We start from the raw sequence: 57,671 nt of genomic DNA, 5'->3' as shown, positions 1-57,671 counted from the left end.
AAATTTGGTGTCAGTAAAAATTCTGTTGCTGTTGTTTTCTGTGCATTTCCATTAATACTAAATAGATTATTAACTTCTGATGTTGTCGTTATACCAGATTCTTCGCAATCAGTTATCCCATCATTATCATCATCTAAATCTACTGAATCTCCTATACCATCTCCATCTGCATCATTAAAAATAGTATCACAACTGTTTGGTATACCATCTCCATCACTATCCGGTCCTCCTACTTGTTGGTAATCACTAACACTATTTGTATCTCCATCTGTAGGGTTAGCATAAGATGCTGCTACTACAGCTCCATTAGCATTTACTGTCCCTGCTCCCAGAGTCAATGGTTCTGTTGCTGTATTACTTGGGTTATATATACCTCCATCACCTCCATCTGCATTAGCATCTCCATATGCTTCATTAGCATCACTACAACCATCACTGTCACTATCTAAGGTTAAGTAATCTAAACTACCGTTACTCTCTGTATCGGTTGGTGTATTTCCTGCTCCACCATTTGCTAAAGAAGGAACTCCATTAGTAGCTACATTATTCGTATTATTATCATCGTCATTATGTCTCCCTTCTTGTCCTGTGGCACCACTTAATATTCCTCCTGATTCTACTACATCATAGATCCCATCATTGTCACTATCTAAATCTAACCTATCAGCAATAGTATCATTATCAGTATCTTTATCATAACATAGTATTAAAGAGTTTGCTTTTAAAATCAACCAAGAATCAAAAAGTCTATCTCCTTCATCTGCTACTCCTATTTTAATTGTATTATTTCCTGCTGTAAGTACTGCAGAAAAAGTTAGTGTTCTCGTAAATCCATCTGCTTCAATATTTACTGCTGTAGGATCAGTTTCATTATCGATATAAAATGAACTATCATTAGTATTATTTACAGTATCAATACTTAAGAGTGACCCTGAAGGGGTTACTGCCACATTAGTCCCATTAACAATTATTTTTGCAGCATCATTAACCCCTGCATTTACAAAGTCATTATATTCATCTGAAGCAAATACAAACTCTCCTGTAAGTGTTGTTGCTACAGGAACATTTATTACAAATTCTAAACTAGCAACATCTAATCCACCTACAAAATCTGTATCTGTACCATTACCAGCTGATCCTGTTCCATTAGTTCCATCTCCAAGAGCAGGTCCTGTTGTGCTAAATGGCGGTGTAGGTTCATTTTCAAAAAACTGATTTGATAAACTATCGTCTAATTCTAGTACGTTTCCTGAAGAAAAAATTATTCCTTTACTAAACCCTATAAAAGCTCCTAAATTACCTCCACTATCTGTAACTTGATCTCCATCATTAAAAGTTCCTACTTGAGTTACAGAACCATCTCCTACATTGATATTAGAAGATACAAGTGTTAAATCTGTATTAGAACCAAATAATAAGGACGTAAGTATATTTGGGTCATTTTCTGCTGTTATTTCAAATATTGTATTAGCATCTTCTACTAACTCTGTTCCAAATGTTCCTGAACTGATATTACATTCGTCAACATCTAAAATACCATCATTATCATCATCAAGGTCAATTCCATTAACCAAACTATCTCCATCAGAATCTACGCTTGGCATCGAAGGTCCTACAGGGTCTATAATAATTCTTGGAGTTGAACTTTCATCTCCTGGTTGTCCATCTGTTAATTTATAAGAAGTGGTTGGAACTGTTACTCCATTTATTGTCTTTGTACCTAGAGTAGCTGTAAAACTATTATATGTTGCATTATTAGCTCCTGGAGTACTTGATCCATATTTTCTAAAAACATTTATGGTATTGATATTATGCCAATAAATAATCACATCTGCTGATTGATTTGGCATTCCGCAGGTTAATGTAAAATCTAATAACCCTACTGGATAATCAAAATCAGCATCTAAAGAAGCTAGTTCATTTTCTAGTACTGTTTTCATTCCTGAAATCTGAGTACAATCTCCTGCATTTAAAACTTCTAAAGTTACATACCCCGTTCCTGTAGCATCTGGAATAGAAGCTACATTAGACTGTTGCGAGTCAGGAGTGCCATCACCATTCCCATCTCCTCCATTAGGAGCTCCATCTTCTACTGATGCATCAACTCCATCACCATCAGAGTTACCACAAGCCGTTAATACACTATTATCTGTTACTTCTGCTATAGGCGTATTACTGTAAGTTGCTGCAACTACCAGCCCATTACTATTTACCTCTCCATCTACAAGAGTTTGCGGATCATTATCACCGTATTGTCCTCCGTCATTACCTTCTGCTGTGCCTGTATTACTACCTTCATTGGCATCACTACAACTATCCCCATCACTATCGGTATTTAAATAATCTTCTGATGTGCTTCCTTCTGTATTTATTGGCATATTTCCTGCTCCACTATTTGCTAAAGAGGGAACTCCATTCGTAGCAGTATTATCTATATTATCATCATCGTCAGTATGGCGACCTTCCTGACCAGTTGTGGTACTTGCATTTCCTCCGGATTCTATTACATCATAGATTCCATCATTATCACTATCTAAGTCTAAGCTATTTATAATGCCATCATTATCTGTATCAGATATACATTTTTTTGAACTAAAAATAATGTCATCTAAGTGTATATCTCTTCCTGTTCCACCACAACCTCCTCCTTTGGCTATAGCAAACCCTAAGTAATAATTACCTGTTGGAACTGTAGCTGTAAAAGTTTCTATAATTTGAGTTGCTACAGATTCGAAATTATTTCCTGCACTAGTTACAGGGACTTGTGTTCCTATTGATCCCGAGCCACCTGTAGTTAGGTTAGGACCTACGACCTGAAACTGTGTACTATTACTAATATTATAAAGAATGAATTTATAGTTTAATGCACAAGGGTTACCACTACTATATGCTGTAAAAAAAGATAAATTATACTCTTGTCCATTTTCTATTGAGATTGTATTATCATTACGAACAACAACATTATTAGGAAAAGCTCCTGAAGGGTTATCATTATAATAATACAAATTTATATCTCCTCCATCATTTGGGAAAGAAACAGTAGAATCTATAGACCAATCTACTCCATTTAATTGAAAGTCTGAATTTGATAATGTATTAACTGTTTCAGTACATTCTTCTGTATCTAATATCCCATCATTATCATCGTCTAAATCAGTTACATCATAAACTCCATCAGCATCCGAATCTAGTTCACAAACAATAGTTGTACTCTTAATTACATTACCTAAACGGGTAGCATCAGTAGTATAGGTTAATCCTGTGATTGCTCCATTAGTCGTTACACCTGTATTATCTACGACTCCTCCATAAGTACCGTCATTATTAGAATCTGCTGAGTTAGCTTGGTAATCTGCATAATCTGTATTATACGCTTCATTAGCATCATTACAACTATCTCCATCACTATCGATATTTAAATAATCTGCTGGTGTGCTTCCTACTGTATTGGTTGGCGTATTTCCTGCTCCACTATTTGCTAAAGAGGGAACTCCATTCGTAGCAGTATTATCTATATTATCATCATCGTCAGTATGGCGACCTTCCTGACCAATTGTAGTACTTGCTGTTCCTCCTGATTCTACTACATCATAAATTCCGTCATTATCACTATCTATGTCTAAGCTATTTATAATACCATCATTATCGTTATCATTACATAATGAAAACTGAACATTTAGATCAGAAGCTGTATTCCCTATATTCATCAAAAACCTAATATCTGATACGTTAGCTACTTCAATTGACCAACCTGTAGGGTTCATAGAATTTGGGTTAAGTACTATTTGACCTATAGTATTTGAAATTATATTTAAACCATTGCTAGGATCATTTACTACAAATGTATTTCCTGAAGAAATAATAGTCCATTGATCACCGGTATCAAAATTTACACCTGCATTTGTTGCTGGTGAGATTATAACTTTTGGATTTCCAGAAATTGATATATCAACATATGAGTTATTAGTATTTAAGGCTATATTTCCATTATCATCTGTATATGTATCGAATTGACTTCCTGATAAGGTTTGAGTAATTTGATATGCTCCAATAGTATACGATTGCGATGTTGTAGAAAGATTTTCAAAAAGAGCCAAAGAATTTGTAGCTGAACACTCTACAGTGTCTAAAATACCATCATTATCATCATCTAAATCCACTGTATCACTTACACCGTCTCCATCAGAGTCTGGAAGAATAGTTACTGTTACTGTTGCTTGAGCGCACAAAGGTGTTGGCTGTGATGTATCGCATATTTGGTACGTAAATGTATCAACACCTGTTTCTGTTGGGTTTGGGGTGTAATCAATTGTTCCATTACTATTAACAACTACATTTCCCTTAGTAGTACTATTCCCTCCTATTATTGTAATAGAGGCTAGATCTAGGTTATTATTAGCATCTGTATCGTCATCTGCTAAATTTATATTTATTAAAGTTTCTTGATTGGTTGTTACACTATCATTATTAGCTACAGGCTCATCATTTGATTTTACTTTTGTAATTGCTGCTATTACATGTATTTGGTCTGCTCCTGTTTGCAGACCAACATCTAATGAGGTATCACCGACTGTTAAATATGATGAGATATTATATTCATCTACATCGATACCATAACGAAAAGGAGAACTTGCTACATTAGCATAGGTATTACTTTCATCATGCATAGCACCGAATGGAACACCATCTACATTTGTTGCTTGATTTGTATTTATAGTAACTCCTTCTCCTGTATGTGCAGGATTATTATCTCCTTCAAAACTGTACATCGTTAAATTCCCCTCTACAGGAGCATCTACTAATAACTGATTTAGTGTAAATGTAGTCGAGGCGTCTTTTCCGCTACCATTTAATAATAACTTCAGACCATCGTATATATTAATATTATAAATCTCTGAAATATTAATAGTATCCTCATATACAACAACTAACATCCAGGTGCCTCCTACTGTACTATACTGATACCAAGGAGTGCAAGCATTGCATGCTCCGGTACTGGGGTTTGTTGACCCTCCTCTTTCAATAGCTAAATCACTCATAGTATATGTACCAGAGCCACTATTAGAGATAATAGTAGTTACATCCTTAATATATGAGAAATATTTTTCGACTGCATCAAAATGATCAAAGAATGATTGGTCAGCAACAACTGTATGTGAGGTTCCTAATGGATCTTGGAATGTGACTGTATTATCTTGTACTGAATTACCATGTGTCCAGTATAAATATGCTTTTTCTACAGTTACTCCTGCTGGTATTGTTAAAACAGACGGAGCAGTTGTTGCTATAGAAGCATTAGTATCTCTAGAGTTAACTCCCCCTGAAATATCTGTTGGTTTATCTCTAAAAGAAGAACCTGCTATAGCATAATCTATTTTACCAGAAAAAACATCTCTATTAGTTATAGATTGTCCGTAAAAAAATAAAGGGACGATTAATAATGTAATAAATACTAAATTAATTTTATTTATCAAGATTACATTTACAGAAATCCAGTTTATAAAAATCTTTAAAAACTGATTTATCTCTAACACCGAATGAAGTGTATTTTTTTTCATAAGCAATTAGTATAATACATTTTATAACATGTGTCTTTTAAACACTTAATTAACCAATAATCCATAACCAAGTTTAGTTTCTTGATTAAAATAAACCTATAAACATCTGATGAAAGCTAGTAAGTACTATCAGAAATTTTAAGCTAAAACATTAATGAAATACTACAGTGATACTTACCTATCTTGTATTTTATAATACAAATAGAAATTCTAAAAAAGATTTGAAACAAAAGTCAAGCACATTTTCATTATATTAAGGATACATTCGTATTGTATCCAGCTATTAATTTATACTTGCAAATAGTATTGTATTGAAGAATAAAAACTATTTTTGTACGTTTCTAATAAAATTACAATGATTAAAAAGGATGTAAACAATCGATATGTATTGGATTGTTTATAAATTAATGTTGAGTAATTGAAGTTTTCAAGACGTAGTAATAAGAACATCTTTTCTATAAAAAAAGCTAGATCTTGAAAAAGTATTTTAGTGTTTTTAAGACAAAAAATAAAATAATAATTCATCATAATGACTGATTTTAAAAAATTAGTTATTCATCCCTGCTTTTGCCGACTCTCCAAAGTTTTACAATTGCAGGGTTTTTTTATTTATATTTCGACACTACTTTCTAATTAAAAGTAGCTTCTTTTCTGTATATCATTTTTTAGTATACTTATACTGTCATAATTAATATATTTCATCATTTGTATAATCTAAACTAATTACATCTTACAAAAAGTATTGATATAATCGAAAAAACAAAACATATGCGCGACGAAAAAAACAAAACATATCGACGAAATGCATATTCATATATACAACTCTAATTTTTAATTGTACACTAAAAAAAGAATACATAACAAAAATATATACATAAAAAAGTTAGTATTCTTCACAAACTCATTGAACTGTAATCTGATATTTTATTATCATACAATTCGGTATTGAAAAACAAGTCTATTATTATTCGAAGTATTATTTTTTACAGAAAAAGATATTGGTATATCTTTTGGGGTAAGACAATATAATTTCATAATAATTGATTTAAACATCGTTATTCAAAACCTATTCCGCTGGCTCGCCAAAAGTTTTACAGATCCTAGGTTTATTATTTTTTTTATAAAACTATTAATACTAAAAAATTATTTCTTTATCGTTTCTTTAAACTAGAATTCATCAAACAAAAACAATCTCATATTAACTATTTTTAACATTATAAATTTATACATAAAATTTTAATTTTCAATACATTAATGTATCAAAATAATTACGGCTACCCCGTAAAAAAAATATAAATAACTGATTATCAATAAAAAAAGTATAAAAGGTTATAAAATTCATTTTTGGGATATATTAATAAATTTTTAAGAAAAAAGGTATCCATATATCACTATGCTAAAGAAGGACTATTAGGTAATAGAATTTTCTATAGATCTATAATATTTATAATGAATTCTTTCTAAAAAAAAGAGGAAGAGGTTTCTAAAAATGAATATGCAATAAAAGAATATATTCCTAATAAAATAATCATTGCCTCTATCAAAATTAGAATTCTATAATTAGATAGTATATTTACTTCTTTTTTAATATAACTAATATCAATATTTCTATCAGTATCGTTCTTTTCTATATCTTTTATAAAAGGTACACTTGTCACACCTTTAGGTTTAAAATAAATCTTCATAATCGTTAAGTTAGTATTAAACTGGTCGTTGCTCATACTTCATACAACTACTACCTCAGCAAAGGTTTACAATTGTAGGAACTGTTCTCTTTATAATTTTTGTATTCACGACTATTCTTAATTATATAAATGAAAAGTCTAATTATATGTTTTAAGAATTTTATATTGCTAGATAGGATCTCTATTAAAATAAGATTTATATATATGGTATCGTGTGTAAAAAAATGTAATCGTAAAAATACTTTTCACATTCTTTATTAAGAAGATAAAAGTAATGATATTCATAAGCAAATATTATTATTGGTTAAGTTCATTACTATATTATTTATGGGCAATAAATAATATAGTTGATATCACAAAAACATCATGTTAATTTTATAGATATCATAAATTTAAACATAAAACTTTGATTATAAGCTTTTTAATACCTCATAATATTTACAGTTAAACCGTAATTTAATCATTAAAATTCAAAAACTGAAGTTAAAAAACAAGAATTGCATATATAGATTCATCAATTCAGTAGAGTATTGATTTTGAATAAAGACATAGTTAAAAATGATATCTCATTGATTAATTGTTACTTTTAAAATATATCTTTTTTCCTAAAATAATACTTTTCAAAAAACCTAGATTAAACTTGACTTACAAGCAACTAGGTTTTTCATAATCAAATTTTTGAGTAAACTCTTAAAAAAAATCAATACGTACTTATTATTTAGTTTTAAGACATTGCTTTTGTTGGCTCGCCAAAGTTTTACTATTGCAGTGCTTATTTTTATATTATTTTTAAGTTGAACTTCTAATTATTTAATCATAACAAGGATACAACTGTTTCTTTTAGAACAGCATAAATATACACATAAAACTTTGGCTAAAAGATAGTTACATCCTCAAAAAAAATACGCATAAACCATAATACAATAAATATATAATTCTATCTTTTAATATAAAATTGTAGGCATAACACTATTACTTTCTTAGATGTTCTGCTGAACTGTATGTAAGCTCTCTTTCTTGTCTAAATCAAAAACTTCTATTCATTTTTCAAGAATTCCAAAAGTAAATTTAATATGGTTAATTATAGAAATTACAGTTTTCTATATCCAATACTCATTTTTATTTAAAAAGTTTAGCTATCAAAATTTAGAATACTTGCATTAATTCCTATTTTTGCCTTTCGACATTTACAATAATGATTACACAAGATACTATAGTTGCATTAGCGACACCATCAGGAGCAGGAGCTATAGCGGTTATTCGCATTTCTGGTAAAGATTCAATCGCTATTTGTTCTTCATTATTTCGTTCTATTAGTGGTAAAAAATTAAGTTCTCAAAAAACACATACTATTCATTTAGGTCATATTATTGATAAGAATAGAATCCTTGATGAAGTATTAGTTTCTTTATTTAAGGGAACTAATTCGTATACTGGTGAGCCTACTGTAGAAATATCTTGTCATGGTTCTGTATATATTCAGCAAGAAATCATTCAATTATTACTTAGAAGTGGATGTCGAATAGCGAATGCAGGAGAATTTACATTACGTTCTTTTATTAATGGAAAACTAGATCTTTCTCAAGCCGAAGCAGTTGCTGATCTAATTGCTTCTGATTCTGAAGCTTCTCACCAAATTGCAATACAACAAATGCGTGGTGGATTTTCTAATGAGATTCAAAAACTAAGAGATGAGCTTCTTAATTTTGCTTCCTTGATAGAACTAGAGTTGGATTTTGCTGAAGAAGATGTAGAATTTGCAGATCGTACTCAATTTAAGGATCTAATCATTAGAATTATAAATGTATTAAAACGACTTATCGATTCTTTTGCTGTAGGTAATGTTATTAAAAATGGAATTCCGGTAGCAATTGTCGGAGAGCCAAATGTTGGAAAATCTACATTATTAAATTCCTTATTGAATGAAGACAGAGCCATCGTTTCTGAAATCGCAGGAACTACACGTGATACTATAGAAGATGAAATTATTATTGGTGGAATTGGCTTTAGATTTATTGATACTGCAGGTATTCGAGATACTAAGGATACTGTTGAAAATATCGGAATTAAAAAAACTTTTGAAAAAATAGAGCAGGCACAAGTAGTAATTTATCTTGTCGATAGTTCTAAATTAACCGTAGACAGCTTACAAGAATTAAAAATTGAAATAGGAAAAATAAAAAATCAATATCCGCAAAAACCATTACTAATTGTTGCCAATAAAGTAGATAAACTTGATAATGCACAAATTTCAATTCTAAAATCAAAAATCAAAAATATCCACTTGCTTTCTGCAAAACAAAATATTGGTGTTGATGAGTTGCAAAATAAACTTCTTGAGTATGTAAACACCGGCGCTTTACGTAGTAATGAGACTATTGTAACTAATTCTCGTCACTATGATGCTTTATTAAAAGCTTTAGAAGAAATACAGAAAGTACAATATGGTATCGATTCTGGGCTTTCTGGGGATTTAATGGCTATAGATATTCGCCAAGCCTTATATCACTTCGGAGAGATTACCGGAGAAATAACTAGTGATGATTTACTAGGCAACATCTTTGCCAATTTCTGTATCGGAAAGTAAATTTGTTTTCCTTTGACGTACTAGTTGTCTTTGTTTGACATTTTGCAAAAAAAGTGAGATTTACTTTTGCTTTTTATGAGTCTTTTCTTTCTTTTTATTGACCAAAAAAGTATTAATTACTTTTTTACTATACCAAAAACAAAAAGCTTTTGTTTATAATAAAAAAAGTTCTTCCTTGGTTAAAGTAGAACCTTCAATTGCATTAGAATGATGAACTATTGCATACTGATTAAATCGTTGATAATCGAAAGTATCCCCTTCAATCAATTTACTATATTCATCAAGTATATTTTTCAACTCATTTATATTACAAAATTAAAAACGATACATTTCTTCAAGATATTTTATTAGGAAAGTTTATTTACAAAATAAAGATATGGCTTATCCTTTTACAGTAAATTATTACACTACAAAAATAGTAAGTCAAACAAAACTCTACCAAAAGCAAACAAAAGCTCCCGCCATTAGTACACCTCCTACTCTCCTATCTTTTTATTTATAGGGGTTTTCATATATTGTATCGAAAATAAGAATATAAAATTATCAAAACTGATGTTACTAAAACATCAGTTTTGTAGACTAATACTATTTCCTTTTGTGAAGTTCATTGTATATATTTATTGGTAAAAAATTATATCGCTGTGCATTATCTTTACCATTAGACGCAGCATATAACTCTTGGAAATAACCTACTGCACCCACAGAGTAATTTATTTTCTCTATCCATTGATTAAAATAGTCTTCTTTTTTACTAGTGGTTGCATATTCAAATACTTTAGCTTTTAGTTTTTCTAAATTTGCATCAGTATAAACAGGGCGTGATGGAAGTTTTTTAAATTCGCCTTCTTTAATGTCTAAAACGGATTCAATCCATTCTAAGTCAGTTTGATATTGTTTAATCAGTTTATTCTCTAAGGAGTGATATATCTCATCTTCAAACACAATTCTAAGTGTGCTTCTTGTATCAATCATATCTTCTATCTTAAAAGTAAGACTACTGTTACTCCCTAAATGAAATTGTCCATCATTATTACTTTCTTCTAGAACTATTGTATAAGGAATCCCATTAAGACTCCTTACTTCAAATTCTTGATCGCTAATAGATTGAATAGAAATCTGTTCGTTTTGCGCCTTCACTTGTATAAAAAAACATGCGATTACTACTGTAAGTAATACCTTTTTTACGTTCCAAATATTTATCTCGTACATCATAACAATTTATTTTAGGTGCTCAAAGTTATAATTTCATAAGCTGTTTTCAAAACTCTGGCAGTACTGATTTGTTGTTATTTTTAAAATTAACTAAATAGAACCATCGTTTTTAAAGAGTACTTTTATTTTAAATTTAGGAATGATAAAAACATAAAACGTTACTTTAATTAATTGTTTTTAAGTTAAACATCAATTCATCAAAAGAAAAAAACTTATCATTAATTTCTCTATTATCTGATTATTGGACAGAGTTTATTGTATTATTCATAAAGAAATATAGTTTACGCATTTCTTTTTTACCTACATGTCTTCCTATACGTCCTACAAAATAAAGTATAAACCAAATCACAAATAAAAAAATCATTATAATTATGGATAATAAATAAGGTTTATCTAAACGCATATTTACATACATCCAAACTACAGCGCCTATAAACAATGTAACCACTATAAAATGTAGAAACATAAAAAGTGTCCAAACTGTAGGGCTAGGACCAAAAAGTCCTTTGAGTTTAGGTTGTCCCTCTCCAATATTATAAATTTCAAGATGGAGCTGCGGTGACCAAAAATGTTGTTCTTTTTTAGGAATACGTATAAAAACGTGATGGTCTACTCGACTTACTTTAAAATCCTGACAAGTCTTTCCTATATTTTCAAATGCTTCGAGTGCTTTTTCTGAAGGTATATTTAAATCTTGAAAAAATCTAGGTCTTAAAACAATATCTTTCGAGAGTTCCATAAATGTGTTTAAGCATCAATGTTACTTCATTTTTTAGTTTTTAAGAATGACTTTTATCAGTTTTAAGTATACTTGATCTAAACTTATGACAATTAGCACAATAGATTTCACTCTCTTTATATTAAGAAATCTGAGTGTATGATTGTGATAGATAATACCAGTACTTAAAGGTTTTTATGCAATCCCTTTCATAGTAAGTAATGTAGTTGCCCAAACAATAGCAGAGGAAAAAAATATACCTATAGTATTAGCGATAAAAGCTTTTCTTTTTTTTATTTTGAACAAATATGTAGCAATACTACCTGCATACACCCCTGTTCCTGGTATTGGAATCATTACAAAAAAGATAAGCCCCCAAAAACCATATTTTTTAATTTTATCTCCAGACCCTATTTTTGCCTTTCGCGCCACATATATTGCAGCTTTTTTATAGAAGTTCCATCTCAGTAAATAGCTATTAACTTTTTCTAAAAAAAACATCATTAAAGGAAAAACAAGTACATTAGATAAAAAACAAACAACAAAAACTAAATAAATATTCAATCCCTTAAGCATACCATAGGGTATACCTACTTTAGCTTCTCCAAAAGGAGAAATACTCCACAAAATAGTAATAATAATATCTCGAATCAAAACAGTTTTTTATTAAAGCATGCAAAGGTAGTGTTCTTAATTATTTAGACTATAATTTTAAGTCATAAAAAGTAATTAAATTTCATCTTTTATCGTTTAATATATAATCAATTTATGATACTCTTAATAGCTGTAAGATAATGTCACTCTAAAAATTATTATTATCTTTGAAAATAGGGATATACAACAAAGAAACGAGTATAAAAATGATAGATTTTATAATTCTGTTTATCATTTTATGACACTGAAATATCATTATTTTATGGATACACAAAAACATATCGAAGAATTATTAAAATCTCATAAACTTAAAAAAACTTCTGCACGAATAGAAATGCTTAAGATTTTTATGAATTATAACCATGCACTATCCGCTAGAGAAGTAATTTCTTATATGAAAATTGCTCATGATAGAGTAACAATTTATCGTACCCTAAGTTCTTTTGAAAAGCATGGTATATTACATAAGGCTTCTGAAGATAGTAATGGTATAAGATACGCATTATGTAGTCATGAATGCCCTGAAGAAGTGCATACAGATGAGCATGTACACCTGATATGTGAAAAATGTTCTCACACCTACTGCTTAGAAGATATTAAAATTCCCAAAATAGATGTTTTAGAAAAATTTATAGCACAAAAAATAAGCTATACAATTAATGGTATTTGTAATTCATGCCTAGCTAATTAAAATCATAATTGATGGAACATTCTTGGGATACTCATTATCAATATTTTGATCAAAAAAAATATCCCCCTTCTGCGACACTATTAAATGCTCTAAAACTTTTAAAAAATGAGCGAACTATTCAGCAGGATAAGAAATTTGCCATTGATTTAGGATGTGGCAATGGTATAGATACTTTTGCTTTATTACAGGATCAATGGAAAGTACTGGCTATTGATCAGCAAAATGAATCGTTACAGAGAATTAAAGAAAATACACCCGTTATCTATAAAGAACAGCTTCAACTTGATTTAAATTCTTTTGAAAATATTACAACACTCCCTAATAGTCAGTTGATAAATGCCTCCTTTAGTTTACCTTTTTGCCATCCCAATTATTTTGAAAAAATATGGCATATTATTACTTTATCAATAATCCAAAAAGGCTTTTTTAGTGGTCATTTTTTTGGAATTAATGACTCTTGGAGTTCTAAACCCGAAATGACTTTTCATACTCTTCAACAAGTAAAAGAATTGCTTTCAGATTTTAAAATAATACATCATAAAGAAATAGAAAAAAAAGGTAAAACAATTTCTGGAAAAGAAAAGTACTGGCATGTTTTTCACGTAGTAGCTCAAAAAAAATAAACTACTTTACTACTACTTCTGGTATGCTATCCCTTTAAAATCGAAAATTCTAAGTTTTTTAAGCTCATAAAAACATACTCCCCACAATACAATAGCATATATTACATTTTCTATAACCAAACTATAATAAATTCCATTTATTCCAAAAACCTCTGGTAACAATAGTATTAATGGTACAAACAATACAATCTGCCTACTTATGGGAAATATACTTGCTAGTTTTCCTTTACCAATAGCCTGAAACAAAATAATACTACTAGATCCAATTGGTAATAGTAGTAATACTGCCAAAATAGCTCTGAGATTCATTATTTCCTGAGTACTTAGTACTATATCAGGAAGTATTAGGTGAATACAATATTCTGGAAAAATAAACGCTGGTATCATTAAACAAAAGATAAATAGAATCCCACCAATTCTAAAAACTTTTATTGCCTCTACACACCTCTCTATATTCGATGCTCCATAATTAATCCCAATTATCGGTTGCATTGGTTGTAATAACCCTAAAACTGGTATTGCTAAAAACGAAAACATCCTAAATGCAGCACTAAAAAAGGCTATATCATGAGATGTTCCATATTTAGTTAATGTATTAAATAAAAAAAACTGTTTTATGACATTAGATAACTGCATAACAAAGGCAGAAGTTCCTACATTAATTACATCAGTTATAATCTCTTTTTGAATACCAACAGTAAATCTACCTGTATCAAAAGATGCTTTACCTCTAATAAAATAAAGAGAAGTTGCTACTGCATATACTAACATTGCTATAATACTACTCCATGCTGCTCCTTCTACTCCCATCGAGAAAGTATGAATAAATAAAGGAGTTATGGAAATATTAAGTATTACAGATAGTACTGTAAATGTCATCGCTTGTTTAATCTTACCTTCTGATCGAATCAAACCATTGGCAGAAAGTCCATATATACTAAAAAAAGCTCCTAATATATATACTCTAAAATAAGAAACACCATATGTTAACATTGTTTGTGTTCCTCCTACTAATAAAACCAATTCTTCTGCAAACATAACCCCTACAACTATAATTACACCCGAGCTTAATAGTGAAAGTGCAATCATATTAGGAATCACTTTTTGTTGCTTTTGTATATCATTTGCCCCAATTGCTCTACTCAATACAGAAGAAGATCCTGCTGCAATAAAAACCGTTACACTAGTAATCACTAAGGTAAGAGGAAATACTAATGAGATTCCAGAAAAAGCGTCCGCACTGATAAAATGGCTAACATATATCGCATCAATCAAAGAATTAATAGATATAACCATCATCCCTAATATCCCAGGCAATGAGAGTTTCCACATTAATTTCCAAAGGTTATCTTTTAATATATCGGGTCGCTTTGCCAAAATCAGAATTGTTTTAAAAAAGTAATTTTACTAATAAATTGTTGGTTTCTTTCTATAGGATCTAAAGACCTTTTCTGTGTATCATTAAATACCAGATAAATAAAAGACAGTGGCATATACTCCCAACTAAATCTGGTATTCCATCCGCCTTGTTTAGTAAATGAATTATATTGGTAAAAAGTTGACAATTGCATTCTAGGCGACAATGCAAGACGTATACTTGCAGAATATAAATTAGTCTCTAAGCTTTCTTTTTGTATTCCTACTTTTTTTAGATGATTATACTCATAATCCGCAGTTACAGCAATATGTGGTATAGGGGCATATCTCATACCTGTTATGATTGTATTTCTATGTCCATTATAAAAACCTCCCCATTCATACTTAAAAGAAGCCGATAACTTTCTTGATTTATCAGAGTTATATCTAATGAATTGACGTGTATAGAAATATCGCTTTTTTTCAATTTCTAAACCAAGAGGTTTAAAATCAAAATTTATATTCTGCCAAGTTGGAGTAACAGCATATTCTATAAAACTATTATCCTTAAAAAACACATAAACAGGAAAAAAGTATATACTAGCTTGTTGAAACTGTTCTGGATGTTGTAAATCATGATAATAGCTCGCAAAAAAACCTGGATCCCAACGACGAATCCAAGGAATATTTTTTGGTCTAACAATAAAGTACCCTCCTGGATTATGCTTAACAACATCATTTTGGAAAACAAAACCTGTACCAGGTTCATATGATTTACTTACAAAATCTGTAGACCAACCCCAATACATTCTATTACTTCTATATCCTGAAAAAGCACTCCCTGCCTGCCCCCATTTAGCCATTTTCTCATCATATGATGTTGAAAATAAATATGAAAATGTCCACTTATTTTTAAATCGAATCAACCCATCTATAGTAGCTGTAGTATTGTTTTGTTGTTCGACGCCTAATACACCATTTTTTTCATCTAAACGATGATTAATCATCACTCCAATATTATTTTCTTTTCCATAATTTTGAAGATACCTCATAACTCCAAAATTTGTTCCTGGTGTAGCATCTGTTTTTCTTTGATGAATATATAACCCTGCCAGTGTGCGTTTATCTGTTCGATCCGTAAAACGTGCTCCAACATCTATCGGAGCAGGGATTGCATTAAACTTACCTTGTAGTCCAATTTTACGACTAAAAAAAGGACGTATTAATCTACTGGATGCTCCTGCCCAAATTCCTGAATTCTCTAAAAAAAACTGTCGCCTCTCAGGAAAAAAAATAGTAAATCGATCTAGATTGTTTACTGCTTTATCAACATCTGCCTGAGCAAAATCTGTATTAACAGTCACATCAAGAACAGACCTAGGACTCATCGCCCATTTTATATCTCCTCCAAATTTTAGTTTACTATCTGAGTCATTTTTTCCTTTTACATCATTAGTAGTATATTGATATAACGAATATGGTTCTACTCGAAGATTTATCCCTGGATCTGGTAATTCTATTCCTGTTAATTGCGCTGCATATGTCATACGGTATGGAGAAAAAGATTGAGGAATTGCAGGAAAAACAGTTCGTTCATAGTCTCTTCTGGCTAATCTACTAAAAGTAATACCCCATGTCACATCCTTATCTCTATTATTGTCATCATATCTAATAGAAGTAAAAGGAATTGCAAATTCTGCATAATACCCTACATCCGTTCTATGAGTTCTCACTGTCCATAATACATTCCAATCCTCATCATTACTTTTATCATTAAAACTCTGTAAATCTCTTTGGTTACCATATGGTGTGGTTTGAAAAGAAACGCAATATTGTTTTAAATTCTGAGGATCTAACTGTATACTAAATATATCATTCTCTCCATCTTTAAAATCTCGTCTTAGATCTTGTACTCTAACTCCTTTTTTTCCTAACGAATCTTCGCAAAAAACACCAATATACAATTGCCTATCATCAAACAATACTCGTACTTCTGTTTTATATTTATATTCTCCTCCTTGCCTAGGTTCAGTACGAAAAAAATCCCTAGTTATTGGTGCTTTTAACCAATCTTGTTCTTCTAATTTACCATCAATTTTTATAGCACCTGTAGCGCGTTTTGCATAAACTTGGGGTGGATCATGAGGAGGGGGGAAATTTTGATTCTTATTTTGTGCAATACACTCTATATAATGTAATATAACCAGTATGTAAAAAAAATAAGTTCTCATCCCTTTCTTTTTTCAATAGTAATAAAGCCTAGGATAAAAAAAAGTAATGTAACAACACCAACCTTTGTCATACCACTTACTATCAGATTCTGCCATTGTACCTCATCTGTTTTCATTGTAAACGAAGGCAACTTAGAATAATCTTCCGGTTCTATAGATTGATCCCAAAATAGTTTCTGAAAATAAAAATCAGAAATAGTATGATGAAATGACTCTATAGCACTATGAAATTGATGATACGTATTAAGATCTGTTTTTGCTATCTGAATAAATATCTCTTGCATATTTACTGCAGGATTTATCCAATGTAAGCTTGCTGCTTTCTGGTTTCTTTGATGAACCTGATTCGTATACTGTAGTACATCCTTCTTATGATGTAAATCTTTTAGAGAAGTCAATGCAGCATATGCCTTTGCTAATGTATTATTTTTAATGAGACTATCTGATCCTCTAAGGTGTGGATTATGTTCTAAAAACTCTTGTATAACTACTTTTGCTTCATTCTCATCTTCTTCATTTTCTAAACTTGTTCTACGTGTAATTTCGGCAAGAGGTGTACTATCTATAGGATAACTAGCTGTTATCCAAACATTAAGTAGTGCTGGTATTATCGTCAGAAATAATAACCATATACCTGCTGCACATATTGCAGTAGATGATGAGTTCATTTTAAAACTTACAATACTAAACACTATTGCAAACCAAAATGCATTGTATAGAATAACCCCTAATATCCAAAAAAGAGCTGCCAGATAATTTTCTGAAGTCATAATACTACCAGAAGTAACAAGACCTATACTAGATATCAATACAGCAATACCTGTAATTAAACAAAAATAAAATGCTAATCGTACACCAATAATTTTTCGGAGACTTACTGTCTGAATGTGTAATAATGGTAATACTCCTTTTTCTTTTTCACCCGAATATAAACCGTAGGTAAATGCTATGATTAGTAATGGAAAAAGGTAAATCAACACAAATGACAGATCAAAATTACCTACATACAGCTTTACAGGATTTGCTATTTCGTTTTCAAAAAGTTGATAATGTAGACTCATTCCTGTAAGGCGATAGTAGTAGGGATGTAAATCGCACTGACCAATAGCCAAAGCGGCATAATCATGTGGATGTAAAATCGCATGATATCCATGTCTATGCCATGCATAAGAAGGATCAGATGCTATTTCTAACTTCCTTTTTTCTCCTACAGAAGCTAACTCTTCTTTAAAACTAGCTTGATATTGATGGAATTCTTCTTTTTCGATTTCCAAAACATCTTTGATGGTTTCTCGTTGTACTCTTATTTCTGACTGACCATAATAAATAGCATATATTCCTAATAAAAAAATACACCCTAACATTATGATTTGAAATCTATTGCGAATGAAAGATATCCATTCATAATGTATTAATGTCCTAGTTACACTACTCATAATACAGGCTTCATTTTACGTGATGAATAATTTAATAGAAAGAGCACCAATCCTGCCCAGAAGCATAATGATATTATTTCTATACTATACAAAGAGAGTATCTCAGACGCTGTCATCGTCTGGTATGTAAACTTTTCAACTGTCTCCCATAATTTTTTATTTGCTGTATATTCATAGAACTCTCCATATCTAGAATTATGAGCCATGTCCATATTCATTTTTCGGATTAACTCCCGTCGATACTTCTCCGTTTTTTTTTGAAAATGAATTGAAGTATAAAGATCTGTAGCTGCAAGTCCCATTGATAAATTGCGTACTGCTAGGTATGGAGTAATAAAGCTAGATAAACTACTTATATGATTCTGTTTATTAAACAGTTCTTTTAACCGTTTCCAATGCACATCGTATACCATATTACCGTAGTCCTCTCCTGCTTGCATACGTATTCCTTCAAAATTTAATGGGATCTTGTGAATAGAATCTACATCATATCGTTGTAGATACTCTTCTTTTAATTGTTTTCCCCTAAGTCGCATATGCGACTTACCATCTAAACCATCTGTAATATCTTTTTGGATAGCCTCCCTATAAATTTTCATAGAAGGTAGTGGATATAAACTTTCTCCTAGATTAGCGGTAGTTTTGGGTATAATAATCGTAAACAAAATCCAAGCGGTCAATAGCGTTAATAATGCATTTCTACTTGTAGAAGATTTCATAGATACCCATACTGATAAGGATACAAAAATGAATAAGTATAGTATATAAATAGCTAATAGGAGTAGTATTCTAAGTATGGTATCTGGTATCGTACTCGAATTTTCTAATACTGCATATCCTATAATGGTTATCATAAAAAATGGTGCAAGTATCACAAAAACCATACTTATATATGCTACTATTTTTCCCCAAATAATAGTTGTGTACGAAACTCCTTGACTAATCAATAACCTAAGAGTTCCATTTTCTTTTTCACTGGTAAATGCTGGAAATGCTAGAAATATAAGAAGTAAAGGAATCAAAATTTGTAATACTAATGCTGCGCTAAGCTCTCCAAATCGAATCATACTGCTATGATCCTGAGCTGGACGAAACATAGACTCATGCTGATAATGTGCCTCTAAGTATATCGAAGTACCGGTAAAAGTATCTAATCCAAAATCAAATAGACTAAGTATTGTTTTTGGTTTAAATACAAAAGTTCCATAATGAGCTGCTATATGAGGGTGTTTATCTCCTTGCCCTAACCATTCTTCTCGTTCTCGCTCTTCTGCATTATTAATACTATACTTTTGTTGATCATAAGCCACATACCCTGCGTATAACGCTACTCCAAGAAGAACCATAATTACAACTGCCAAAATACGTATCAAATTTTGCCGTAATGCAATTACTATTTCTTTTTTAGCGATTAAGAGAATTGAATTTATCATTCTAATTATGCATATGTTTTAAATACATTTTCTCTAGATCTTGAAAACTTACTTGCTGAGTTTCGAATTTTTCTAGCAATACCCCTTCTTTCATAATACCAATATGTGTTCCTGTATCTTTTGCTCTAAAAAGATCGTGGGTTGTCATCAATGTAGCTACTCCTTTTTCTTTCATGTCTAATAATAACTCAGAAAATTCATTACTTGCCTTAGGATCCAACCCTGAGGTAGGCTCATCTAGTAATAATACCTTTGCTCCTCTTGCTCTTGCTAGTGCAATACCTACCTTTTGGCGCATCCCTTTAGAATAACTACTTACTCTTTTTTGTATAAAATCTACTTGTAATCCCGATTCCTCTAATAAATTTTCTAATTCATCCTTATGCTGAGTTTTACCTCCTAATCCACAAAAAAAACTTAAATTCTCTAATCCACTTAGATTTTTATATAACATCAGATTTTCAGGAATATAAGACAATAACTCTTTGGTTTCTTTTGCATACTTTGCTACATCTAGGTTATTTATAGTAGCACTCCCTTTTGTAGCTTCTATAAAGTTTAAAAATAGATTGATTGTTGTAGATTTTCCTGCTCCGTTAGCGCCTAAGAGGCAAAAGATTTCTCCCTCTTTGATGGTAAGATTTAAAGATTTCAATGCAGTGAAGTCTCCATACTTTTTTGTTAAATCAATTGCCTCTAACATAGCTACTATTTTAATGTGATCAATCCTGTTATATATCCGCTAGTACTTGTCATTTTTTTAGACACTTTACCAGAACTTATAGTATAACTGTACAGAGCATCTTCTTTTGTGCCTGCAATAGAAAAGAGGATTTCTTCTTTAGAAACTTTTTTCATAAAAGATGAACGAGATGCTGCAAAAGTATTCGGTAATGATTGTTCTAAATCCCCTAAATCTTTAGTCGAAGAAAGCTCTATCTTGCGATATCTAAAAACAGGTTTTGCCCCATCTGTACCAAAAAAATTGTCATCATTTTCTGAAATAGTCGTGAATGCTGTGCCATTCTCAAAAGCATATAATCCAAAACATGTTTTACCAGTAGCTGCTCCTAAATCGAAGAAATAAGACGTATCAAATTCTGTTTCTCCTTTTTTAATTTTAAGAATACCACTAGGCTTATCATTAAACAATCCTGATGCCTGAACATAAATAGTACCTTGGGCATCCATTGTCATAATTTCTGAAGTTAATGTATTAAATAATGTAGCTGTACGCTCATCTGTGATTACTTTGTGAAGTGCATTTTTCTTTAAATCCACCACTGCGATCATAGCTTTTTTTGATTTCCCAAAATCATTAAGAGCTACGAATAAATAATCTTCTCTTATAATCATATCTGAATAAAACAATCCATCACCAGCTTTTTTTAGGTTAATTTCTCCTGTTATTCTCATTGTAGAAGGATCAAATCGAATAACTTTAGCTATTCCTCCACCTACTGTGGCATACCCTGTTGTCTCGTTAAGAATTTCTACTGTAGAGAATGAATTAGATCCTGGGATTATTATTTCTTGTTCAAAAACGGCTTTTCCTTTTTTATCAAATACAAATTTTTTCATGGTAGCAGGAGCGCCAAATCCTGCTGTAAACATCGCTTTACCATCAGAATATACAGACGTAAACTGACCTACCTCTGTACTATTCGAATTATCGACAGAAGATTTAGATAGGTCTTTAAGCCCTTGTAAAAATGTGGTTTTTACTTCCCCTGCACCAGAGACTATCGCCAATCCATGCTTCATTTTTACGGTAGCATCAGGAGGTGGTGTTGGTGTATTCGGTACTGAATTATCATCGTTTTTACACCCTAATAGTACAAGCGTTATAAAAGTTAATCCGATATAATATGACTGTGTTAATTTTCGTAAAGTGTTCATTTTTAATGTTTATTAATATTACTTTGTTTTCCTTAAGATTTAAATAATGATGTTTTTAACTTAATATGCCATGATCTCCCTGGTTTTTGAACTCCAAAATTATCATAGGCTTGTTTATTAAATACATTCTGAGTTTCTAGGGTTATTGTATATCTATTTTGTTTCTCCCTATATGCTATTCCTAAATTATGAACCCATTGAGAAGGGATCACTAGTTTATCTTCTTTTCGTCCGTCAATCTCCCAATAGCGAAAAAAGTCTTCTACATATCTTGTAGACCACCAGAATTGTATACGATCATTGTTTGCTAACAGATCATGTTTTGTAATCTGAACTTCACTGTTTCCAAATAAGTATGGTTTATTAGGAAGACGAGCTCCAAAATATCGATCATTGGACACTCCTGAGTTTTCTTTTTTAGATCTATTACGTAAATCCTGAAAAGTTCCGTTTAAAACAATCTGTAGCCATGAGAGGGGCTTCAATCTAATTTCACCTTCTACTCCCATAATCCTTGTTTTTAATAAATTCTGATAAGTACTTAATACTGGAGGAGGAACCGCTTGCAATATGATAATGTCATTTACTTCTCTAAAAAAACCATTAGTTTCTATACTCCATTGCTTCTTTTTTATACGAATCCCTAGATTTATATTATGGCTTCTCTCTGGCTTTAGATTTGGATTGGCTGCTACGGCTGCACTAAAATCCCCTAATGTTTCGATTCGATCAGGTAATCTGGTAGCATACTCATATGATAGTTTACCAAGTAAGCTCTTACTTATCTTATAAGAGAATGATTGGCTAGCACCGAATTCTGTTTTTTGTTGAGTTATCTTATTAGCTATATTTTCTTTAATTTCAAAACCTTTTGCTGCATAATCGTATAATTTCACAGCACTATGGCTCGTTATTTTTTTATTTAAAAACTCTTTCTCTACTCCTACCCCTAGTGTACTTTTATTGATATGTACTGGGTTTCTAAAATGGTCTTTCCCATAAAAATCTGCTGCTACAGGATCTTCACCTGATCGTTTAAAAAAAGAAGTAACTCCATTAAAAACCAACTTAGTTGATGGGGTTACGGCATAATTTAGGTAAATTCTTCCTGTAGTAGTATTTCCTGTAAGCTTCAGTTTGTTCTGTGAAGAAGTGATCTCCCCTCCTGATGTTCGTTGCCCAATAATCTGACCTCTCCAATCATAAATATTTAATGTAGTGTCATTAAAATTAGTAATTATTGTATTGTATCCTAGGTATATACTAGCATCTAGGTTATCTACTACATCTTTCTTTTCATAGTGTAATGCATTCGTATACGTCGCCACTTTATTAAGTGCTTCTCCATAAGGTTGTCTCATTTCAAAATTATGTTGAATCTCATCGTAAAGATTTGCATACGAAAAACTTGCCGTAATACGATCTGCCCATGATTGATTTATTAGCCCTACATCTCCCTGAATCATATAACTTCTAAAACCATCGTGGAATTTTTTTGTAGAAATAGCCTCTGGGTTTCCTAGATCGTTAATGATTTTAACATCATTTAGCCTATAATTATTATCAGAATATGTATAAAACCCCGTTACTCCAGCGGTTAATCCAGATGGCATTGTTTTTCTGGCACTTACGGTTGATTTTATGGTATTAAAAGAGCTATATCCTGCAGATATTTCTAAAAAATCATGCTTTTCTTTTCTGGTTACTATATTAATAGCTCCTCCTAATGCATCTACTCCCATACGCACAGGAACTGCGCCTTTATATACTTCCATTCGTTTAATCAGATTAACTGGTAACATTTCTAAAGAAGGTCCTATTCCTAATTCTTCTACAGGGAGTAAAAAATCCATCGGAACCCCATCTATAAAAAACTTTACTTGCCTACCTGTCAATCCTTGGATAGAAATCTCTGTACTATTCCCCACTCCTCCACTTTGTCTTACTTGTACCCCTGATACAGTACTTAACAAATCAGAAGTAGTAATGGATCGATTATAAAACATTTTAGCTTTTATAAGTGCTACTGGAGCAGTACTATTCTTTATTTTAGTAGCTTCTGACGTACTGGCTACGACTACCTCGCTAAGTTTATTAGACTGTTCTATTAACTTAAAATGTACTATAGTTTCTGATTGATTGGTATTTAAAACTACTTTTTTTTGTAACGTTGTATATCCTATATATGAAACCTCTATTTGATAAGATCCTGTTGCTACATTTTCTATTTTATAGATTCCACGATCATCGGTCACTGCACTTTTTCCTATTTCTAGAACATAGACATGTGCTTTTGATAACGGCTTTCCGGTAGTACCGGTTACATTTCCATAAATAACACCATGTTGACTATAGCAGACCATAGATAGTAGAAAAAAAGTAAGTGTAATAAATAAATTGTTTTTCATGTAAAGCAATGCCCTAATTTCTTAAATGATTTATCAGAATGTATTTGATTTTTCTGATATTTTCTAATCGTATTTTTTACCTACTATAATTGAATTTCCTGAATCAACCCCTCTACATTCATTTCTTCAAAAACAGCTTTTTCTTGTATTGACATTTTATTTTTTTGATACAACCCATCTGATTTCTCCCATAATTCTTTTGCTTCAGTTGTTAATTGATAGGACTCTTCTGTATCTTTTTTCAATACACTAGTAAATTGATTTTTTTTCTCTATTTCTAATATCTGCTGGTTACGTATTAGATATGATGATTGGGCTATTAGAGGAATTACTTCCCTTTCTTCATTATATAATAGAAAATCTTTACCTTCAGAAAGTTGTACCACTGTTTCTTGTAAAGGTTCTATTTCAAAAACTGAGACCTCTGTCTTTAATTCTCCCTGTACATTCTCATGACAATGAACTATTTTTACAGGTATTTTCTCTGGTGAATGATTCATCACTACAGCTTTTTTTTCTTCTTTTATCACCTTCTGTAGTGTCACTTTTTCTACTAAAAAGAAATCATCTTTTTCGGTTTTAGAATATTTTATGTTTCCAGAATTATGTACTTCTGATACAAGTGTATACTTCCCTAAAGGTGCATCATTGGGTATGGTATATGTAAAATAGTAATGCCTTCCGGATTGGATATTTTTAAGAATCTCTACGAGTACCTCTTTCTTATGAGGACCACTCAGATACTCTGCTAATACTAAAAGAGGAGTGTTTTTATTCAAATATTTTAGTTGTTGTTTTGTTGTCGCTATCGTATCTTCTTCTGGATCTGGTAATCCTAGTACATGATTTTCAAAAAGCATGGTTATCTTTCCATTAGGATCTTTTACCCCTATTCTAACCCATGGAAGTATATGAGTGTTCTTTAATGCTGCTATATTAAAATTCCAATGAATGGTAACTGTTGTACCTAGTATAGCTCTTTTAGGAAAAATACTCATGGTTATTTTCTTAATGCTTTTAATTGTTCTTTACTATATTGTTCTGGATATTTCCTAAACCATTTTTCTACCGTTTCTTCTCCCAAATAGTCATAGGTAACCGTTAGTAAAAACTTTAGTTTTTGTAAATACTCTTCTTTTGCTTTTTGAGGATCTACCCGCATTTTATTTTTACGATCTTCTTTCTCTTTTTTGGCAGCAGGTATATGATGAAAATAATCTGTATTAAAATATTGTTTACTAAACTCATGATACTGAGGAGTAAAAAGAATCATATTATGCCACATCTCGTCAATAATCAAAAGGTCATCAGGTATGAAAACCCCTGGGATCTGGCTGATGTATAAAAACTTAAGAGTTTCCTTAAAAATATCTTCTATTTCTGCCGCTTCAATCTTATATATATCGCTAAATCTCGACAAGACATCTTCACTTCTAAATTCTAAAATATCAACTAATTGTTTTTCTTCTAATACTTTCATTTTATCTATGGATTTAAAAAAACGGTAGCATGATACACATGCTACCGGCACAAACTCTACAATGTAGCTGTACAGTGTCCGCAGTTACTACAGTGCGTACCTCCAACTGGCATTGCAGATTTTTCTACTAAAATCTTAGAAATGAATGTTTCTTTGTTAGTTTTCATGATTACATAAATTAAGATGATGCTTACTCTATTATAAAGGTTTTCAGCTTACCCTTTGTTGCAACATTATTGCAAACATAATAGAAGAACGCATTAAATGCACTATGATTGCATTTAAAATAAAGTTAAAATGTATTAATACAACCTAAAAATAAAGTGTTTAAAAAAAATGTATTGCTATTAAAATCTATAACTTATGGATGGGATTAATTAGGAAGTTCTATTGTAATAAAAAAGCATAGATCTACAACCTCGGGGAAGTCCTACGAGGCAAAAAAAAAAGAGAAATCTTAATCATTTAGATGCAAGCATCAGGGAATTAAACCCACTGGTGGGATTAAAAATAAGAGATTTAAATATATCATACCAATAGTATCGTATTAATTCAGTTCATCATTTTATAATTGATCAAAATCCAGACATAATTACTAAATTATTAATAGCATCTGCTATAAGTTGACTTACAGAAAAAAATCGCACATATTCTATCGACACAAATGATAGTGCTAAAAGTTGCCAAAAACCTCCCAATAGTGTTAGTGTTGGTAATACTAAAACTTGTTTAGGATATTTACGAATAAGTGTATAGGTTTTTTTCTAGTAAAGTTGTACCTGTCATAATTTATTAGCTTGATATGTTTTTTTAGATGTGTTATAGAATTAACCAGTACCTCAAAAACGCAACTGCTCTGCGTAAGGCGTAGAAAATACATCGGTTCTTTATCATAGTGTTTAATCTTAGGAACAATAGAAGTTACGTAATTGCTATCCGAAGATTCTTGTGTCTGTACTTGTTGACAAGAAATAGTACACAAGAGTAGTATATAAAGTACCTGTCTCATTATTCTATCATTCTTAACGCATCCAACGACTCTTCTCCTTTAGGCAGGTATAAAAATATCCCAGGGAAACGCGCTCTGGTTGCGTCTTCGGTCTCATATAAAAACCATAGGGCAGACTCCCCTCGTAGGCGATAGTCTACAGGTTCTCTACTGGGATGTCGTAAGGCTACAATCCTACCATTACCATAAAAGGATAAGACATAATCTTCTAAGGGCTGAAATTCTTTATTATCCATAAGAACTATTTTTTTATATTCATCCCAAAGTTCTTGCACATCTTCTTTGGTTTGGTATTTTGCTTTACTATTTCTTAACTCCATATTATACTTATACTTAGCTATAGTATTAAGATCTTTATTTTCATAAAGACTTTTATATCGATTACAATAGGCAATCACTTTTTCTTCTAATTCTTTTTTATCAAACTTAGTAAGATCTTGCCCATCGCTCCATCCCTTATGGATATAGGGTACTTCTGCAGTAAAGGTAAAGGTATGCTCATAATAGGGCAATCCTGCACCTTCGAACTCATGACTCCCTTCTTTGGTAGGGCTATGGTGTAGGACTACCGTATGCTCATCATCAAACCCGCTATAGGTTTTAAAATCATCTACCCTAATCACCTCGATAGTCATACGGGTATTTTTTAATAGGGTCGTAATCGTCTCTCCCTTATCATAGGCTTCTACCATTAGATCTCCTAAGGGATACAGCCGATAGGTAACGGTCTGTGGACCACTCTGTAAAATAACATCATTAATTTTAATAGCATTTGCCATTTTACCCAATTCATAATTTTTTTCTACAGGAAAATCATTAACCAGTACCTCAAAAACACAACTGCTCTGCGTAAGGCGTAGAAAATACATCGGTTCTTTATCATAGTGTTTAATCTTAGGAACAATAGAAGTTACGTAATTGCTATCCGAAGATTCTTGTGTCTGTACTTGTTGACAAGAAATAGTACACAAGAGTAGTATATAAAGTACCTTTCTCATTATTCTATTATTCGTAGTCCATTCTCTAAGGACTCTCCTTTAGGTAGGTATAAATAGATTCCTGGGAAATGACCTATAGTTTCATCTTCAGTCTCATATAAAAACCATAAGGCAGATTTCCCTCGTAGACGATAGTCTACAGGTTCTCTACTGGGATGCCGTAAGGATACAATCCTACCATTACCATAAAAGGATAAGACATAATCTTCTAAGGGCTGAAACTCTTTATCACCGATAAGTATTGTTTCGTTATATTCGTCCCATATTTCTTTTATATATTGTTTATCATGATAGAGAGCTTTTGAATTACGAAGTTGATATTGATATTGATCTTTTATTAATACATTTATATTCTTTTCTTCATATTTTTGTTTTGTTTTGTTATAATAAGCAACTATTTTTTCTTCGAGTTCTTTTTTATCAAACTTAGTAAGATCTTGCCCATCGCTCCATCCCTTATGGATATAGGGTACTTCTGCGGTAAAGGTAAAGGTATGCTCATAATACGGTAATCCTGCACCTTCGAACTCATGACTCCCTTCTTTGGTAGGGCTATGGTGTAGGACTACCGTATGCTCATCATCAAATCCACTATAGGTTTTAAAATCATCTACCCTAATCACTTCGATAGTCATACGGGTATTTTTTAATAGGGTAGTAATGGTTGTTCCCTTATCATAGGCTTCTACCATTAGATCTCCTAAAGGATACAGCCGATAAGTAACGGTCTGTGGCCCGCTTTGTAAAATAGCATGATTGATTTTAATAGCATTCGCTATCTTACCTAGTTCATAATTTTTTTCTATAGGAAAGCCATTAACCAGTACCTCAAAAACGCAACTGCTCTGCGTAAGGCGTAGAAAATACATCGGTTCTTTATCGTAGTGTTGTATCTGTGCTGCTATCGTATCTACAATCGTAGCGGCAGTGATATTCTGATGTGGTATTGCATTTGTTTCTTTATGCTGTGCATAACAAGAAGAAAACAATACTATACAAACGATATACAGTACCTGTCTCATTATTCTATCATTCTTAACGCATCCAAGGACTCTTCTCCTTTAGGGAGATATAAATAGATCCCAGGAAAATGGGCATTAGTTGCATCTTCGGTTTCATATAAAAACCATAGGGCAGATTCTCCTCTAAGACGATAGTCTACGGGTTCTTTACTGGGATGTCGTAAGGATACAATCCTACCATTACCATAAAAGGATAAGACATAATCTTCTAAGGGTTGAAACTCTTTATCGCTCTGAAATACCATTTCTGTATATTCCTCCCAGCGCTTTTCTAAATCTTCTTTAGATTGATATTTTGCTTTACTATTTCTTAATTCAAATCCATATCTTTGCTTCGCTACACCATTAAGATCTTTGTTTTGATATAAAGACTTAAACATCTCATAATACGCCACTACTTTTTCTTCGAGTTCTTTTTTATCAAACTTAGTAAGATCTTGCCCATCGCTCCATCCCTTATGGATATAGGGTACTTCTGCGGTAAAGGTAAAGGTATGCTCATAATACGGTAATCCTGCACCTTCGAACTCATGACTCCCTTCTTTGGTAGGGCTATGGTGTAGGACTACCGTGTGCTCATCATCAAATCCACTATAGGTTTTAAAATCATCTACCCTAATCACTTCGATAGTCATACGGGTATTTTTTAATAGGGTAGTAATGGTTGTTCCCTTATCATAGGCTTCTACCATTAGATCTCCTAAGGGATACAGCCGATAAGTAACGGTCTGTGGTCCACTCTGTAAAATAACATGATTAATTTTAATAGCATTCGCTATCTTACCTAGTTCATAATTTTTTTCTACAGGAAAGTCATTAACCAGTACCTCAAAAACACAACTGCTCTGGGTAAGGCGTAGAAAATACATGGGTTCTTTGTCGTACTGTTTAATCTTAGGAACAATAGAAGTTACGTAATTGCTATCCGAAGATTCTTGTGTCTGTACTTGTTGACAAGAAATAGTACACAAGAGTAGTATATACAGTACCTGTCTCATTATTCTATCATTCTTAACGCATCCAAGGATTCTTCTCCTTTAGGGAGGTACAAATAGACCCCAGGAAAATCAGCTCTGGTTTCATCCTCTGTATCATATAAAAACCATAGAGCACACTCTCCCCGTAGGCGATAGTCTACAGGTTCTCTACTGGGATGTCGTAAGGATACAATCCTACCATTACCATAAAAGGATAAGACATAATCTTCTAAGGGCTGAAACTCTTTATCATTCTGAAGTACTATTTCTTGATATTCATCCCAAAGCTTTTTTATTTTTTCTTTACCCTGATATTCTGATAAACTATTTCTTAATTCATCTTTATAATTGATTTGTATTATTTTATCCAAATTTTTATTTTCATAGTAGCTTTTATATCGATTATAATACGAGACTACTTTTTCTTCTAATTCTTTTTTATCAAACTTAGTAAGGTCTTGCCCATCGCTCCATCCCTTATGGATATAGGGTACTTCTGCGGTAAAGGTAAAGGTATGTTCATAATAGGGCAATCCTGCACCTTCGAACTCATGACTCCCCTCTTTGGTAGGGCTATGGTGTAGGACTACCGTATGCTCATCATCAAACCCGCTATAGGTTTTAAAATCATCTACCCTAATCACTTCGATAGTCATACGGGTATTTTTTAATAGGGTCGTAATCGTCTCTCCCTTATCATAGGCTTCTACCATTAGATCTCCTAAGGGATACAGCCGATAGGTAACGGTCTGTGGTCCACTCTGTAAAATAGCATGATTGATTTTAATAGCATTTGCCATTTTACCCAATTCGTAATTTTTTTCTACTGGAATATCATTGACCAGTACCTCAAAAACGCAACTGCTCTGGGTAAGGCGTAGAAAATACATGGGTTCTTTATCGTAGTGTTGTATCTGTGCTGCTATCGTATCTACAATTGTAGCCGCAGTAATCTCTTGATGTGTCATAGATGATGGTGTGGGATTTACTGTTGTGGTTTTAGTGGTTTGTTTTTGTGCGCAAGACACTATGGATAACAGGCATATATATAGGATACTAATGTTTTTCATAATTGATGTGTGTTAGAGGTCTTGCAAAAATATAAAAATTCATAAGTTTAGCAATCAATTGGTTTTGGCACGGACTTGATCTACCATTGGTTTTTCAAAAATTGGCGTAGGAGCCCCTTTGATGGTAAAAGCAGGGACAATGGTATACACCACTTTTTCATTGACCTTCTTATCCTTACCCTTACCATCTTTAATCGTTTTTTTACGACCAATTTGTTTTTCAAATACTTTATTACCTCTTCTTCTTGTTTCAAGTTTGAGGTATACACTTCCTTTGATTCCTGTAAAAATAACGGTATCGGTATATTGGGGTTCATTAGTATTGGAGAAGGTAAAGAGGCGTTCAAAATTAATAGATCCTGCCAGTTCTCCCTCTAGTTCTACCTCGGTACAGGTATCTTGGAATTCTACCCCCAAAAACTCTGGGGTGTACTCATTTAGCTTACTCCACCTCATTTTGGTAATGGATTTGGCTTCTAGTTTTACGAATACATCTACCCCTCTGTTTTTACCAAATACCGCTTTTTGATCTCCAAAAAAAGTGATTTTTTTACCACTGTCTTCAAAAATATCTAGCGTGTAGGTTTTAGTAAGGATATTGGCACTTAGATCGTAATGCGCATCATAGAATCCGCTAAAGGTAAGGGTTAACTTAGCTTCTTGCCCATATTTTTTGGCAAAATCATCGATCTTTTTATGGATTAGTTTTTCGGTATAATTTAACCCTTCTTGTACGTCTTTTGGTCTGGCATAGGATATTGGATGGGTTTTGGTATCGTCTTTAGTTTTAAAAATACGGTCACTTTCTTCTTTATTCACTTTTTTATCTGCCCACTTAGCTGCCTTGGTCGTATTGTTTTTTACTTTTCTAATCTTACCAACCACACCGACTACTTGCTCTGCTTTATCAAATATTCCGGTAATCCCTGCTACTTTGGCTACAAAAGACCCAATAGTTTCCTCTAGCTTATATTGTAGTGCGAATAGTGGTGCTGCGACTACTTTTTCTTGTAGTACTACTGCGGTACGTCCATCTGGTTGTATTGTATAGCCGATACCTCTGGATGAGGAGATCTGTGGCCATATAAACTCTATATTATCTCTGTCTCCTCCTTCTATTTTTCCGGTAGCAAAATCGGATGCTTTTTTTACATTACGAGCTACTTTTAAGATCCCTGTTATATTCTTACCTCGGGTAAGATAAAGTAACAGTGCATCGATCACTACGGTAACTCCTAATAGGTATCCGATCACAATCTTAGCGATATAGGAATACTTAGCGGTATAGTTCATTACTGTAGGTAGGGTATCTTGGTAAGAGTGATATCCATGCATCCCAAAGGCAAAGCTCTTGGCTTGATTCTCTAGATAATCCATTACGATGGCTTGTATGGGTTGCTGTAAGAAATTGCCAGGGAGGTATTTTAGGAATTTGGCAGTTTTGCCCTGCATTTTTCGTACCCAGTCTAATTCATCTTTTAGGCCTCGTATGAGTTGTACTTCGGTATTTCTAAAATAGATTTTTTTATCAAATCTCTTTTTGGGATTACCAATAAAGAGATGGTAGGCAAAGGCTACATCGGGATGAATGGAGAGGTGTATTTTTTTCTTAAAAGCGCAGCTCTCTATAGGGATTACAAAATTAGCCGGTTCTGGGCTAAATACTGGGAAATAGGTGGTAAAAAAATCAAGGTATTCTTTGTCTCCTAAATGTTTATACGGGTACTTAGGGGTAAAGGAGAGTTCTGATGTTGTTCCGCTCTTAACCAATGTGGTATCTGGGAATGCTTTTTGTAATTTGGTGATGTCTAAGAATTTCTTATTATGATCATGTGGTTTGCCCAGAAAGGTGCAATCCTCTAGATCTAGGTTTTCGATTTTTAGGGTCATTTTTTTACAACTATCATCGTGTGCAATAACGCCTACATCGAGATCAGATGCATTAACGTTTACATCTTCTTCTTTAGAGAATAAGGTAACGGGGGGGATTCCTTCGAACTCTTTGGTGATTTTCTCATACCTACAGGGTTTAAAATGTGCTACATCTGTAGCGATATCTCCTATCACTACAAATTTATTACCCTGCTTAGATAATGGGGAGTGTACTTGCTCATTGGGTCTTTTTTTGCGTACCGATAGGTATGCTTTAAAAGCTTTGGTAGGCATTCCTTTTACATCGGTAGAGATAGTCGGTGCGATTTTTAGGAGGTCTCCTGCGGTGGCTTTCCATCGGTGTTCTATCTGCACATTGATCACCACTTTTTGTACAATCTTATTCGGATCGTCTATATGTGGATAGGAGCGTACTTGTCTGGTAAAATACTTTCCTTTGATATCTGAGGTATCGGTTCTGTCATCGAGGTCGAGATCATCGGTATGCATCCACGGTAGCATATCGTAATCTTTTAATTCTACCTTTAGCTTATGCCCATACATTCCCTTAGTATAGATATGTAATTGTACGGCTTCTCCAAAGCACTTATCTCCTTGTAGTAATGGGCCTGTTTTTTCTTTAGAGTATGCTCTCCATTCTACCTTTACAATCCTTTTTATAGGGGTATTATAGCGTACAAAATATCCGTAGGGAGTCGTATTTTTTGGCTGCTCGTTTTCAAAAACAGGTTCGATCCATCCATATCCTATCCCAGAGAAAACGGCTTGCGCTTTTACTTTTATAGCAGCTCCCTTGGCATTACTAAAATCTTTTCTGGTAAACTCTGGTGCGCCATGGATCATACGGGCAATCCAGCGTACCCCTGCTAGTTCTTCGGGGGTGTATTGCTCTTTATTAGCTATTTTGGCAATGATATATCCATCGGGATCGACAGCTATAGTAAAGTTGGCTTTATCTACAGTATCGGGGCTTATGATACTTATTTTTTCTTCGGTTTTCATACTACAGTTATGATAAAATGAGTGCTAGATTGGTTAATTGCTGTTTTTTTGTCTAGCCTCATAAGATAGCGGGTTTATGGTATCCTGAGAATATATCAATTGGGTACAAAAAAAATAGCTGTACATTGATACTATAAATATTCTGATTAGCTTGTTTCTCATTTGTTTTTTACTCATTAAGTGAGATTTTAATGCTCCTCGGGTTTTCCCTAAGGTAGAGTGTTACAGTGTTTTTTTTAGTATTCTTAATTAGTTATAGGGGCTCCTTTATTACTATAGATTTGATCGTCATTAATAACAGGGTTCATTTTTATTAAAAATACAATGAGGAAAACGTACATCTACAGAGTCTTGTAGTGTATAGCTTGTTTCTCTTGCGACAGTACCGTCTTTATTATAGTATTTCCATTTTCCTATTTTATAATTGTTTTTTATTTTCCCCTCCTCTTTTAGAATAAGATCCTTTTTAGTTTTTACCTTAGCGTAATCTGTCTGAAAAAAATCTTTCCAATATCCTGTTCCATTTTTATATTTCTTTATATAAAAATCAGCTACAATAAAGCCAGCCATTTTTAGGTTTCCATTATAAGAAAAGAATTGGTATTGCCATTGATTAAAACTTTCTTGACAATAACTTTCTTGTATTACGCCATCTTTAACTTTTATTAACCATCTTTTTCTTTGATTATATTGTAATAGGATATCTATATCTCCTAATTTATTTTTAACATCATAAATAACCCCATTTTTTATATGGAACTGTTTCTTTACTATCGCTATTGGGATATAATCAGAAAGTTTATATTGAAATAAACTTTTTTCATAAACCTGAGGTTCTAAATCATTAACTTTCCATTGATATACCGAATCAAGCTCTATCTTACATGTTCTAATCATGCCTTCTTTATAATTAGCTCTCTTGACTTTTGGAGGCTTTTTTTGAGACGAACAGCTTGTAAATAATAGAAGTAATACAATAGTAAAAAGTAGACGTAATTTATTTAATATGACTTTTTGATACATAATCTGTATTGTCTTTAGTTGTTGTGATAATATTTTTTTGCTTCTTCTTGCATTACTCGTATTTGCCAAGCAAAAAAGAATTTTCGATGTTTACTATAATCCATTATATTATCTGTTTTTCTCTTTGTATATGTATAAGGGTTTTTTTAGTATTCTTCATTAGTTACAGGGATTCCTTTATCATATAGAATAGATTTTATTCTTTTTTTATGTTGGCCATACATACACCATTCCCCTTGTTTTTTACCGTTTAGGTAGTCTCCTTCTTGTTTTAGTGCTCCTGTTTTGTAATCATAGTCTTTATATGTACCATTGCCTTGTGCTCCAAAATTGGTTTGGTATAGCGATGTACCTGTAGTATCATATACTCGATACTTGCCTAGGATTAATCCGTTGTTCCAGTTTTCTGTTTTAACTACTTTGTTCTTATAGGTGGTTTTCCAAAATCCTGTTTTGTAACCGTTGTTAAAGGCGCCTGTTTCACATAATCCTGAAAAATAATAACTATTTACAATATCAGTATCATCATTCAAATAAGTTTCACATACCTCATATAGACTATTAGGTAAGTGACTATCTGATTTTCTTTTATAGATATTAATTCCTTTGTTGTTCTTAATTAATAACCTATGAGATGATGTAGGGATAATTGGTTTTTTTACTTCTTTTATTTGCCCACTTATGTGATTACATAAAATTGCCCAATAGAATAATAGAAATAGTATGTTTTTTGATTTCATTTTCATTTTTTATAAAATTTTATAATATCATCTTGTAGCGCCTTCCATTGAAATTTCCAAAAAGTTTTTCTTATGTTATAATAATCCATAAAATTATCTGTTTTACCTTGTTTAAATTTATATAGATTTCTATAGTATATATTAAGTCTACTTCTTGCAAATTTATAATCACTCTTATACTCTTGCCATTCTTCCTTGATTTGTTCTTTAGATGCTTTTATTTTAAAAAGATAATTTATTCTTGCATCTACTTGAGTTATATATTCATTATAATTGATTACCTTTTTTTTCGTTAAATTGTCTTTTTCTTTAAAAGAATGATCTAACCCTGCTACATGTGCAATCTCATGTGTAAATGAGGTTTTATCATTTAGATTTGATTGAAAAACAACTAAACCTTTTGCTCCAAGCTCTTTTAAGTTTCCGTAACCTCCTGCTCCTTCTTCGCCACCGTACTTACTATGATTAAGAGGCGATATGTAGACTGTTATTCCTCTGTTTCTATAAACTTTAGGGTGCTGTTTTTCAAACTCTTTATTAAATTCATCTAATAAAACCCCTTTAAATAGACATCCCTCTTCAACAATTAATTGATGTTTTATCCACTCTTTTTCATCAATAATAATATCATAAACCTTGCCAATGGTACATTGTAGTAATGCTTGGTTTAGGGACTGGGTATTAAGGTAGTCTTGCAGATTTTGTAAATCTCCTGATAGATTCTTGTTTGGGTCTCCAAACCCTTGATCGATTCTATTTTCTATAGTTTTTTTATCCTCTTCTTTAGCAATACTTCTTAAGATTCGTACTGGAGTAATCTCAAAATGTAAGTCCTTATGATTAGAGTTTTTCAAAAAATTAATCTTACCGACTGTAATATTGTCTTTATCTTTTAACTCAATTGTAGTATCTTTAGTAAGGGGAGTATCGCAATAGATGGTTACTAGTATGTTATCCATATTAGCTTCTGATACCTTGATTTCATCAGGTTCAAAACGGATACCGTTTTGGACAGGTAATTTTATAATATCCTGATCCGTGATAGGGGTATGCTCTGTATAGGTACATACAGAAAGATTGAGTTGTACACCTTCTTGTTTAGGAAACATACTAATCCAAGGAACAAAATACTCTTCTCCTTCAATCTTAAAAGGCGTATATTCTTTTTTTAGTTTATCGTAATCATCACAGATATCTTTATCTCTATCACCTGTGGGGATATAATCATATCTCATCCAATCAAACCCAAATTCTCCCTTATAATCAGGTAATCTAGTGAAATAAGCTTTAAATCGTAGGTCTTGCTCTTGCTGCCCCTCGGTATAGTTCTGTACAGAAAATTCTTCTACTACTTCTTCTAGTGCTTTTATATTTACTAATGGATTAAGGTGTACTTGTTCTTGCTCGTTTGCCTGTGCTACATTGCTACTGTCTGGTGCTGCTGTCTGCCCGTGCCATGTAAATTCTACACAGGGTGCTCCTGCAATGGCGCAGGTAGCTTTGCTATTTTCTGTTAATACCTGTCCGCTATTGGATAGTTCTACCTTATCATACGCATCTTGCCATATGGTAATAGCAGGTACACAGGGCAGAAAACCACTAGAGGAGGGTTGTAACTTACATTGCCCAAAGGTTTTTGCCTGTAGTGGCATTCCTAGATCCATGGTGTTGGCAACTAGTTTTTTACTAGCGGCATCATCATTGATATACGCTTTTTGTTGGGATTGTACGACTAAGGTGTCTGGGGTGTTGCCAAATTTACATTTGCACATTGCTCCATCGACTACTATGTGACCTGTACTCATATGCTTGTTGATTACCTAAATTTAAATTCTTTACCGAATAGAAAATATCGTTTTTTCTTTTTCTCTGGTGTTGGTGCTTCTTTTTCTTCTTTGATGCGTTTTTCTTGTTTTTGTAACGCATTTATGGGGGTTTTGTTTTTTTGATGATAGATCTCTATTGCCATCTGTTCTTTTTTGCCTGATGGAAACTCGATACAGGCACTCCCTATAATGGTATTGGCAATGGGAGAGTCTGCATAGATCTGGTATGTAATCTCATAGGTGCCTTGTACACCCGGTGGTTCTTTGGCTATAGAAACCATATTACCTCGTAGGATGTCTTTTTCTGTTCTGGTATCAATACATTGCCCCTGCTGTGTGATTAGAATATCCTTTTTTTTATGTGGGTGTGGTTGGATCTGCAAGGTACTACTATAAGGTATTGTAGCTACATAAGGGAGCAGTGGTAGGTGTATTACAGGATTTTTAATATGGCTTTTTTTATATACTGGTGCAAAAAACAGGGAGATAAACCAATCTCTCTGTAGGATATATGCTGCCATTTTATCAGGATTGTTTAGTAGGGTATCCATCTTCTTAATCAATAGTTGTACCGTAGGGCTATCGTATGACTTTTTAATCTGTTGTCTCTCGATATGCCAGCGTTTTTGGATCGCTACGGGGTTGGTAATCCGTAATGCTGCTCCTGTATGGTGTACGGCAATTTGTAAGGGGTAAATCACATTACCACAGCGCTCCGCTAGTTCATCTAATGTACTGCTTGGTTTTTTTTGATTGATAAATACTTGATTTTTATAAAGCTCAAAACTATAGGTCTGCTCATCAGACTGCTCTAAGCAGATAACATCAATCTCATAATGGATCTGTGTTTTTTGCTGTTGCTCATTCTCGGATTGTAATACGACTCCATAGGTTCTGGCGACTCCTATAGGGTGATATATAAAGGTGCTCTGCCACTGTGTGGTTTCTTCTTCTCTAAGAATACTGGTTCCAAAATCTCGTTTGATCATACTATATTTTTACTCCCTGCCTAAGGTGTACCTCCTAAGAGAGGTTTTATTATCCCGAGGTAGTTTGTTTATCTCAGTAAAAGGATTAAAACAGTTTTACTTTATCACTTGCTTGTACATCTACTTGTTTAGAGCTTACGAGTTCCATATTCTCTTTAGAGCTTTCTAATCTCATCTTTTCTGCATTGCCGAGTACCTCTTTGGCAATAAGCATTTTATTTTCTTCTATGGTTTCTGTAGCATTTTTAGCACTTATAGAGAGATCGTCTGTTACTCGGGTAATCATATTGGTCCCTGCATTCACTTTTACTTCTTCTGAGGCATTGATCTCTATATTCTTAGCATTAAAAGTCATAGTTTCTAATGCGGTAACATTGATATTATTATCAGCAGTATCGATCATAAAGGTGTTTCCGTTCTTATCGCTAATGGTAATATGCTCTGCTCCTTTAGCGTCATTAAACTCTAGGGTATGCCCTGATCTTGTCTTTATAATTTTTACATCATTCTTATCGGTAGCAAATCCTGATGGGCTAGCAGTACCAGAATATAAGGCTCCTAGTATAAATGGGCTTTCGGCATTCCTATTCTCGAACGATACCATTACTTTTTCTGCTTTTTCTGGCAAGAAGTGGAAGCCTTTTTCTGAGCCCCCATGAGGAGTGATCATCCGCAGCCATGGGGTCATTTCTCCTATGGCTTTTTGCCATGGGAATTGTACTCGGATTCTTCCGAGATGCTGTGGATCGGCATTATCCATCACCGTAGCTACGGTAGTATCACTCTGCGGATATCGATTAAGATCCATATATGGATAGGTGTCTAAACTGGCTTCTACGGCGGTAAACTCATTGCCGTATACTCCATGCTCTGTATTGGTATGGGTAATGCTGATAATTCTATACCTACCATAGCCTTGTACTCTGATGATTGCTCCTAGTGCTACACTGGGGTTATCACTACTCCCTTTAGCAATTACCTGTTGCATCGCTCTAGCGATAGTATGCTGTTCTACCTGTGTATCTAGTCTAGATTTTTGATTGCCATCGGTGTATAGGCTATGTGATGCTTGTGTGGGTTTATGGTAGAGCTCTTTAGATTTATTATCCATAAATCCGTGATATCCCTCTGATGGGATATTGATCTCTTTACTACTTTTTTGATGTAACTCATCAGTAAGATAATCGGTACTACTATAGGTAGTCGTATTGGCTACTACATCTAATTCTATACTAAAATCCTGTAAGTCGACCCCATATCTAAGTTCTGTTTCTTCGGTGCTGGGGTTACCAAATACCAATTGCTTACCGTTATAATAGAACCACTCATTATGATAGGCGGCTAGTCTACTGGCGTAGCTAAAGGCACTCTGATTATGCTGTACGGAGTAGTGTATGGTTTCTGAGGATCGTGGTGCAAAATTGGTTTCTAGTTTTCCGATATCATATCCCTGAAAAGTACGTTCTAAGATTTCCGACAGGTTTACATCACTATACGAGGCATAGTGATTACCGTTATCTGCTAATATACTGGTGCTCTTAGCTTGCAACAGTATCAGATTTCCTTTTTCTTGATCGTATCCTTTTATGGCACGTACTTTAGTTACCACTCCTTTAAATTCTAATGCGCTATACCCTCCATAATTAGCGAGTGCTTGGATCTGTACTGTGATAATCCCACCTAGATACTCTTTACTTGCTCCTACGAGCTCATCACTTAGTTGCTCGATGACATCGGCACGGCATAGGAGTTCTAAATCGTGGTGGGCGTCTAACTGTTGTTCTATTTTTAGACTTAGATAAGAGTGTAGCGGTGTGGAGGATAAATGAATAGTGGTAGTAGTTTGGAGAGCCATAATATATGTGTTAAAAGGGGATTAGATTTTAAATGTTACTATTAGTCGTTGATTATTAAATAAATGATTTAAAAAATTAGTCCCCCAAAAGTAATCTTATACAAGGGGTAATACAAGGGATGTATAGGGGGAAAAAGCCCCTTTTTTGTTGCGATTATTCCTACAGTTAGCTTTTTAATCATTTAATTATATACTTTATTAGTTAATGTCTTATACTCTGAGATTGTTACTTTTTTTTAATTATCTGATATTTTATTTTCATGATACCTGGCATAGATCCATGTATATACACTGACACAATAGGGATCATGGTTTAATAAATTATTCATAAAATTGTTTGTGTCGATATTTAAAAACTTTAATATTCCGAATAATACTTCTTGTGGTACTTCGTCTATGTCGTCTACTAACATCTTATTAGGTTTTAATCCCTCATTGAAGGTTTAATTCTCCGAGGTTGTTGGTTTAAAAGGACACAAGAGTAATCATGCACATAGAGGACTACACAATGGAGGGGTTGCAAAAAATTACTCTCGCTATCCTAAATTAATTGGGGAGTTTATTTATAAAAATGCAGGAGCAATTAATTGGTATATAGTATATTGAAAATTTCCCCAAATCTTAACTATAGTATTGCTCCTGCGACCATATATTTATGTTTTAAAATCAATTTTTTTTATCTCTAGATAGATAATTACGCGTTTTACAAAGACATCAGGGTACTTTAGAATTACAAAATGAACTGTTGCGAACTAAAAACTCTGCCGTACCCGACATCTCTATACAAGGACGAACCTCGAACTAACTCAACTTAACTTACTCTGACTCTACTATTTTTAGGGATTACCTTTTTTAGAGATAATGGTTTATTTTGTTGTATATGATCTATGGCAAAAGGGGACTTACGGATTATAGTTGCGATCTCATAAGAATTTAGCCCCTGTTTATAAGATTCTTGTATCCATCTACGTAATAATAGAGCATAACCGTTATAACTCTCTACACAACAGTTAAACTGAGATTGTTTAATCTGTAACTGAGTAAATACACGTTCTTCAAAAAGACGTACTCTCCTTTCTTTTTCTTGTGTGGTACTTGGTTTCATATCTATTTATTTGGGAATAATCTAATTTTAATATTTTAGTTAAATCGTGGAATCATTTACTTATAGATTTAAGTTATATGCTTATTTTTTTTTAATTTTTCAAAATCAGATACAAACTTTTCTGTAAATCGATAAATCCTATTAATCCTTTTCCTACTTAATTGTCTATTATACTTATAAAATTTCTGCATTGTACCTTCGGGAAAATTCAAACACCTATCTAGACCATTAGCATTAAAAGCATCTTCATATTTAATAAACAAAGATTCAATAATTAATTTTCTATCTTCTTTCATAGTTTACCAATTTTATTTCTTTATTATCCAAATCTCTTATATCTAAAAAGATTATCAACTCATTAATTTCTTACCTATACTAGTTTCGCTCCCTGCGTTTTTCCTTATATATATACATACTTCACTTGTTTTTTTATAAATTTACGTTTTAACCTCAGTCAAATATACATATTTTATATGAAAAAAACATATATAATATGTTAAATACACAAAATTAATGAATTATATATCAGAAAATTTAAGCTTTTTACTACATAAGACAGGTCTAGGAAAGGATGCTTTTGGAGAAACAATTGGGTTAAAAAGAGGAAATATAGGATCATATATAGATAAGAAAGCTTTTCCAAAGATTGAGACACTACAAAAAATATCTGAAACTTATCAAATAACAATTGACGATCTTATTAATATAGATCTATCCAATAACACTTTAAAGCCTAAAAATTTAAATACTCAAAGAAGAAAACTTGATAATTATTCTGTTGCAGAAATTATTGAAAATATGTATTTGAGAGATAGTGAGTTTTCACAGAGTCCATTACTATGGATGTATATAAAAATGAAAATTTTAGATGGGAAAATCACAGACGAAGAATTGATAACAGAACAGTTAAAAATAATAACAGAGAGAAACATTAAGAAAATTGAATAGTTCTCATTCATAGCGTAGCAGAAATGCTTTCTTTTAATAACTGTTTTTTTAAATTAAGCTCATTCAATTGATTTTCTTTTTTTCTAATTTCTAGCTCAAATAAATCCATCAGAGATTGGTTTAGATCATTTGCATCTGATTCATAAATCAGACCTTGCTTGAAGATTTTATCATATATTTTCTCTTTTTTATGATTCATCTTTACAAGCTATTTTCTTCATTGTTATTTCTAACTCTTCGTCATATTCTTCTAATTTAACCTGAATATCTTCTTTCAAATCAGGATTTGCATGAAAGGCTTTTACGGCAAAATCTAAAACATAATTTTTACGACTAATAGTAATAAAATGAATTAATTCTTTTATTCTGAAACTTAATAAAAAATTAGTATCTCTGTTGTAATAATATTTAACTAAAGAAACTGAAGACCATGAACTTAAAATTGCTAAGGTCATAATTAAGATATGATAAGCTGTAATAGGTAGATCTTGTGGTAAGATAAACCAAATAATCATATAAAACGATATCAGAAATGATATTGAGTATAAAATTATAATAGAGCGGTATAAGTATACATTAGCTTTTAATTTATCTTTTGAATAAAGAAATAAAAATAATATTATAAAGGAAAAAAGAATATATGGCAATCTAATACCAAAGCCAATCAAAAAAACTCTTAATGTTCTAAATCCAAAATATCTATGTTTATTAACTATTTGACTTAATTGATAATCTAATAAATTAGCCTCAACACTTCTGTCAATATTAAATAATTCCAGTTGTTCAATATATTCAAGAGGTGTAATCTCATTTGACTTTAAGCTTTCTTCTAACTGACAGATTTCTTTATTTTTTAACCTATTAAAAGTATTAATTTTTTCTTGAAACAATTTTACTTCTTCTGGTTTTTTAGGAAAGTTAATATGTAGTAAAGGTGCAATAAAAATTATTACTGCACCTATTACTATAAAAATTGAAGTAAATACTTTCTTTTTATTCTCTGTCATCTTGGTCTGGTTCTTCGAGTTTATCGGAGGCAAATAATCCAATTTCTTCAACTTCTTCAGTTTCACTAATTGAATTGTCTGAACACCCCGATATCAATAATGTTAAATTTAAAAAAAGAAAGCATACAAAAAAGTTTTTAAAAAAAAATGATTGTTTTTTAGAAGTATTCATAATTTTAATTGTGTATTTGTAAGTTAATAAGTGTTTGATTTACAGGTAAAAATAACGATATGGTTTTAAATAAGAAGCTTTAGAAATGAATATTTTTTTTGTGATTTATTTTGTTTTTATGCGTAATTTGGGGGTTATTCCCCTCTTTTAGTCTTTAAAAAGTTCTTAAAAAAAACAGATTCAACAGAAACTCTAATAACAAATCACATAATCAATTGATTAAAAGGTATTTAAATCCGTGGTTTAACCTTACTTGTTTTAATGTTTAACCACATAAAAAAGATGAAGAAGACCATGAAAATTTAATTTTTAACACACTACTCAAAATTATAAATAAACTTTATTAGTAAAAGTTTTTATGCACTATGAAGAGACATCAAATCTATGCTCTTTAGAATTAGCCATTTTGATAATCATTTCTTGTATCATTTGCTCTCTTGTTGTTTTTGGTTGTTTTGCAGACCTTCGAGGTTTTGGAAACCTCGAAGATCTAAAACGTTAATTTTTTAGAGATTATACTCCCTGTATTTCTGTAAAAGGGTATCCCCTGTTGTATATATTTTAACGTTTTATCGTTTTTTAGATGTATCGTTTTGCGGTTTTATTATGTGAGTACTTGTAGTATTGCTAACGGCTCCTAAGGTTTATATTAGAGCTAAAATACTGGTTTCTGCACTGTATGTGTGTATTTCTGTACGGTACGCTGACATTTCGGCATTGTATGTGTGTATTTCTGTACGGTGCGCTGACATTTCGACATTGTACGTGCGTATTTCTGTACGGTACGCTGACATTTCGGCATTGTACGTGCGTATTTCTGTACGGTACGCTGACATTTCGGCATTGTACGTGTGTATTTCTGCGCTGTAGCCTATAGTTGGTACAGAATGCTTAGGTAGTGTTATTTAGTTACTGATTTTTGAGGTCTTATTGTATGACTGAGCGTAGTCGAAGCTTTTACTTAGGGATAAAACTTAATGGCATTGGGGTTGCCCAAAATGCTATTAAGTTAAATTTACATTTTTGATTAATAAACAACCTCGGAGCAAGCTCACGAGGTATGTTTCTAAAAAAAAATACTCTTTTACTTATATTGTAGATTCTCTAGCCTTTAGTTTATCCTTGGCTAAGTCGAAGGGCTAGAATGACAAGCAGAGTGTATTGTTTTTTTTACTAAATGATAGTATGCTAAAATGGTATTAGTTTCCTACAATAATGCGAGCGGCTAAATATCCGTTATAAAAAGTGGTGTTTGTACGTTTAAAACGTTTCATCACTTTATCCATCTTATGGGTTAGTAATGTGGTTGTTTGATCAAAAAGGTCTGATAGATTGATGGTTGCTTGTTTCTGTGCAATACGGTATTGCCTAGGCTGACCATTGAATACTAAAAAGCTATCAAAACTGTTTTTTAGATCCGTAACCTGATCCTGTGTTATACCATAATCTCCTAGTGGTTCTATGTGCTGGTCTAATAATGATATGGTTTCTGTAATTATGGTAATAAAATCTTGATTGCGTAGTTTATAGAGATCAGAAAAGCTTTTTGCTGCTTTTTGCTCTAATATTGCATTACCTTCTATAGTTGTATAGGCTTCTAGAGCGTCATTTAGAATATCTGATTTTTCTGATACAAAACGTTTTTGTGTGGTCTTGTTACCTCCTAGATATACTCTAGAGATTTCTTGGCTGTCCTTGTTTTCATTAATCTGTATCAATAACTCCTCTAGATCATTTTTAAAAGTTACTAATATCGGAACACCGCTCCATACCGTAGTATTGGTGTCCATAAATGTTTGTACTGCTTGGTACATTTCCAATCGATTGATTTGTCTTTTGGTCATAAAAAAATATGTTTTTTGTATCTATTAATTTAGTTGATATTATGTCGTATGAAGACCTATATATCACTATGTATATTGTTAATGTATCGAGTAGTAATTTTGTTACCTAAATACGTAAATAATATTTTTTATTTATTAAGAACTTCTGTAGTGTAGTTGTGTGTTTTATATAAATTATACTGTAAATCAATAATTTATAATCAATTCTAATACTATATTAAGAGTATATAGTGTAGTAAATAATAGATTATGGCCCATAACTGAATGACTAAATAACTAAAAATCAGTCATTGGTAGTACATGGTTGTACACCTCATCAATTGTTGTAATACGTAGTATATCTATATTAGGGTCTAAAAATGTCTGTGAAGCTCTACCATTAAGGGCCACCTTAGTGTCTACATATATCGATAGGTTTGTAGCGCCTTGTTCCTGATATTCTTCTTTTAGGAAGTGTGCAAATTGCCATATCATATCAGGCTGAAAACTCATCTGCTTCTCTTGTATTATGGATAAATACTGTGATGGGTATACGGTAAACTTTTTTTGAGTATCATGATCTACTATTCTAAATGCTACTACTCCGTTTTTTTCCCTAATCATTACGTGCCATGAAAATCGAAGCCCGTTTTCTGTCCATAAAACAGTATCCGTAAGTGCCATATGCCGTAATGGAAATGTGATCTGAAAAAGAATATAAATTGCTATTATAGGTAGTGTGCTGCGATGCGTTATATACCTAGCTGTGGTAGTGCTAACGGGTATTTTTTTTATAGAAATAGATAGCTTCTCTCCTATCGTTTTCCATTCTTCTGGTGTGATAAAAATTAAGCTACTGGCTATCATCAGCCAAGGAAACATGCCTATATTAAAAAGGAGATAGGTTAGGACATGAAAAACAATGACTGCACTATATGCCCAGAGTCTATAGCGTTTATTCCATAATAAAAAAGGAATACTAAGGTCATAGAGCATCGCTAACCAACTAAAGACGTATGCTGTACCGCTATAGTGAAATAATACTCCTAGTATAGGAATATCTGTTCTTGCCAGAAGCCATATTTTTAGCGGTTGTGCTGCTAAAAGCCAATCTGATTTTAACTTTGCAATTCCGCCAAAAATATAGACTATGGCTATCTGCAATTGTAAGATCTTAATTGTCCATAAGGGTACCTGATGTAGTCGTATCTTTTTATATATCAAAGCGTCTATACTATAATTACGATGTGCAGGAATCCATAGTAATAAAAAAGCTACTAGAGAAACAAAGTAGTAATGGTTTAAATACCAAGCTTTCTCTACTAACTCTAAGTATGTAAAGGTTATAAAGAATAAAAAAATTGCTACTCTATAGAACATTCCTATTGCGATTAAGAATGCACATAATGCTGATCCTCCAACGATAATGTACATCATTGGGGGATCAAATGGTACTACCCAATGAAAATAATGATAGGTAAAATGAAATTTTGGTGTGGTGTAACATGCTTCAATCCACCCTTTATACATAAATCGCAATTGCGAAAAACACATCAATATCCCAAAGGCTATTCTAAAAACAACTAGGGGGAGTATAGAGGTCTGTTTTGTAAATCGTGCGTATACTTTATTAATCGCCGTCATTGTCATTAAACGTTATCGTAGTTCCTAATATAGTAGCCATATCGACTTTGATTAATACTAATAGCTCTCTAAAAGAGTTTTTTAGAGCGATTATTTTTTCTGGATGAGTGGTGATCTCTTCTTTTAATGTTCCTTGGATAGCATCGAGTTTTTTCTGACATACAGAGAACTGAGTTATGAGTGTGCTTGATAGTTTCTTACTGCCGATATGGTTTAGAATATCATCAAAACCTACTTTAGTAGAGGTTTCTGTAAAATCTCCTGTATAACATCGGTGTAGGGCTACTAAATGTTGCTGTAGTATTTCTTTAGAGAACCCACTATAGTAGGCTTCTAACCGCTGTAATTCTACAGTGCCTCCATTAGTGTCTCCTAGGGGTTTTCCTAATTTAGAAATTATGGTTTCTTCTATTAGTGTAACCATTGCATTGATGACTTGATTTTGACTCCCCTTAATTCCGTTTTCTAAAGCAGTGGTAAAATTTTCTTTTTCTGTATCCCAAAGATGCTTTAATGCTATGGATTTAGACTGTAAGTTTTGGGTTAAAGCGACTAGGTAGTCATGTCTTCTAGCTGCTTTTTCATCGATTGTAAACTTATCTAATATCGTACTTCCTGCTTCTGCATAAAAAATAAGGTATTCGATTCCTGAAATTCCTTTTGATGAAGATCCTAATGAGGTTATATAGTCTAAATTGAGTGCTGCTGTACTTGCTATATTACTATCTATTCTTAATGGGTCTGTTGGCCAACGGTTTATCTCAAAACTAATAAAGCTGTCTGCGATCTTTCCTATATCATACAATTCTAATTGTTTCCAAATCACTTGCATGGCTTTCCATTGTTGCTGAACAGCTTGTAAATTAAGTACTGTTGCTTCTGCCTGAAAATGCTTAGTTACTGTTACTAGTGCTTCTGTTTCTTTGGTTAATGCTATAGATAATGGTATGATCTCATTATTATATAGGTTTAGTAACTGATCTTTTTTGTATACCTGTAGCTGTGAAGATCCTTCGGAATCGTCATTACAACTGGTACATAAAGAGGTTATTAAAATTGCTACTAATAGGATACATATTGCATGTGCTTGTCTTATCATAAGATTCATTTATAATGATTTTATAAAGTCAATTAGTTTGGTTCTGTCTGTAGTCGTCAGTTTCATAAACTCGTTCTTAGAGGCTGCTGCTTCTCCATCATGCCATACAATAGCTTCTTCTATAGTACGAGCGCGACCATCATGCAGTAGGTTAGTATGTCCGTTAACGGTCTCTATAAGTCCTACTCCCCATAGTGGTGGTGTTCTCCATTCTTTTCCTGTTGCTTTAAAATCGGGGGTATGATCTGCTAACCCTTCTCCCATGTCATGAAGTAATAGGTCTGTATAGGGTCTAATTGTTTGGTTAGCGAGTGCTTTTATAGGGTAATCTCCTGTCTGTAATACTGGGATATGACAGGCTACACAATTTACTTTTTTAAATAATTGTTTGCCTTCTAATATATGCTGCTTGTCAAAGTCTCTACGGGCAGGAACAGCAAGTGTGCTAGAGTATAATGTAACTTTGTCTAAGTTCTCGTCTGTAATCTCTGGAGTGCCTCCATTAGCTATGGTAATACAGTCTATTGTAGTGGGACAGTTTTCTTCTGGAAATAATGAGGAGGTAATCCCTAAATCCCCAGAAAAAGCGCCTGCTACTTGCTGTTTTAGATTAGGTTGGTTGCTTTTCCATCCAAAACGCCCCATCTTAACCGAGTTTGTGGCTATATCATATACATAATTGGGTTTTCCTGAGATTCCATCACCATTACGATCAGATTCATCTGCATAACTCAGTACTGTTTGCTCTGCAACTGCATCTAATAACCCTAATCCAATCATTTGATTAGCTACTCTTGGCGATACCTGAACATTGGCTGCCATTGCTCCGTAGTTTAGGTTTATAAAACGATATATCGGTTTCTGTAATGTGATGGTTGTTTTATCAGGATAGGTAATTGTTATTGGCTCGTATGTAATTTTTATATCTCCTTCTACTAGTATTCCTGGTATTACATCATCTTGGAACTGTCCTCCATAATTAGGGTCTGGAAGGTTCCCTCCTACTGCATTAGTTCCTGGAATGCTAAGTCTAAATAGTAACCCAGAGGATTTTTCGCCGTCTGATATCGGTGCACGTCCTCGCCCATCTTTAAAATGACATCCTGAGCAGGATCGTGCATTAAATAGTGGTCCTAATCCATCTCTTGCTGTAGTCGATGCTGGTGCTGTTACCCAACTCTGATTGAATAAGGAGTTTCCTGTAAAGAAAAACAAACCATTGTTTTCATCTAAATTAGGTGCCTGAAAACCAAAGGCGTTCTTAGAGGTATCAAAAACTGTAGTTTCACCTCCAGAAAATTCTTCTCTTTCTTCTGGTTGCAGAACGATATAATCCGAATCATCATTCTGACAGCTGATCAGTAGTATTATAACACTACTACTTATTATATATCTAAATATTGTGGCGTATAGCATATTATATTTTTAACAACAAAATCAGAACTCTCTTATATATTGCTATAAAAAGGTTCTGATTTATACTTTTTTAATACTAAAAAAAATAGGTGCTATAGTATCTATTCTGGTAAATTTGAAGATACTGTAATCCCTAATTCTTTACCGCCTTCAACAAATTTATCTCCTAAAGCTCTAAGGGCATTTACTGCGGTTAATACTTTTGGTCTCTCTGAAACATTAGAAATTGCATAATCAAAAGGTATTGCTGTAGCATTTACTGCGGTTTCTGCCGCGGTTAATTGGGCTGTTATTGCTGCTCCTAATTTTGCATTCTTTTTTGTGATTAAATTTTCTAAAGAACTACCACTTACTGAAGTATAACGCCCTCTATAAACATTAGCTATCCCTGCTAAGTTTAATCTTAGATCTCGGTGTGTATTGTCACTAAAACAAGAGTGCTCATCTTCTTGATTTTGGTTATCATAAGCAACAAATACTCGCTCTCCTGCTAGTTCTGATTTTCCTAATGTAGAAATCCCTGTTAATATATTTCTTAAAGCAATATCTTTATCTAGTGCTAAAAATGTTGTTCTATACGCTCCTCCTATTTTCCAATCATCTAATAGTAATTGTAAGTGATCTAATAATAGTTCTGAACAGGCAACCATATATGCTCTTCTTCTACTTTGGTTAGATGCTGTTCCTCCATCAACAAAATCTGTATAAGGTCGTAATCCAGATTTTTTTTCTGATGGGCTAGAGTTATCTTGCCCCCATAATAAAAATTCTATGGCATGATACCCTATACTTATATTTTTCTCTCCTCCTTTTTCATTTAATCCCTCGAGTACTGCTTTATCAATTGTTGGGTATTTTACTGGATCATTTATAATTCCTGAATTGGCATTACCACTTACATAATCCACATAGTTTTCATCTAAAGGCCATGCGTTTAATAATCCTTCTGGTCCATCACTATCATCGATTGGTCCACTTGCAAATCTAAAAGCTTCTGTCTGTCCATAAGATTCTCTTGATTCTTTCCAAGCAGTTTTGGCTGCATCAAAATTCTCTTGATTAGGTGTTGCTACAAATTTGTTAATCGCAGCTTGTAGTGCCTTGGCTCCATCATATGCGTCTTGATAATTTTTATAAACTATAGTCGCATAGTTCTCTATAACTGCGGACTTATCTTTAGACAATGCATCGGCTGCAGCTAAGTCATCATCACTAGAGCATGAGAGTATTCCTAATGTTAGTATGCTTAAAAAATAATAACCTATTGCTGGTTTTTTCATCTTGTAATTATTTAGACTTATTTAAAATAAAGTACAAATATATTTTTCAGTGTTTACAAAACCAAATTTATTTAGATTAAATTTAAATAACAAATATACAGATGATGTACTTCTATTAAGGTATAGAATCGCTCTTTTACAAAAGAAAGCTTCATTCTATATATAGAATGAAGCTTTCTAACTCAACTAACTAATAAATACTGTTTTTATTGGGATAATTTTTGGGATAATTCTTGCAATTGTGTTGATTTATCTTGCATATATGTACTTAATTTTTGAACATCGTCTCCAGAAAGGTTTCCCATTACTTCTTGTGCTTTTTGTCCCAATTCTTGCCCTTTTTTTCCTAGCGCAACAAAAGCGTTCATATCTTTACGCTCTACTGCTTTTTTGTACTCTTCGATGTAGGCTTCATAAGCGTTTACATATTCCTGAACTTTATCATCACTAAAACTTGGAACGTTACTAGCTGATTTTGAAGATCTAGGTGTTTCTGCTTTTTCGGTTTTATCAGATGATGATGATGTCTCTGGTTTAGCCTCATTTTTACAAGACACTAGTAGTATCACTATTACTACTGACAACTTTAGAATTAATTTTTTCATAGTTAACTTTTAAGTATTACTCTTTATATTATATTAATACTGCAAATTTGGAGGATTAAGGAGGGAAGGCAAACGCCTTTTTCAGTGAAATTCTCCCCCCCTGTTTTCAGTGTGCTATTAGGAATATTCCTTCTTATGTATGCTTCTTAATTGTCTTAATCTATTTGTTCATTATTAGCTGTCCAAGAATTTAAATTGATACTGGTTATATGAATTTGAGAAAAAAAGAATTGAGTTTTCTTATTTGCTCTTTATATCATAAATTTATCAACTTATACTATTTTGTCTTTAGGGTGTTCAAAAAAAATAAGCAGAATTTTTTGATGTAGACAATAAAGAAAATCAAGGTATAGCAATATGTATATGAAAACTCATTTGATATTGCTATACTTTATAATTATACGATTAAATGACAATAGAAGATATTATTAACTGGTTTGAATACAACCCGAGGCTTATTCTTTCTTATTTTGCTATTAGTATTGTTTTATCAATACTAGGCTTGATTTTTATTAATCAAAGAAATTTTCGCCCCCCTATCACTTATCTATATGGTATTTTAGTTTATGCAGTAACCATCCCAGGATTGTTAGCTTTAATGGTAACTTTATATAATTTTTTCTTCTTAAAAACTAATTTATTACAAATAAACATACTGGCTTATTATGTGCCTATACTGTCGATGTGTATAACTCTTTTTATTATACATAAAACAGTTCCTATGTCTAGAATACCTGGTTTTGGAAAACTTTCTGGTCTATTTGTTATTATTATGATAACTTTTATAATTACATATATTCTTCAAAGAACATTTTTTGGGGTATTTTTTATAGGACGATTTCAATATCTATTAGTGCTCTTTTTAATTATATTGATTGTACTAAAAATTGCATGGAATAAAATCGTTAAATAATACACTATTATAAAAAACCTATTTTTACTTATTAAGAATATTTTTTTATTACTTTATTAACATATAACTAGTCTATAAAATGGGAAAAAATAATCTTTTAAGTTTTCTTTATGAACCTGACAATAGTCTGCATTAGCGTATGAACATAATTCGTCATAGATTTTTTCATTAATTATTTTTCTACCTGTGTAAAAATTTGCGTCTTCATCTTTAGGAAAAAGTGATTTCTTACTTTTATACAGACCGTCTCCATCTTTCATTCCTCCTCCTAAAACATAGTATTTAATTCCTTTTTCTATAGCCCACTCAATTATTTTAACTCTTAAAAAATCATTCGGTCTATAACTAAAGTATTCTGCATTAGTGCCTCCTAGAAATGCATAAATAGTATCCTTATAACGTATGATCAATTCAATTGAAATTGGTATGTTTTCATAATATACTATAGCTATGGTAAAGTTATCCGTATTTGATAATATCAAATTCTCAAAATATGCATTAGAGAAAAAATAAATACTATCGGCATTATTACGATTCATGGTATCAATATAGATATCATTAAAAATCTTAATTATATCTTTTGTTATTTCTTTCTTATGAAAGATTTTAAACTCTAGATTATAATTTACAGCTTTCCTAAAATTGTTTCTCACCTTAGGATGAAATGCTGACCATTGATCTTCAAAATTACCTAAGAAACTACCTTTTACATTGGATAATGTTTTAATAAGGTTTCCTGAATAGGCGTAATGATTTTCATTTAAACTAAAACGAATAAATTCTGTTACTACATCATTATCCCGATACCACTCATCAACATAGCCCCAAAATTGAATACTATCTTCTTTACAGATATCTGCAGTATTAAATAAGGGTCCGCTATAGCCATACGGGCTAATCACATCAAAGTATGGGTACTCTTTGTTTTTGAGCTTTATTTCTCTAAAAACAAATGGCATGATAATGATAGGGGTATCATTTTTTTTGAATAAAAAGTATTTTAGTTTATCTGAGTCTTTTTCAAAATGTTTTAAATGCTCGGGGGCGTAGTATACATTATTATTCCATTCTTGCTGAATAAGTCTTTTATACTCTATAACATCTGATTCATTATCTAGTTTTTTTATAAATAGTTTGTAGTTTTGTTCCAATTGTTAAATAGCGTTTTAGGTATGGTTTATTAGTCTTTTTGTTTATTAAAGGGGGTCTTCTTTTAATTCACTTTTTTCAAAAAAATAAGCATTAATTTTTTTAGATAGAACTTGTGATAACCATAATATTCTTCCACAATGTTCGACATGCCATACTGCTTTACCATCAAATATATTTCCGGCCAGTAATGGTCCTACAACATGTAGATTTTTATATATTTCTAATGATTCATTTACTTCTAAACCGATCTTAGAATCATTAGGGGTACAATACCCTTTATTGATCAGGTTTTTTAATAGTTCTGGGGTATCATTCTTAGTTAAATCTGTACTACCTACACAGTTAATGATAACATGTACGGTATCTTCATACGTTTTGTTTTCTTTTGATTTTGTATCTAAGTATTCTAATGAATATTCTCCTATAGCATTCTGTTTAAGGTCACTAAATCTTCCTGTGATATGAGCAAAACGATCTTCTTTTTTTAATTCATCAACGATCTTAGAATAATGAAATCCTGCACATCGTTGTCTTCTTCCTATTTCATTACCATAATGACATGCAAATTTCTTTAATTCTTCTGGGCTAAGTTTATTTAATAAAGAGCCAAAAGCTTTAGAAATGATGTCTACAGTAGATGCTGCTCCTAATTGAATTTCATCAGCATAATCTAAATCTTTATATGTAGCTTCTGCTATAATTTTAGCGGTAACATTTTTTTCTTTGACTAGAGCTTGTAAATTAAATGGGGTATATTTTTTTCTACGCTCTTCATTGATAACTGCATCTGGTAATATTCCCTGAGTAGAAAGCACAATAAATTTATTGATCCGAGATTTAATATTCTCTATATCATTTAATTTATAAAGTAACTCCAGACCACTTGCATTCGCTCCTACAATAAGAACGTTAATTTTTTTGTTTGATTTTTTTTCTACAAAATTTTCTATCTGATTTAGTACTCTTGTTAGTTTAGGGGTATATGGATTATTAATAAACAGTAATTCTTTTTCTTCTACTAATGGCTCGTTTTTCCATAGGTAGCGAACTGGTAATGATCCTATCGAAAGAATTACTTTTTCTGATGAAATCGTTTTTTTATCACGTAAGGATAATGAATAATTATCGTTTTCTCTATTGATATCAATCACTTCGCCATTGATATAATCGATATCAATTACTCCCTTAATCTTAAAATATTCTAGCCTCTTTTTTACTTTTTCATTAATATACCATCCAAAAAAACGACGAGGAATAAAAAGATCTTCCCAATCATTATGTTCTATTTTGTCTATATGTGTATTAATCCAATCTAAAGATAATTTACCTCCATCTTTTTTGAGTTCATCTAATAACCAATTTTTATTATTATTAAGCCAGTAGATAAATTTACTTCGCTCTGGTTCTGGTAAAAAATTCTTTAGAGATGTTATCAAATGAACAGAAAACCCAGATCTTTCTCCGTATGGAATCCCTGTATGAAACTCTTGATATTTATCAATTATAGTGATCCGAATTTTTCTTTTTTCTTTATGATTTTCTAGTAAATCTAAAAAGTGTAAAAGTGTAAATGATGATGATATTCCTGAACCTATAAAAGTAATATTTGATGGTTTCAATGTATTATTATGCTCTAGGTTTAAAGATTTTGTTTTAATTATTTTTCCTGGATTACCAACTACAGTAGAATAGTCTGGAACATCTTTTAAAACTACTGCTCCTGCTCCAATTGTACACCATTTCCCTATCTTAATTGTCGGTATAACTACTGCTCCTACTCCTACATGAGATCCCTCTCCTACCTCTACATGACCACATAGTGCTGCTTTTGGGGAAATATGTGCAAAATCTCCTATCACATTATCATGATCTATGCTTGCTCCTGTATTTATAATAACGTGCTCTCCTATAATAGTGTTAGGTTGAATTATTGCTCCTGCAAAAACGACTGTTCCATCTCCTATTTTTGCTGTAGGTGCTATAATTGTAGATTTATGTATAACTTTTCCAAAATCACTTTTAAGGAGGTCTGCTATTTCTGCTCGTTCTGAATTTTTACCAACTGCTATGATTACAGGATATCCATCATGGGTAAATCCATCCATGTTCTCTCTTGCTCCAGAGGTTACATTTTTAGATGCATAGTGACGTCCAGAAGGTTTATCATCATAAGTTTCTGTCACCTCATAACCGTCATCTTCTAATACTTCTCGTATGACCTGAGAGTGTCCTCCTGCACCATAAATTCTTATTTTTTTAGGGGTTTTTGTTATTATCTTTTTATTCATAGTAATACTATAAGTCTATTGTTGGTTATATAAATTGTAGCTAATTATAGTTTCTATATTAGCTATTTGGTTAATTATTTCCTTTCCAAGCTGGCATGGTCTTGTTTTGGTCTACATTTACTCCTTCTTTTTGAATCACTTTTTTTATAGTTAGAAGTAATATTTTAACATCTAAACCAAAAGTTAAATTTTTTACATACCACACATCATATTCGAATTTTTGATCCCAAGATATCGCATTTCTACCTTTTACTTGTGCCCACCCCGTTATACCTGGTCTAACATCATGTCTCATTTGTTGCTCTTCATTATATAGTGGTAAATAGTCTACCAAAAGAGGTCTTGGACCTATTAAACTCATATCTCCTTTTAAAACATTAATGAGTTGTAAAATTTCGTCTAAAGAATATTTTCTAATAAAAGCTCCTGCTTTGGTTATACGAGAAACGTTATGAACATCATTTTTATTATCTGGCCTGAGATCAGACATTGTTTTAAATTTAATAATCTTAAAAAGCCTATTTTTCTTTCCTGGTCTTTGTTGTAAAAAAAATGGTTTACCTCTATTTACAAATAGTAATACTAAAATTAGTACTATTATGATTGGTGATACTAATAAAATCCCAAAAAAGGAAAAAAAGATGTCTACTATTCTTTTTATATAGTTACGATACATTTATGTTATTTAATTAAATCGTTTTTAATTGGTTTTCTCTAAGTATATATTAAAATAATTTATCTATTTCTTGCTAATTCTGATCTTTATTCGAATCTCGTAGCCCGCCAGATAAGTATCTTTCTCCTTTTGTTACTTCTCTAATTACTTTTGCAGGTACTCCATATACTAGTTTAAAATCATCTATATCATTTACAACCAAAGAGCCTGCTCCAATAATTGTATGTTTTCCTATAGTAATATTTTGAATCACATTAGTTCCTAATGAAATTGCTGTACACTCTTCTATAAGTACATTACCTCCAATAGTAACACCAGGCGCTAAGCTAGAAAAATTTTTTATAGTACTATCATGCCCAAAATTGACTCCTGTATTTAAAATACAAAAATCACCAATCTCTGCATCTGCATTAATTGTTACAGAAGCTAGTATTACTGTTCCATCTCCTATACTAGTTTTAGCACTAATTACCACTGATGGGTGAACTACTGTTATAAAATCAAAATCAGGAACAATTTCTTTTATTCTCATATACATCAGATACCTGTTCCAGTTATCTCCTATTGCTATAATTCCTTTAGTAATTCCTTTAGCAGCTATATTTCTAATATCTTCTTCTGTTCCAAGGATATTATAATCAAATAATTGACCTCCTTTTTCTTTATATGAATCTATCAGTCCATAGATCTGATATTTCCCTACCAATTCTATGGTTTCTATAATTACTTTAGCATGACCAGATGCCCCTATAACAATGATTTTTTCCATTTTTTATATAATCATCTATCCATGTTTTTAGTTTAACTGGCTACAATAAGAACTATTTCATATACTAAACATTTTAGAAAATTGAAATTAGACCTGTTCTTTATAGAACCCATTATTTCACTAAATAACATTGGGATCATAAATATCTTAATTAACATTTAATTATAGAATATTCATAACAATTAATATTCATCAAATTTTTGAAAACAAACTAATAATCAAAGTTTTAAAAAAATAAGTTAGCTCGAGTGTTTATTCTTGTTTACAAACAAAAAAATGTATCGAGAACCAATATTTTCTTATCAAATTACATAAAACTTAGATTAATCGTATGATTTTTATAATTACAATATTACAAAAAGTGATTTTTTGAATATTGATATCACCATAAATATTATG

The 57,671-nt window shown here is 32.1% G+C and carries 46 protein-coding genes (1 of these 46 cut by a window edge); 5 read left to right on the top strand and 41 right to left on the bottom strand.

All coding sequences use genetic code 11. The features are described 5' to 3' along the window. Both N456_RS16130 and N456_RS16125 read right to left on the bottom strand, forming a co-directional pair. The coding region annotated (locus tag N456_RS16130) for a lectin-like domain-containing protein (RefSeq protein ID WP_205410277.1) crosses the window boundary (this coding region is incomplete at its 3' end): on the bottom strand, positions 1-5,558 show 5,558 of its 7,838 nt. 2,280 nt of the annotated region lie to the left of the window's left edge. Between the two features lie 1,460 nt (positions 5,559-7,018). After that, positions 7,019-7,243, bottom strand: a complete 225-nt coding sequence (locus N456_RS16125) for a hypothetical protein (RefSeq protein WP_148639348.1) — start codon at positions 7,241-7,243, stop codon at positions 7,019-7,021. A 1,195-nt stretch (positions 7,244-8,438) separates the two neighbouring features. On the opposite strand from N456_RS16125, the gene mnmE reads away from it, so the two are divergent. Continuing rightward, the gene (mnmE, locus tag N456_RS16120) at positions 8,439-9,830 is read left to right on the top strand and encodes a tRNA uridine-5-carboxymethylaminomethyl(34) synthesis GTPase MnmE (protein WP_062059474.1); all 1,392 of its coding nucleotides are present in this window, start codon (positions 8,439-8,441) and stop codon (positions 9,828-9,830) included. A 585-nt stretch (positions 9,831-10,415) separates the two neighbouring features. Here mnmE and N456_RS16115 read toward each other — a convergent pair. The 3 genes from N456_RS16115 to N456_RS16105 form a co-directional block, all read right to left on the bottom strand. Further along, on the bottom strand, positions 10,416-11,042 hold the full coding sequence (locus N456_RS16115) for a hypothetical protein (RefSeq protein ID WP_148639347.1): 627 nt from the start codon (positions 11,040-11,042) through the stop codon (positions 10,416-10,418). A gap of 238 nt (positions 11,043-11,280) precedes the next feature. Then, entirely contained in the window at positions 11,281-11,781 is a 501-nt protein-coding gene (locus N456_RS16110) for a hypothetical protein (RefSeq protein WP_062059470.1), read from the bottom strand. 174 nt (positions 11,782-11,955) lie between these two features. Beyond that, complete coding sequence (locus tag N456_RS16105) at positions 11,956-12,414, bottom strand: COG2426 family protein (protein ID WP_062059468.1); 459 nt, start codon at positions 12,412-12,414, stop codon at positions 11,956-11,958. Between the two features lie 262 nt (positions 12,415-12,676). On the opposite strand from N456_RS16105, the gene N456_RS16100 reads away from it, so the two are divergent. Together N456_RS16100 and N456_RS16095 are read left to right on the top strand one after the other, a co-directional pair. Next, positions 12,677-13,105, top strand: a complete 429-nt coding sequence (locus N456_RS16100; protein ID WP_062059466.1) for a Fur family transcriptional regulator — start codon at positions 12,677-12,679, stop codon at positions 13,103-13,105. 11 nt (positions 13,106-13,116) lie between these two features. Then, positions 13,117-13,728, top strand: coding sequence for a methyltransferase domain-containing protein (locus N456_RS16095; protein WP_062059464.1), 612 nt, complete (start codon positions 13,117-13,119; stop codon positions 13,726-13,728). A gap of 12 nt (positions 13,729-13,740) precedes the next feature. On the opposite strand, the gene N456_RS16090 is transcribed toward N456_RS16095, so the two are convergent. From N456_RS16090 to N456_RS15990, 23 genes are all read right to left on the bottom strand, one after another. Then, on the bottom strand, positions 13,741-15,105 hold the full coding sequence (locus tag N456_RS16090) for an MATE family efflux transporter (RefSeq protein ID WP_062059462.1): 1,365 nt from the start codon (positions 15,103-15,105) through the stop codon (positions 13,741-13,743). 2 nt (positions 15,106-15,107) lie between these two features. Then, positions 15,108-17,315: a DUF5916 domain-containing protein gene (locus tag N456_RS16085; protein ID WP_062059460.1), complete on the bottom strand. Its 2,208-nt coding sequence runs from the start codon at positions 17,313-17,315 to the stop codon at positions 15,108-15,110. Then, complete coding sequence (locus N456_RS16080) at positions 17,312-18,751, bottom strand: DUF3526 domain-containing protein (RefSeq protein ID WP_062059458.1); 1,440 nt, start codon at positions 18,749-18,751, stop codon at positions 17,312-17,314. Before N456_RS16080 ends, N456_RS16085 begins: the two co-directional genes overlap by 4 nt. Continuing rightward, a complete protein-coding gene (locus tag N456_RS16075) occupies positions 18,748-20,184 on the bottom strand; it encodes an ABC transporter permease (RefSeq protein WP_062059457.1) in 1,437 nt (478 codons plus the stop codon). The genes N456_RS16080 and N456_RS16075 overlap by 4 nt, the downstream gene beginning before the upstream one ends. Position 20,185: 1 nt before the next feature. Continuing rightward, positions 20,186-20,887 carry an ABC transporter ATP-binding protein gene (locus N456_RS16070; protein WP_062059455.1) on the bottom strand — a complete coding sequence of 234 codons (702 nt, stop codon included), beginning with the start codon at positions 20,885-20,887 and terminating at the stop codon, positions 20,186-20,188. A 5-nt stretch (positions 20,888-20,892) separates the two neighbouring features. Next, positions 20,893-22,083: a hypothetical protein gene (locus N456_RS16065; protein WP_062059453.1), complete on the bottom strand. Its 1,191-nt coding sequence runs from the start codon at positions 22,081-22,083 to the stop codon at positions 20,893-20,895. A 32-nt stretch (positions 22,084-22,115) separates the two neighbouring features. Continuing rightward, positions 22,116-24,491, bottom strand: a complete 2,376-nt coding sequence (locus N456_RS16060; RefSeq protein WP_082422561.1) for a TonB-dependent receptor — start codon at positions 24,489-24,491, stop codon at positions 22,116-22,118. An 83-nt stretch (positions 24,492-24,574) separates the two neighbouring features. Next, positions 24,575-25,489 (bottom strand): hypothetical protein, encoded by a 915-nt coding sequence (locus tag N456_RS16055; RefSeq protein ID WP_062059449.1) that lies wholly within the window; start codon positions 25,487-25,489, stop codon positions 24,575-24,577. A gap of 2 nt (positions 25,490-25,491) precedes the next feature. Continuing rightward, the gene (locus tag N456_RS16050; RefSeq protein ID WP_062059445.1) at positions 25,492-25,971 is read right to left on the bottom strand and encodes a glycine-rich domain-containing protein; all 480 of its coding nucleotides are present in this window, start codon (positions 25,969-25,971) and stop codon (positions 25,492-25,494) included. A gap of 718 nt (positions 25,972-26,689) precedes the next feature. Next, entirely contained in the window at positions 26,690-26,980 is a 291-nt protein-coding gene (locus N456_RS24570; RefSeq protein WP_158447915.1) for a hypothetical protein, read from the bottom strand. Continuing rightward, positions 26,980-27,978: a hypothetical protein gene (locus N456_RS16045; RefSeq protein WP_062059443.1), complete on the bottom strand. Its 999-nt coding sequence runs from the start codon at positions 27,976-27,978 to the stop codon at positions 26,980-26,982. Before N456_RS16045 ends, N456_RS24570 begins: the two co-directional genes overlap by 1 nt. Then, positions 27,978-29,000 (bottom strand): hypothetical protein, encoded by a 1,023-nt coding sequence (locus N456_RS16040; RefSeq protein WP_062059441.1) that lies wholly within the window; start codon positions 28,998-29,000, stop codon positions 27,978-27,980. The genes N456_RS16045 and N456_RS16040 overlap by 1 nt, the downstream gene beginning before the upstream one ends. Next, positions 29,000-29,998 carry a hypothetical protein gene (locus N456_RS16035; RefSeq protein ID WP_148639346.1) on the bottom strand — a complete coding sequence of 333 codons (999 nt, stop codon included), beginning with the start codon at positions 29,996-29,998 and terminating at the stop codon, positions 29,000-29,002. Before N456_RS16035 ends, N456_RS16040 begins: the two co-directional genes overlap by 1 nt. Continuing rightward, on the bottom strand, positions 29,998-31,047 hold the full coding sequence (locus tag N456_RS16030) for a hypothetical protein (RefSeq protein ID WP_062059438.1): 1,050 nt from the start codon (positions 31,045-31,047) through the stop codon (positions 29,998-30,000). Before N456_RS16030 ends, N456_RS16035 begins: the two co-directional genes overlap by 1 nt. Before the next feature lie 54 nt (positions 31,048-31,101). Continuing rightward, the gene (locus N456_RS16025; RefSeq protein ID WP_062059436.1) at positions 31,102-33,942 is read right to left on the bottom strand and encodes a hypothetical protein; all 2,841 of its coding nucleotides are present in this window, start codon (positions 33,940-33,942) and stop codon (positions 31,102-31,104) included. A gap of 291 nt (positions 33,943-34,233) precedes the next feature. Then, positions 34,234-35,034, bottom strand: coding sequence for a toxin-antitoxin system YwqK family antitoxin (locus N456_RS16020; protein WP_062059434.1), 801 nt, complete (start codon positions 35,032-35,034; stop codon positions 34,234-34,236). 77 nt (positions 35,035-35,111) lie between these two features. Further along, entirely contained in the window at positions 35,112-35,705 is a 594-nt protein-coding gene (locus N456_RS16015) for a toxin-antitoxin system YwqK family antitoxin (protein WP_148639345.1), read from the bottom strand. 2 nt (positions 35,706-35,707) lie between these two features. Continuing rightward, positions 35,708-37,510, bottom strand: a complete 1,803-nt coding sequence (locus N456_RS23785) for a DUF4280 domain-containing protein (RefSeq protein WP_082422560.1) — start codon at positions 37,508-37,510, stop codon at positions 35,708-35,710. A gap of 11 nt (positions 37,511-37,521) precedes the next feature. After that, positions 37,522-38,520, bottom strand: coding sequence for a hypothetical protein (locus tag N456_RS16005; RefSeq protein WP_062059430.1), 999 nt, complete (start codon positions 38,518-38,520; stop codon positions 37,522-37,524). An 85-nt stretch (positions 38,521-38,605) separates the two neighbouring features. Then, positions 38,606-40,375 (bottom strand): type VI secretion system Vgr family protein, encoded by a 1,770-nt coding sequence (locus N456_RS16000; RefSeq protein ID WP_062059428.1) that lies wholly within the window; start codon positions 40,373-40,375, stop codon positions 38,606-38,608. Positions 40,376-40,611: 236 nt separating this feature from the next. Then, the gene (locus N456_RS24565; protein ID WP_158447914.1) at positions 40,612-40,788 is read right to left on the bottom strand and encodes a hypothetical protein; all 177 of its coding nucleotides are present in this window, start codon (positions 40,786-40,788) and stop codon (positions 40,612-40,614) included. Between the two features lie 398 nt (positions 40,789-41,186). Then, a complete protein-coding gene (locus N456_RS15995) occupies positions 41,187-41,480 on the bottom strand; it encodes a hypothetical protein (RefSeq protein ID WP_062059426.1) in 294 nt (97 codons plus the stop codon). 68 nt (positions 41,481-41,548) lie between these two features. Beyond that, positions 41,549-41,776: a hypothetical protein gene (locus N456_RS15990; RefSeq protein WP_062056078.1), complete on the bottom strand. Its 228-nt coding sequence runs from the start codon at positions 41,774-41,776 to the stop codon at positions 41,549-41,551. 217 nt (positions 41,777-41,993) lie between these two features. Between N456_RS15990 and N456_RS15985 the strand changes: the two genes are divergently transcribed. After that, positions 41,994-42,428, top strand: a complete 435-nt coding sequence (locus tag N456_RS15985; RefSeq protein WP_062056080.1) for a helix-turn-helix domain-containing protein — start codon at positions 41,994-41,996, stop codon at positions 42,426-42,428. Between the two features lie 7 nt (positions 42,429-42,435). On the opposite strand, the gene N456_RS15980 is transcribed toward N456_RS15985, so the two are convergent. The 9 genes from N456_RS15980 to N456_RS15940 form a co-directional block, all read right to left on the bottom strand. Further along, on the bottom strand, positions 42,436-42,627 hold the full coding sequence (locus N456_RS15980) for a hypothetical protein (RefSeq protein WP_062056082.1): 192 nt from the start codon (positions 42,625-42,627) through the stop codon (positions 42,436-42,438). Then, the gene (locus tag N456_RS15975; RefSeq protein WP_062056084.1) at positions 42,617-43,435 is read right to left on the bottom strand and encodes a hypothetical protein; all 819 of its coding nucleotides are present in this window, start codon (positions 43,433-43,435) and stop codon (positions 42,617-42,619) included. Before N456_RS15975 ends, N456_RS15980 begins: the two co-directional genes overlap by 11 nt. Before the next feature lie 816 nt (positions 43,436-44,251). After that, positions 44,252-44,443, bottom strand: a complete 192-nt coding sequence (locus tag N456_RS24105; RefSeq protein WP_148639344.1) for a hypothetical protein — start codon at positions 44,441-44,443, stop codon at positions 44,252-44,254. Between the two features lie 363 nt (positions 44,444-44,806). Beyond that, positions 44,807-45,451 carry a hypothetical protein gene (locus N456_RS15965; RefSeq protein WP_062059424.1) on the bottom strand — a complete coding sequence of 215 codons (645 nt, stop codon included), beginning with the start codon at positions 45,449-45,451 and terminating at the stop codon, positions 44,807-44,809. A 276-nt stretch (positions 45,452-45,727) separates the two neighbouring features. Next, a complete protein-coding gene (locus N456_RS15960; RefSeq protein ID WP_158447913.1) occupies positions 45,728-47,074 on the bottom strand; it encodes an HTTM domain-containing protein in 1,347 nt (448 codons plus the stop codon). Then, the gene (locus N456_RS15955) at positions 47,061-48,182 is read right to left on the bottom strand and encodes an imelysin family protein (RefSeq protein WP_062059420.1); all 1,122 of its coding nucleotides are present in this window, start codon (positions 48,180-48,182) and stop codon (positions 47,061-47,063) included. The genes N456_RS15960 and N456_RS15955 overlap by 14 nt, the downstream gene beginning before the upstream one ends. Continuing rightward, positions 48,183-49,589: a di-heme oxidoreductase family protein gene (locus N456_RS15950; protein ID WP_062059418.1), complete on the bottom strand. Its 1,407-nt coding sequence runs from the start codon at positions 49,587-49,589 to the stop codon at positions 48,183-48,185. A 101-nt stretch (positions 49,590-49,690) separates the two neighbouring features. Next, entirely contained in the window at positions 49,691-50,869 is a 1,179-nt protein-coding gene (locus N456_RS15945) for an imelysin family protein (protein WP_062059416.1), read from the bottom strand. A 206-nt stretch (positions 50,870-51,075) separates the two neighbouring features. Next, a complete protein-coding gene (locus tag N456_RS15940) occupies positions 51,076-51,474 on the bottom strand; it encodes a hypothetical protein (protein WP_062059414.1) in 399 nt (132 codons plus the stop codon). A 409-nt stretch (positions 51,475-51,883) separates the two neighbouring features. Here N456_RS15940 and N456_RS15935 point away from each other — a divergent pair, with 409 nt between their 5' ends. After that, on the top strand, positions 51,884-52,387 hold the full coding sequence (locus N456_RS15935; protein WP_062059412.1) for a hypothetical protein: 504 nt from the start codon (positions 51,884-51,886) through the stop codon (positions 52,385-52,387). 56 nt (positions 52,388-52,443) lie between these two features. On the opposite strand, the gene N456_RS15930 is transcribed toward N456_RS15935, so the two are convergent. The 4 genes from N456_RS15930 to N456_RS15915 form a co-directional block, all read right to left on the bottom strand. Next, on the bottom strand, positions 52,444-53,538 hold the full coding sequence (locus N456_RS15930; protein WP_062059410.1) for a GNAT family N-acetyltransferase: 1,095 nt from the start codon (positions 53,536-53,538) through the stop codon (positions 52,444-52,446). A 45-nt stretch (positions 53,539-53,583) separates the two neighbouring features. Further along, the gene (locus tag N456_RS24560; protein WP_158447912.1) at positions 53,584-55,827 is read right to left on the bottom strand and encodes a NeuD/PglB/VioB family sugar acetyltransferase; all 2,244 of its coding nucleotides are present in this window, start codon (positions 55,825-55,827) and stop codon (positions 53,584-53,586) included. A gap of 70 nt (positions 55,828-55,897) precedes the next feature. Continuing rightward, positions 55,898-56,503: a sugar transferase gene (locus N456_RS15920; RefSeq protein WP_062059408.1), complete on the bottom strand. Its 606-nt coding sequence runs from the start codon at positions 56,501-56,503 to the stop codon at positions 55,898-55,900. Between the two features lie 73 nt (positions 56,504-56,576). Beyond that, complete coding sequence (locus N456_RS15915; RefSeq protein ID WP_062059406.1) at positions 56,577-57,272, bottom strand: acetyltransferase; 696 nt, start codon at positions 57,270-57,272, stop codon at positions 56,577-56,579. Between the last annotated feature and the right edge of the window lie 399 nt (positions 57,273-57,671).

It is taken from the genome of Aquimarina longa SW024 (assembly GCF_001401755.1).
Lineage (GTDB): Bacteria > Bacteroidota > Bacteroidia > Flavobacteriales > Flavobacteriaceae > Aquimarina > Aquimarina longa.
The sequence above is the reverse complement of the archived record's forward strand: the minus strand, read 5'-3'. Positions and strand labels throughout refer to the sequence as shown.

Bases quoted from the DNA above. Each gene is read 5' to 3' on its own strand.
- N456_RS16125 (WP_148639348.1), bottom strand. From the start codon at position 7,243: ATGAAGATTTATTTTAAACCTAAAGGTGTGACAAGTGTACCTTTTATA.
- mnmE (WP_062059474.1), top strand. From the start codon at position 8,439: ATGATTACACAAGATACTATAGTTGCATTAGCGACACCATCAGGAGCA.
- N456_RS16115 (WP_148639347.1), bottom strand. From the start codon at position 11,042: ATGATGTACGAGATAAATATTTGGAACGTAAAAAAGGTATTACTTACA.
- N456_RS16110 (WP_062059470.1), bottom strand. From the start codon at position 11,781: ATGGAACTCTCGAAAGATATTGTTTTAAGACCTAGATTTTTTCAAGAT.
- N456_RS16100 (WP_062059466.1), top strand. From the start codon at position 12,677: ATGGATACACAAAAACATATCGAAGAATTATTAAAATCTCATAAACTT.
- N456_RS16095 (WP_062059464.1), top strand. From the start codon at position 13,117: ATGGAACATTCTTGGGATACTCATTATCAATATTTTGATCAAAAAAAA.
- N456_RS16085 (WP_062059460.1), bottom strand. From the start codon at position 17,315: ATGAGAACTTATTTTTTTTACATACTGGTTATATTACATTATATAGAG.
- N456_RS16080 (WP_062059458.1), bottom strand. From the start codon at position 18,751: ATGAGTAGTGTAACTAGGACATTAATACATTATGAATGGATATCTTTC.
- N456_RS16075 (WP_062059457.1), bottom strand. From the start codon at position 20,184: ATGATAAATTCAATTCTCTTAATCGCTAAAAAAGAAATAGTAATTGCA.
- N456_RS16070 (WP_062059455.1), bottom strand. From the start codon at position 20,887: ATGTTAGAGGCAATTGATTTAACAAAAAAGTATGGAGACTTCACTGCA.
- N456_RS16065 (WP_062059453.1), bottom strand. From the start codon at position 22,083: ATGAACACTTTACGAAAATTAACACAGTCATATTATATCGGATTAACT.
- N456_RS16060 (WP_082422561.1), bottom strand. From the start codon at position 24,491: ATGAAAAACAATTTATTTATTACACTTACTTTTTTTCTACTATCTATG.
- N456_RS16055 (WP_062059449.1), bottom strand. From the start codon at position 25,489: ATGAGTATTTTTCCTAAAAGAGCTATACTAGGTACAACAGTTACCATT.
- N456_RS16050 (WP_062059445.1), bottom strand. From the start codon at position 25,971: ATGAAAGTATTAGAAGAAAAACAATTAGTTGATATTTTAGAATTTAGA.
- N456_RS24570 (WP_158447915.1), bottom strand. From the start codon at position 26,980: ATGAGACAGGTACTTTATATACTACTCTTGTGTACTATTTCTTGTCAA.
- N456_RS16045 (WP_062059443.1), bottom strand. From the start codon at position 27,978: ATGAGAAAGGTACTTTATATACTACTCTTGTGTACTATTTCTTGTCAA.
- N456_RS16040 (WP_062059441.1), bottom strand. From the start codon at position 29,000: ATGAGACAGGTACTGTATATCGTTTGTATAGTATTGTTTTCTTCTTGT.
- N456_RS16035 (WP_148639346.1), bottom strand. From the start codon at position 29,998: ATGAGACAGGTACTGTATATACTACTCTTGTGTACTATTTCTTGTCAA.
- N456_RS16030 (WP_062059438.1), bottom strand. From the start codon at position 31,047: ATGAAAAACATTAGTATCCTATATATATGCCTGTTATCCATAGTGTCT.
- N456_RS16025 (WP_062059436.1), bottom strand. From the start codon at position 33,942: ATGAAAACCGAAGAAAAAATAAGTATCATAAGCCCCGATACTGTAGAT.
- N456_RS16015 (WP_148639345.1), bottom strand. From the start codon at position 35,705: ATGAAATCAAAAAACATACTATTTCTATTATTCTATTGGGCAATTTTA.
- N456_RS23785 (WP_082422560.1), bottom strand. From the start codon at position 37,510: ATGAGTACAGGTCACATAGTAGTCGATGGAGCAATGTGCAAATGTAAA.
- N456_RS16005 (WP_062059430.1), bottom strand. From the start codon at position 38,520: ATGATCAAACGAGATTTTGGAACCAGTATTCTTAGAGAAGAAGAAACC.
- N456_RS16000 (WP_062059428.1), bottom strand. From the start codon at position 40,375: ATGGCTCTCCAAACTACTACCACTATTCATTTATCCTCCACACCGCTA.
- N456_RS24565 (WP_158447914.1), bottom strand. From the start codon at position 40,788: ATGTTAGTAGACGACATAGACGAAGTACCACAAGAAGTATTATTCGGA.
- N456_RS15995 (WP_062059426.1), bottom strand. From the start codon at position 41,480: ATGAAACCAAGTACCACACAAGAAAAAGAAAGGAGAGTACGTCTTTTT.
- N456_RS15990 (WP_062056078.1), bottom strand. From the start codon at position 41,776: ATGAAAGAAGATAGAAAATTAATTATTGAATCTTTGTTTATTAAATAT.
- N456_RS15985 (WP_062056080.1), top strand. From the start codon at position 41,994: ATGAATTATATATCAGAAAATTTAAGCTTTTTACTACATAAGACAGGT.
- N456_RS15980 (WP_062056082.1), bottom strand. From the start codon at position 42,627: ATGAATCATAAAAAAGAGAAAATATATGATAAAATCTTCAAGCAAGGT.
- N456_RS15975 (WP_062056084.1), bottom strand. From the start codon at position 43,435: ATGACAGAGAATAAAAAGAAAGTATTTACTTCAATTTTTATAGTAATA.
- N456_RS24105 (WP_148639344.1), bottom strand. From the start codon at position 44,443: ATGTCAGCGTACCGTACAGAAATACGCACGTACAATGCCGAAATGTCA.
- N456_RS15965 (WP_062059424.1), bottom strand. From the start codon at position 45,451: ATGACCAAAAGACAAATCAATCGATTGGAAATGTACCAAGCAGTACAA.
- N456_RS15960 (WP_158447913.1), bottom strand. From the start codon at position 47,074: ATGACGGCGATTAATAAAGTATACGCACGATTTACAAAACAGACCTCT.
- N456_RS15955 (WP_062059420.1), bottom strand. From the start codon at position 48,182: ATGAATCTTATGATAAGACAAGCACATGCAATATGTATCCTATTAGTA.
- N456_RS15950 (WP_062059418.1), bottom strand. From the start codon at position 49,589: ATGCTATACGCCACAATATTTAGATATATAATAAGTAGTAGTGTTATA.
- N456_RS15945 (WP_062059416.1), bottom strand. From the start codon at position 50,869: ATGAAAAAACCAGCAATAGGTTATTATTTTTTAAGCATACTAACATTA.
- N456_RS15940 (WP_062059414.1), bottom strand. From the start codon at position 51,474: ATGAAAAAATTAATTCTAAAGTTGTCAGTAGTAATAGTGATACTACTA.
- N456_RS15935 (WP_062059412.1), top strand. From the start codon at position 51,884: ATGACAATAGAAGATATTATTAACTGGTTTGAATACAACCCGAGGCTT.
- N456_RS24560 (WP_158447912.1), bottom strand. From the start codon at position 55,827: ATGAATAAAAAGATAATAACAAAAACCCCTAAAAAAATAAGAATTTAT.
- N456_RS15920 (WP_062059408.1), bottom strand. From the start codon at position 56,503: ATGTATCGTAACTATATAAAAAGAATAGTAGACATCTTTTTTTCCTTT.
- N456_RS15915 (WP_062059406.1), bottom strand. From the start codon at position 57,272: ATGGAAAAAATCATTGTTATAGGGGCATCTGGTCATGCTAAAGTAATT.